51 protein-coding genes (2 of these 51 only partly in view) are annotated in these 56,037 nt (G+C 71.5%); 25 read left to right on the forward strand and 26 right to left on the reverse strand.

Annotation, left to right across the window (positions count from 1 at the left end):
- The 3 genes in view from IE318_RS28065 to IE318_RS28075 are tightly spaced (at most 32 nt apart) and all read right to left on the reverse strand, a layout consistent with a single transcriptional unit that may run on beyond the window.
- Positions 1 to 473, reverse strand: the 5' portion of a protein-coding gene (locus tag IE318_RS28065) for a cob(I)yrinic acid a,c-diamide adenosyltransferase (RefSeq protein WP_030170182.1). Its footprint begins 100 nt before the window's first position; 473 of the gene's 573 nt are visible here — the first part of the coding sequence; the start codon lies at positions 471 to 473; its stop codon lies off the left edge, out of view.
- A gap of 13 nt (positions 474 to 486) precedes the next feature.
- The gene (locus tag IE318_RS28070; protein ID WP_030170179.1) at positions 487 to 1,236 is read right to left on the reverse strand and encodes an ABC transporter permease; all 750 of its coding nucleotides are present in this window, start codon (positions 1,234 to 1,236) and stop codon (positions 487 to 489) included.
- Positions 1,237 to 1,268: 32 nt separating this feature from the next.
- Positions 1,269 to 2,054: an ABC transporter ATP-binding protein gene (locus tag IE318_RS28075; protein WP_189904773.1), complete on the reverse strand. Its 786-nt coding sequence runs from the start codon at positions 2,052 to 2,054 to the stop codon at positions 1,269 to 1,271.
- A 90-nt stretch (positions 2,055 to 2,144) separates the two neighbouring features.
- Between IE318_RS28075 and IE318_RS28080 the strand changes: the two genes are divergently transcribed.
- The 4 genes from IE318_RS28080 to IE318_RS28095 all read left to right on the forward strand — a co-directional run bounded on the left by IE318_RS28080 (position 2,145) and on the right by IE318_RS28095 (position 7,262).
- Positions 2,145 to 2,786, forward strand: coding sequence for a TetR/AcrR family transcriptional regulator (locus IE318_RS28080; protein ID WP_030170174.1), 642 nt, complete (start codon positions 2,145 to 2,147; stop codon positions 2,784 to 2,786).
- Positions 2,787 to 2,948: 162 nt separating this feature from the next.
- Positions 2,949 to 3,797 carry a 3-hydroxyacyl-CoA dehydrogenase family protein gene (locus IE318_RS28085; protein ID WP_189904775.1) on the forward strand — a complete coding sequence of 283 codons (849 nt, stop codon included), beginning with the start codon at positions 2,949 to 2,951 and terminating at the stop codon, positions 3,795 to 3,797.
- A 169-nt stretch (positions 3,798 to 3,966) separates the two neighbouring features.
- Positions 3,967 to 4,290 (forward strand): STAS domain-containing protein, encoded by a 324-nt coding sequence (locus tag IE318_RS28090; RefSeq protein ID WP_030170168.1) that lies wholly within the window; start codon positions 3,967 to 3,969, stop codon positions 4,288 to 4,290.
- A 353-nt stretch (positions 4,291 to 4,643) separates the two neighbouring features.
- Positions 4,644 to 7,262, forward strand: a complete 2,619-nt coding sequence (locus IE318_RS28095) for an ATP-binding protein (protein ID WP_189904777.1) — start codon at positions 4,644 to 4,646, stop codon at positions 7,260 to 7,262.
- A gap of 69 nt (positions 7,263 to 7,331) precedes the next feature.
- Here IE318_RS28095 and nucS read toward each other — a convergent pair whose 3' ends face one another.
- A complete protein-coding gene (gene nucS / locus IE318_RS28100; RefSeq protein ID WP_030170162.1) occupies positions 7,332 to 8,003 on the reverse strand; it encodes an endonuclease NucS in 672 nt (223 codons plus the stop codon).
- Positions 8,004 to 8,304: 301 nt separating this feature from the next.
- Here nucS and IE318_RS28105 point away from each other — a divergent pair, with 301 nt between their 5' ends.
- On the forward strand, positions 8,305 to 8,697 hold the full coding sequence (locus IE318_RS28105) for an SCO5389 family protein (protein ID WP_030170159.1): 393 nt from the start codon (positions 8,305 to 8,307) through the stop codon (positions 8,695 to 8,697).
- Between the two features lie 84 nt (positions 8,698 to 8,781).
- Here the strand turns inward: IE318_RS28105 and IE318_RS28110 are convergent, their stop codons facing one another.
- Complete coding sequence (locus tag IE318_RS28110; protein WP_189904779.1) at positions 8,782 to 9,810, reverse strand: LLM class flavin-dependent oxidoreductase; 1,029 nt, start codon at positions 9,808 to 9,810, stop codon at positions 8,782 to 8,784.
- A 244-nt stretch (positions 9,811 to 10,054) separates the two neighbouring features.
- On the opposite strand from IE318_RS28110, the gene IE318_RS28115 reads away from it, so the two are divergent.
- Positions 10,055 to 10,387 (forward strand): Rv1322 family protein, encoded by a 333-nt coding sequence (locus IE318_RS28115; RefSeq protein ID WP_189904781.1) that lies wholly within the window; start codon positions 10,055 to 10,057, stop codon positions 10,385 to 10,387.
- A 3-nt stretch (positions 10,388 to 10,390) separates the two neighbouring features.
- Here the strand turns inward: IE318_RS28115 and IE318_RS28120 are convergent, their stop codons facing one another.
- The 7 genes from IE318_RS28120 to mce form a co-directional block, all read right to left on the reverse strand.
- A complete protein-coding gene (locus IE318_RS28120) occupies positions 10,391 to 11,266 on the reverse strand; it encodes an ABC transporter permease subunit (RefSeq protein WP_189904783.1) in 876 nt (291 codons plus the stop codon).
- Positions 11,263 to 12,528, reverse strand: a complete 1,266-nt coding sequence (locus tag IE318_RS28125; protein ID WP_189904785.1) for an ABC transporter ATP-binding protein — start codon at positions 12,526 to 12,528, stop codon at positions 11,263 to 11,265. The genes IE318_RS28120 and IE318_RS28125 overlap by 4 nt, the downstream gene beginning before the upstream one ends.
- A 142-nt stretch (positions 12,529 to 12,670) precedes the next feature.
- On the reverse strand, positions 12,671 to 13,444 hold the full coding sequence (locus IE318_RS28130; protein WP_030170145.1) for an ABC transporter permease: 774 nt from the start codon (positions 13,442 to 13,444) through the stop codon (positions 12,671 to 12,673).
- 3 nt (positions 13,445 to 13,447) lie between these two features.
- A complete protein-coding gene (locus tag IE318_RS28135) occupies positions 13,448 to 14,443 on the reverse strand; it encodes an ATP-binding cassette domain-containing protein (RefSeq protein ID WP_189904793.1) in 996 nt (331 codons plus the stop codon).
- A gap of 86 nt (positions 14,444 to 14,529) precedes the next feature.
- The gene (locus IE318_RS28140) at positions 14,530 to 15,465 is read right to left on the reverse strand and encodes a coiled-coil domain-containing protein (protein WP_030170139.1); all 936 of its coding nucleotides are present in this window, start codon (positions 15,463 to 15,465) and stop codon (positions 14,530 to 14,532) included.
- A 248-nt stretch (positions 15,466 to 15,713) separates the two neighbouring features.
- Positions 15,714 to 19,628: a polarized growth protein Scy gene (gene scy / locus IE318_RS28145; protein ID WP_189904795.1), complete on the reverse strand. Its 3,915-nt coding sequence runs from the start codon at positions 19,626 to 19,628 to the stop codon at positions 15,714 to 15,716.
- A 255-nt stretch (positions 19,629 to 19,883) separates the two neighbouring features.
- Positions 19,884 to 20,324 carry a methylmalonyl-CoA epimerase gene (gene mce / locus IE318_RS28150; protein ID WP_030170131.1) on the reverse strand — a complete coding sequence of 147 codons (441 nt, stop codon included), beginning with the start codon at positions 20,322 to 20,324 and terminating at the stop codon, positions 19,884 to 19,886.
- 149 nt (positions 20,325 to 20,473) lie between these two features.
- On the opposite strand from mce, the gene IE318_RS28155 reads away from it, so the two are divergent.
- Together IE318_RS28155 and meaB are read left to right on the forward strand one after the other, a co-directional pair.
- A complete protein-coding gene (locus IE318_RS28155; RefSeq protein ID WP_189904797.1) occupies positions 20,474 to 21,682 on the forward strand; it encodes an acetyl-CoA C-acetyltransferase in 1,209 nt (402 codons plus the stop codon).
- Between the two features lie 103 nt (positions 21,683 to 21,785).
- On the forward strand, positions 21,786 to 22,742 hold the full coding sequence (meaB, locus tag IE318_RS28160; protein WP_030170126.1) for a methylmalonyl Co-A mutase-associated GTPase MeaB: 957 nt from the start codon (positions 21,786 to 21,788) through the stop codon (positions 22,740 to 22,742).
- Positions 22,743 to 22,857: 115 nt separating this feature from the next.
- On the opposite strand, the gene IE318_RS28165 is transcribed toward meaB, so the two are convergent.
- The 4 genes from IE318_RS28165 to IE318_RS28180 all read right to left on the reverse strand — a co-directional run bounded on the left by IE318_RS28165 (position 22,858) and on the right by IE318_RS28180 (position 25,508).
- The gene (locus tag IE318_RS28165) at positions 22,858 to 23,334 is read right to left on the reverse strand and encodes a MarR family winged helix-turn-helix transcriptional regulator (RefSeq protein ID WP_189904799.1); all 477 of its coding nucleotides are present in this window, start codon (positions 23,332 to 23,334) and stop codon (positions 22,858 to 22,860) included.
- Between the two features lie 95 nt (positions 23,335 to 23,429).
- Positions 23,430 to 24,185, reverse strand: a complete 756-nt coding sequence (locus IE318_RS28170; RefSeq protein ID WP_373311296.1) for an AIM24 family protein — start codon at positions 24,183 to 24,185, stop codon at positions 23,430 to 23,432.
- 38 nt (positions 24,186 to 24,223) lie between these two features.
- Positions 24,224 to 24,874 carry an AIM24 family protein gene (locus IE318_RS28175; protein ID WP_189904804.1) on the reverse strand — a complete coding sequence of 217 codons (651 nt, stop codon included), beginning with the start codon at positions 24,872 to 24,874 and terminating at the stop codon, positions 24,224 to 24,226.
- 1 nt (position 24,875) lies between these two features.
- Positions 24,876 to 25,508: an AIM24 family protein gene (locus IE318_RS28180; protein WP_189904857.1), complete on the reverse strand. Its 633-nt coding sequence runs from the start codon at positions 25,506 to 25,508 to the stop codon at positions 24,876 to 24,878.
- 131 nt (positions 25,509 to 25,639) lie between these two features.
- Here IE318_RS28180 and IE318_RS28185 point away from each other — a divergent pair, with 131 nt between their 5' ends.
- Complete coding sequence (locus IE318_RS28185) at positions 25,640 to 25,984, forward strand: DUF3817 domain-containing protein (RefSeq protein WP_189904806.1); 345 nt, start codon at positions 25,640 to 25,642, stop codon at positions 25,982 to 25,984.
- Complete coding sequence (locus IE318_RS28190; protein ID WP_189904808.1) at positions 25,981 to 26,283, forward strand: MTH1187 family thiamine-binding protein; 303 nt, start codon at positions 25,981 to 25,983, stop codon at positions 26,281 to 26,283. Before IE318_RS28185 ends, IE318_RS28190 begins: the two co-directional genes overlap by 4 nt.
- A gap of 146 nt (positions 26,284 to 26,429) precedes the next feature.
- Here IE318_RS28190 and IE318_RS28195 read toward each other — a convergent pair whose 3' ends face one another.
- On the reverse strand, positions 26,430 to 27,416 hold the full coding sequence (locus IE318_RS28195; RefSeq protein ID WP_189904810.1) for an ArsR/SmtB family transcription factor: 987 nt from the start codon (positions 27,414 to 27,416) through the stop codon (positions 26,430 to 26,432).
- Between the two features lie 82 nt (positions 27,417 to 27,498).
- Here IE318_RS28195 and IE318_RS28200 point away from each other — a divergent pair, with 82 nt between their 5' ends.
- From IE318_RS28200 to icmA, 4 genes are all read left to right on the forward strand, one after another.
- A complete protein-coding gene (locus IE318_RS28200) occupies positions 27,499 to 28,779 on the forward strand; it encodes an MFS transporter (RefSeq protein WP_189904812.1) in 1,281 nt (426 codons plus the stop codon).
- Positions 28,780 to 28,812: 33 nt separating this feature from the next.
- Positions 28,813 to 29,322, forward strand: a complete 510-nt coding sequence (locus IE318_RS28205) for a MarR family winged helix-turn-helix transcriptional regulator (RefSeq protein WP_030170104.1) — start codon at positions 28,813 to 28,815, stop codon at positions 29,320 to 29,322.
- Positions 29,323 to 29,400: 78 nt separating this feature from the next.
- Positions 29,401 to 29,739 (forward strand): DUF3817 domain-containing protein, encoded by a 339-nt coding sequence (locus IE318_RS28210; RefSeq protein WP_030170101.1) that lies wholly within the window; start codon positions 29,401 to 29,403, stop codon positions 29,737 to 29,739.
- A gap of 97 nt (positions 29,740 to 29,836) precedes the next feature.
- A complete protein-coding gene (gene icmA, locus IE318_RS28215; RefSeq protein ID WP_189904814.1) occupies positions 29,837 to 31,537 on the forward strand; it encodes a coenzyme B12-dependent isobutyryl-CoA mutase large subunit in 1,701 nt (566 codons plus the stop codon).
- A 62-nt stretch (positions 31,538 to 31,599) separates the two neighbouring features.
- Here icmA and IE318_RS28220 read toward each other — a convergent pair whose 3' ends face one another.
- Entirely contained in the window at positions 31,600 to 32,220 is a 621-nt protein-coding gene (locus IE318_RS28220) for a TetR/AcrR family transcriptional regulator (RefSeq protein ID WP_189904816.1), read from the reverse strand.
- A gap of 293 nt (positions 32,221 to 32,513) precedes the next feature.
- Between IE318_RS28220 and IE318_RS28225 the strand changes: the two genes are divergently transcribed.
- The 4 genes from IE318_RS28225 to IE318_RS28240 all read left to right on the forward strand — a co-directional run bounded on the left by IE318_RS28225 (position 32,514) and on the right by IE318_RS28240 (position 36,834).
- The gene (locus tag IE318_RS28225; RefSeq protein ID WP_189904818.1) at positions 32,514 to 33,488 is read left to right on the forward strand and encodes a tetratricopeptide repeat protein; all 975 of its coding nucleotides are present in this window, start codon (positions 32,514 to 32,516) and stop codon (positions 33,486 to 33,488) included.
- Positions 33,489 to 34,140: 652 nt separating this feature from the next.
- Entirely contained in the window at positions 34,141 to 34,773 is a 633-nt protein-coding gene (locus tag IE318_RS28230; protein ID WP_189904820.1) for a DUF6230 family protein, read from the forward strand.
- A 128-nt stretch (positions 34,774 to 34,901) separates the two neighbouring features.
- A complete protein-coding gene (locus IE318_RS28235) occupies positions 34,902 to 35,453 on the forward strand; it encodes a DUF6114 domain-containing protein (RefSeq protein ID WP_189904822.1) in 552 nt (183 codons plus the stop codon).
- A complete protein-coding gene (locus IE318_RS28240; RefSeq protein WP_189904824.1) occupies positions 35,443 to 36,834 on the forward strand; it encodes a hypothetical protein in 1,392 nt (463 codons plus the stop codon). Before IE318_RS28235 ends, IE318_RS28240 begins: the two co-directional genes overlap by 11 nt.
- 102 nt (positions 36,835 to 36,936) lie before the next feature.
- Here IE318_RS28240 and pyk read toward each other — a convergent pair whose 3' ends face one another.
- The 3 genes from pyk to pta form a co-directional block, all read right to left on the reverse strand.
- Positions 36,937 to 38,367, reverse strand: coding sequence for a pyruvate kinase (gene pyk, locus IE318_RS28245; protein ID WP_189904825.1), 1,431 nt, complete (start codon positions 38,365 to 38,367; stop codon positions 36,937 to 36,939).
- Positions 38,368 to 38,476: 109 nt separating this feature from the next.
- On the reverse strand, positions 38,477 to 39,694 hold the full coding sequence (locus tag IE318_RS28250; protein ID WP_189904827.1) for an acetate kinase: 1,218 nt from the start codon (positions 39,692 to 39,694) through the stop codon (positions 38,477 to 38,479).
- Positions 39,695 to 39,730: 36 nt separating this feature from the next.
- The gene (gene pta / locus IE318_RS28255) at positions 39,731 to 41,860 is read right to left on the reverse strand and encodes a phosphate acetyltransferase (protein WP_189904829.1); all 2,130 of its coding nucleotides are present in this window, start codon (positions 41,858 to 41,860) and stop codon (positions 39,731 to 39,733) included.
- Positions 41,861 to 42,108: 248 nt separating this feature from the next.
- Here pta and IE318_RS28260 point away from each other — a divergent pair, with 248 nt between their 5' ends.
- The gene (locus IE318_RS28260) at positions 42,109 to 43,134 is read left to right on the forward strand and encodes an ATP-dependent 6-phosphofructokinase (RefSeq protein WP_030170072.1); all 1,026 of its coding nucleotides are present in this window, start codon (positions 42,109 to 42,111) and stop codon (positions 43,132 to 43,134) included.
- On the opposite strand, the gene IE318_RS28265 is transcribed toward IE318_RS28260, so the two are convergent.
- From IE318_RS28265 to IE318_RS28275, 3 genes are all read right to left on the reverse strand, one after another.
- Positions 43,131 to 43,841, reverse strand: coding sequence for a helix-turn-helix domain-containing protein (locus IE318_RS28265; protein WP_030170068.1), 711 nt, complete (start codon positions 43,839 to 43,841; stop codon positions 43,131 to 43,133). The genes IE318_RS28260 and IE318_RS28265 overlap by 4 nt on opposite strands.
- A gap of 157 nt (positions 43,842 to 43,998) precedes the next feature.
- Positions 43,999 to 44,703 carry a response regulator gene (locus tag IE318_RS28270; RefSeq protein ID WP_189904831.1) on the reverse strand — a complete coding sequence of 235 codons (705 nt, stop codon included), beginning with the start codon at positions 44,701 to 44,703 and terminating at the stop codon, positions 43,999 to 44,001.
- A complete protein-coding gene (locus IE318_RS28275) occupies positions 44,700 to 46,460 on the reverse strand; it encodes a sensor histidine kinase (protein WP_189904833.1) in 1,761 nt (586 codons plus the stop codon). The genes IE318_RS28270 and IE318_RS28275 overlap by 4 nt, the downstream gene beginning before the upstream one ends.
- A 152-nt stretch (positions 46,461 to 46,612) precedes the next feature.
- Between IE318_RS28275 and IE318_RS28280 the strand changes: the two genes are divergently transcribed.
- Positions 46,613 to 48,022 (forward strand): cation:dicarboxylate symporter family transporter, encoded by a 1,410-nt coding sequence (locus tag IE318_RS28280; RefSeq protein WP_189904835.1) that lies wholly within the window; start codon positions 46,613 to 46,615, stop codon positions 48,020 to 48,022.
- A 172-nt stretch (positions 48,023 to 48,194) separates the two neighbouring features.
- Here the strand turns inward: IE318_RS28280 and IE318_RS28285 are convergent, their stop codons facing one another.
- Complete coding sequence (locus tag IE318_RS28285; protein WP_030170057.1) at positions 48,195 to 48,812, reverse strand: TetR/AcrR family transcriptional regulator; 618 nt, start codon at positions 48,810 to 48,812, stop codon at positions 48,195 to 48,197.
- Positions 48,813 to 48,928: 116 nt separating this feature from the next.
- On the opposite strand from IE318_RS28285, the gene IE318_RS28290 reads away from it, so the two are divergent.
- The 5 genes from IE318_RS28290 to IE318_RS28310 all read left to right on the forward strand — a co-directional run bounded on the left by IE318_RS28290 (position 48,929) and on the right by IE318_RS28310 (position 54,743).
- Complete coding sequence (locus tag IE318_RS28290; protein WP_189904837.1) at positions 48,929 to 50,608, forward strand: MFS transporter; 1,680 nt, start codon at positions 48,929 to 48,931, stop codon at positions 50,606 to 50,608.
- A 101-nt stretch (positions 50,609 to 50,709) separates the two neighbouring features.
- Positions 50,710 to 51,474, forward strand: a complete 765-nt coding sequence (locus IE318_RS28295; RefSeq protein ID WP_189904839.1) for a DUF2127 domain-containing protein — start codon at positions 50,710 to 50,712, stop codon at positions 51,472 to 51,474.
- A 59-nt stretch (positions 51,475 to 51,533) separates the two neighbouring features.
- Positions 51,534 to 51,980: a MerR family transcriptional regulator gene (locus IE318_RS28300; RefSeq protein WP_037870493.1), complete on the forward strand. Its 447-nt coding sequence runs from the start codon at positions 51,534 to 51,536 to the stop codon at positions 51,978 to 51,980.
- A complete protein-coding gene (locus tag IE318_RS28305) occupies positions 51,977 to 52,312 on the forward strand; it encodes a thioredoxin family protein (RefSeq protein ID WP_308438600.1) in 336 nt (111 codons plus the stop codon). Before IE318_RS28300 ends, IE318_RS28305 begins: the two co-directional genes overlap by 4 nt.
- Before the next feature lie 196 nt (positions 52,313 to 52,508).
- Positions 52,509 to 54,743, forward strand: a complete 2,235-nt coding sequence (locus IE318_RS28310) for a HelD family protein (RefSeq protein ID WP_189904861.1) — start codon at positions 52,509 to 52,511, stop codon at positions 54,741 to 54,743.
- 54 nt (positions 54,744 to 54,797) lie between these two features.
- Here the strand turns inward: IE318_RS28310 and glgB are convergent, their stop codons facing one another.
- A protein-coding gene (gene glgB, locus IE318_RS28315; protein WP_189904841.1) for a 1,4-alpha-glucan branching enzyme crosses the window boundary here: on the reverse strand, positions 54,798 to 56,037 show its 3' end. The gene runs 1,421 nt beyond the window's last position; the window shows 1,240 of its 2,661 coding nt (coding positions 1,422-2,661); its start codon lies beyond the right edge, outside the window; the stop codon is at positions 54,798 to 54,800.

Genomic DNA, 56,037 nt, shown 5'->3' on the forward strand with positions numbered 1-56,037 from the left:
GCGGTCAGCGGGTTCATCACCTCGCCGTGCACCTCCAGCGCCGCCCACGTCGAGCGCTCGGCCCGCCGTACGACCGTGCACGCCTGGTGCAGCAGCGCCGCGCCGGGCGTACCCCCGGGGAGGATGAAGGAGCGCAGCTTCTCCAGCTCGGCGTTGAACCGGTCGCAGTCCGCCTCGAGCCGGTCGACGTAGAACTGCTCGACCCTGAGCGGCGGGAACTCGGGGTTCTCCACCACCGGCGTGGCCAGGTCCGCCCCCACGTCGAACAGATCGTTCTGCACGCGGACCAGGACCTTCACGATCTCCTCGTCGAGCCCGCCCAGCGCGATCGCCGTGCCGATCACCGCGTTCGCCTCGTTGGCGTCGGCGTACGCGGCGATGCGCAGATCGGTCTTGGCGACCCGGCTCATGTCGCCGAGGGCGGTGGTGCCCTGGTCGCCGGTCCTGGTGTAGATGCGCGTCAGATTGACCATGTGACCAGCCTAGTTACGCGCCGGCCGTACGGAACACACGTGTGCCCACTGTCACGGACAGTGCCGCGAGCCCGACGGCCACCAGCACGCCGTACAGCATGTGTGCGCTCGTGTAGGAGCCGACGTAGGCGTCCCGCACCGCGTCCACCAGATAGCGGAACGGGGTGAGGTGGGAGAGCACGTCCAGCCAGGCCGGCCCGAGGGTCATCGGCAGCATCAGGCCCGACAGGAGCATGGACGGCATGGTCAGCGCGTTGATCACCGGCCCGAACTCCTGCGGGGTGCGCACGTTCATCGCCAGCGCGTACGACAGTGAGGCGAGCGAGATCGTCAGCAGTGCGACGAACGCGAAGCCGATGAGAACACCCGGCAGCGGGGCCCGTAGCCCCATGGCCACGGCCGCGAGCACCAGCAGCACCGCCTGGAAGACGAAGACCGTGGCGTCCCGGAGCACGCGACCCAGCAGCAGCGCGAGCCGGCTCACGGGGGTGACCCGCATGCGCTCCACCACGCCCTGGCCCTTCTCGACGATGACGGTGAAGCCGGCGAAGGACGCACCGAACAGGCCGAGTTGGAGCAGCAGTCCGGGGACGAGCACCTGCCACGAGCTGCCCTGCCGGCCCAGGGGCAGACGGGTGAGCAGCGGGCCGAAGAAGAGCAGGTACAGCAGCGGCATCAGTACCCCGAAGAGCAGCGCGAAGCGGGAGCGCAGGGACTGGCGCAGATAGCGGCCGTAGATGAGGGCCGTGTCGTGGAGAAGCATCCGGTTTCCAGGTTTCCAGTCGTCCTTGAGTCCTATACGGCCACGGGCGTGGCGTGGGCGGTGGCGGGGCCACGGCCGGTGATCGCGAGGAAGGTGTCCTGGAGCGAGGCGTCGATCGAGCCTCCGTACTCCAGCTTCAGCGCGCTCGGCGTGCCCTCCGCCGCCACCACGCCCCGGTCGACGACGACCAGCCGGTCGGAGAGCGCGTCGGCCTCGTCGAGGTAGTGGGTGGTGAGGAAGACGGTCGTGCCGTGCTCGTCGCGCAGCCGGCGGACGAGGTTCCACAGGTCGGCCCGGCTGCCGGGGTCCAGGCCCGTCGTCGGCTCGTCGAGGAACAGCACGCGCGGGCGGTGGGTGAGCGCCATCGCGACGTCCAGGCGGCGGCGCTGGCCGCCGGAGAGCGTGGCGGTCCTGCGGTCGAGCAGCTCCACCAGGTCCAGCTCCCGCGCCAACTCCTCGGCGCGATCGACTGCCTGCGACTTCGTCAGCCGGTACATCCGCCCCTGGGTGACCAGTTCCTCCCGCACGGTGATCTGCCCGTCGATCCCGCCGGACTGTGCGACGTACCCGCAGGCCCGCCGCACCCCGACCGGGTCCGTGGCCAGGTCGCGGCCCGCGACGGTGGCCGTGCCGCCGGTCGGGGCCAGCAGGGTGGTGAGCATCCGCAGGGTGGTCGTCTTGCCTGCGCCGTTGGGGCCGAGGAGGCCGAGGATCTCGCCCTCGCGGACGGTGAGGTCGATGCCGCGCACGGCCTGGACCGGGCCGCGCTTGGTCTGGAAGGTGCGGGCCAGTCCGGCCGCGGTGATGACTGCTGCCATGCGGCCAGAAAAACAGAGTCGCTGAAATTTTGCAACGTCACCAAATTTTGATTGACCCCAGCGAATCGCGTGCCGCCCTACGATGACGTCATGGCAGAGGGGCTCAGGGAGCGGAAGAAACGCGAGACCAGGCAGCGCATCTCGGACATCGCCACCGGGCTGTTCGTGGAGCGCGGTTTCGCGGCGGTGACGATGGCGGACGTGGCAGAGGCCGCCGACGTCTCCGTCAACACCGTCTACAACTACTTCCCGGCCAAGGAGGACCTCTTCTTCGACCGCTCCGCCGGCGTCGTCGACCGGCTGGCCCGCTGGGTGCGCGGCCGGGACGCGGGGGAGTCGGCCGCCCGGGCCGTACTGCGCGAACTGCGCGAGGAGGTCGAGGCCGTCTCGCCCCGGGTCGGCCTGATGGAGGGCTACGACCGCTTCATGCGCGTCATCCACGAGGCGCCGCCGCTGCGCTCCCGGCTGTGGAGCCTGCAGCAGGAGATCCACGACAACCTGGAGTCCGCCCTGCGCGAGGAGACGGGCGCGGCCGCGGCCGACCCGCTGCCCGGCCTGATGGCCGGGCAGATCTGCTGGATCCACCAGACGGTGTTCGTCGCCATCGGACGCCAGATGCTCGCGGGCCGCAAACCGGCCGAAGTGTCCCGAGAGGTACTGGTGCTCCTCGACGACATCGAGGACCTGTTGAGCGAAAAGGTGCTCAACTACGCCGTCCGAGGCGATCGGTGACCCCTGCCGGTGTGATGTCCGTCATCTGAGACGTGACGCGCATTACTTACTGGTCACACAGCCCCGAACGGGCGCTAGTGTCCGCCCCAGGAGCCATACGTAAACAGCGTGTAAGCGCTCGCGCGGCCGTCGTCCGCGCAGTCGTCCGAAGGGGAGTCGTAAGTGGCACGGAAGCTCGCCGTCATCGGGGCCGGCCTCATGGGATCCGGCATCGCCCAGGTCTCCGCTCAGGCGGGCTGGGAGGTCGTGATGCGTGACGTCACGGACGAGGCGCTCCGGCGTGGCACCGACGGCATCAAGGCCTCGTACGACAAGTTCGTCTCCAAGGGCAAGCTGGAGGCCGCCGACGCCGAGGCCGCCCTCGCCCGCATCACCACGACCACCGACCTGGACGCGGCGGCCGACGCCGACATCGTCGTCGAGGCGGTCTTCGAGAAGCTCGACGTCAAGCACGAGATCTTCCGCACGCTGGACAAGCTGGTCCGCGAGGACGCGGTGCTCGCCTCCAACACCTCCGCCATCCCGATCACCAAGATCGCGGCCGTGACGGAGCGCCCGGAGCGGGTCGTCGGCGTGCACTTCTTCTCGCCGGTGCCGATGATGCAGCTCGTCGAGCTCGTCCGCGGCTACAAGACCAGCGACGAAACCCTCGCCACGGCACGGGAGTTCGCCGAGTCCGTCGGCAAGACCTGCATCGTCGTCAACCGCGACGTGGCCGGCTTCGTCACCACCCGGCTCATCTCCGCCCTCGTCGTCGAGGCGGCCAAGCTGTACGAGTCGGGCGTGGCCACCGCCGAGGACATCGACCTCGCCTGCAAGCTGGGCTTCGGCCACGCCATGGGACCGCTCGCCACCGCGGACCTCACCGGCGTCGACATCCTGCTGCACGCCACCAGCAACATCTACACCGAGACCCAGGACGAGAAGTTCGCCCCGCCGGAGCTGATGCGCCGGATGGTGGACGCCGGTGACATCGGCCGCAAGAGCGGGCAGGGCTTCTACAAGCACTAGAACGAGCACCGACCCGGTCCGGGCCGTACAACGGCCGTCTGCCTCACCCGTGAGGGTGAATTCGGTATCGATTCGCCAACAACCAGCAACCGGACCGTCACAGAAGCAGTCAGACGTTGCACAGCCAACCGTCACACGGAGCACGCCACCGCATTCACGGGGAGCGCATATGTACATCAGGGGCGACCACGCCGAGGTGGTCGTCGGGGGCCGCCTCGACGTCCGCAGCGCGGCGGACGCCCGTACGGTCCTGCACTCGGCCGTGGACGACGGCGCGGGCGACCTGGTCCTCGACCTGTCGGAGCTCGACTCCTGGGACGCCACCGGACTCGGCGTGATCATGGGTGTCCACCGGCGCGCCGGCCGCTGCGGCCGGCGCCTGGTGCTGCGGGCCGTACCGCCGCAGATGCAGCGCCTGCTGGTGGCCACCCGGCTGCACCGCATCCTCGCCATCGAGGGCGGCATCGGCGTGGAGTCCCTGCCCCGCGTCTGACACCCGCCGCCGGCCCGGGGGGCCGCACGCCGGTGCGGCGGGAGACCCGCCGGGGCGCGGGGCGGCGCGTACCGGTGTGAACCGGGCGACGGCAGAGACCGGACGGACCGCATCGAACCGTACGTCGCACGCAATCCTCACGAGACTGTGACGTCCCGGTCGGCGTAGCACCCCGGGCTGTCGGAGATACTGTGCGAAGGTTTAGGGTTCGGTCGCCCGCTGCCTCGCAACCCTCGAGCGGGCCCGGACCAGAAGCGACAGCGTGGTGTGCGGCAAGGCCGGGGGTGGGCTGGGTCGCCGGACTCCGCCCAGCACACGAGACGCTTTTGGGGGGCTTGGAACCTATGGAACCCATGGACCCGAACAACCGGGATCCCGAGGGCATGGGCCATGACGGCGACGGCCACGCGCCGGGCCGGCGGCCCCCCAGGGACTCCCTCGCATCCGACTTCACACCGCACACGCCCGCACCGGCCCGCACGGTGCAGCTCGTCACGGGCGACTTCCTGCTCACCGTCAACCCCGTCGACGGCAGCGAGATAGAGGCGTGCCCGCCCGGAGAACGCCCGGACCGGGCGACCCGGTACACGGCGGCCGATCGCGCCGACGCCGACCGCGCGGCCAGGCCGCCCGTCCCGCCCGGACCCGCCCCGTCCGCGGAGCCGCTGCTGGAGCGCCAGGACGAACGCGAGCGGCTGGTACGGCTGCTCGCCCGCGGCCGCTCGGTGCGCCTGACCGGACCCGGCGGCTCCGGCCGCACCAGCCTCCTCGACCTGGTCGCCGAGGACTGCGAGGATCTCGCCCCCGACGGCGTCGTCCGCCTCACCGGCCACCGCCGCACGGTCACCGACCTGCTGCACGACCTCTTCCACGCCGTGCACGACGCGCCCCGGCACCGCCCGGGCCGGGACGAACTGCTCGAGTACGTCCGTGAGATCGGCGCGGTCGTCGTCCTGGACGACATCGAGTTCGGCGGCAGCGCCCTGGACGAACTCCTCGACGCCACCCCCGAGTGCGCCTTCCTGATCGCCGCCACCCCCGACGTGCCGGCGCCGTCCGCCGAGTCCGCCGTCGAGGAGGTCTTCCTCGGCGGCCTGGACCGGGCCGCCGGCGTCGAACTCATCGAGCGCGGCGTCGGCCGGGTGCTCACCGAGGACGAGGCCAACTGGGCCGGCGACCTCTGGTTCGAGTCGGAGGGCCTGCCCCTGCGCTTCGTCCAGGCCGGCGCCCTGCTGCGCCAGCGCGACCGGCTGCGGGCCGGCACCGACGCCGTCGAGGAGTTCGGCGTCTTCGCCGACGCCCCGCCCACGGACGCCCCGTTCGACGGGGGCGGCGACGACGTGCCCCTGCCCTCGCTCGGCGAGGCCGCCGCGCCCGCCCCGCTGCTCGCCTCCCGGCTCAGCGCCTCCGCCCGTGCCACCCTGCGCTTCGCCGTCGCACTCGGCGGCGAGGTGCCCCACCAGGCCCACCTGCCCGCGCTGGTCGGCGACACCCACGCCGACGCCGCGCTGGGCGAGCTGGCGAGCTGCGGCCTGGTCTCCCCGGCCGGCTCCCGCCACCGGCTCGCCGCCGGGGTCCTCACCCAGCTGGAGGCCGCCGGATACGGCGACGACGCCGAGGAACAGGCCCACACCGCCGCCCAGCACTACGCCTGGTGGGCCGGCCACCCCTCGGTCACGCCCGAGCGGGTCGCCGCCGAGGCGGACGCCCTGCTGGCCGCGCTGGCCGTGCTCGTCCCCGCCACCACGCCACCCGGTGAGGGCGAGGGCGAGGGGGAGGAGAGCATCGCCGTCCGGCTCGCCCGCACCGCCGCTCCCGCGTTTGCCGCGGGCCTCAACTGGGGCGCCTGGGAACGCGCGCTGCGCTTCGGCGCGGAGGCCTCCCGGCTCTCCGGCGAGGTCGCCGACCAGGCCTACTTCCACCACGAGCTGGGCATCGTCGCGCTCTGCGGCGGCCTGCTGGACCGGGCCCGCGCCGAACTGGAGGCGTCCATCGGGCTGCGCGGCGCCCTCGCCGACAAGCGCGGCACCGTCGCCGGCCGCCGCGCCCTCGCCCTGGTCGCCGACCGCTCCGGCACGACCCCGGGTCCGGCCGCCCTGCCGGGCTTCGGCGCGATGGCCGGGGAGGAGGTGCCCGACGCCCGCACCGAGGAGTCCGCCTCGCCGCCCGGTGGCGTCCCCGCCCCCTTCCCGGCGCTCCAGCGGCCCGGTGACGAGACCACCACACTGGTCACCTACCAGCCCTCGGCCGCGGGCTCGGCCTCCGCCTCGTACGCCTCCTCGCCGGACGCCCCGGCGAAGCACCGGGTCGGGCTCAAGGGCCTGGCCCGGCGCAACCTGGTGGCGGCGGGCGCGGGCGCGCTGCTCGTGGCCGTCCTCGGCACGGTGGTGACGCTCGGCGCCACCTCCCACAACGACGCCAACGACCCCTCCGACAAGGTCGGCGTCAACCCGTCCGCCAGCCAGGGCGCGGACGACGACAGCCTGGACGCCGACACCCCGCAGAACGGCGGCGGCGACACCGGCACCGGCCACGGGACCACCCCCGGCACCACCAGCAGCCCCACCAACCCGGGCCCCGACGGCACCTACGGCACGTCGGACGACCCGACGCCGCCGGCCGACGCCGCCGGGCCGTCGGACGACCCGAGCGGGACGAAGGGTCCAGGGGGCGGTACGTCGAGCAGGCCGCCGACCTCGCCGACTTCGACGCGGTCGACGCCCACGAAGCCGACCACGTCGCCGTCGAAGTCGCCCCCGTCGCCTTCGGCCTCCCCGTCGAAGTCGCCGACCCCGACGCCGACGCCGTCTCAGTCCGAGACCTCGACCACGAGCCCGCAGACCACCGACTCCGCCAGCGGCTCCGCCCCCACCCGCACCGCCACCTCCAGCGCCCCCGCCACCTCCAGCAGCTCGACGAGCGGCGACGCGGAGTCGGGCTCCCCGAGCAGCGGCTCCGGCTCGGTGATCTGAGGCACAACACGGAAGGGTCCGACCCGTGTCACGGGTCGGACCCTTCCGCCTCGAGCGCTGCCGCTGCTCTCAGAACAGCCGCAGCTTGTCGTCCTCGATGCCGCGCAGCGCGTCGTAGTCCAGCACCTGGCAGCCGATGCCGCGGTCGGTGGCCAGCACCCGGGCCTGCGGCTTGATCTCCTGCGCGGCGAAGACGCCGCGCACCGGGGCGAGGTGCGGGTCGCGGTTCAGCAGCTCCAGATAGCGGGTGAGCTGCTCCACGCCGTCGATCTCGCCGCGCCGCTTGATCTCCACCGCGACGGTCTGCCCCTCGCCGTCCCGGCACAGGATGTCCACCGGGCCGATGGCCGTCATGTACTCGCGCCGGATGAGCGTGTAGCCCTCGCCGAGCGTCTCGATGCGGTCGGCCAGGAGTTCCTGGAGGTGCGCCTCCACGCCGTCCTTGATCAGCCCCGGATCCACGCCGAGTTCGTGCGAGGAGTCGTGCAGGATCTCCTCCATCGTGATGATGAGCTTCTCGCCCGCCTTGTTGACGACGGTCCACACGCCCTCTTCGTCGCCGGTGCCCTCCTTCAGGGTGCACGGCGGCGACATCCAGTTCAGGGGCTTGTAGGCGCGGTCGTCCGCGTGGATCGAGACGCTGCCGTCCGCCTTGACCAGGATCAGGCGGGGCGCTGACGGGAGGTGGGCGGTGAGCCGGCCCGCGTAGTCGACGGAGCAGCGGGCAATGACGAGACGCATGGTCCGCAACGCTACTCGACGCACCGGGCCGCGCGCGATTCGGTCACCGGGACCCCCTTCCCGGCGGTCGACCGGCCCCTTGTGGGTCGCCCCATTTTTCCCTGGATCACCCGTGTTCACTTATGGCCGATTGTGTGCCCAACCCGCCCTGTCTGTACGTGCATTCGCCTGGTGGGGCCTCGTTTCGTTGCCTACCGTAGAGAACGGGAGGTCGCGATGTGTGTACGCACCGTGTTCGGTATCGCTCACTCCCTTATCTGTCCGGCAACCCCTGCTCACCGGGGGTGCGAGAGGAGAACCCATGTCGCTCGACGTCTCACCGGCCCTACTGGAACAGGCCGAGCGAGGCGAGGTCGACGAAGCTGAATTCGTCGACTGCGTCCGGACCTCCCTGCCCTACGCATGGGAGATGATCAGCTCCCTGGTGGCCCAGCTGAAGGTGGACGGCGGAGAGTTCGCCGACAACCAGACGCCGCCGCCGAGTGAGCAGCATCGCGGTCAGCTGCTGCGTGCGCTCGCTAGTGACGCCATACGAGGCGCGCTGCAGCGGCACTTCGGTGTCCGGCTGGCCTTCCAGAACTGCCACCGGGTGGCGGTCTTCCCGCTGGACGCCTCGGCCGACGAGAGGCTGGCGAAGTTCACGTCGGTGCGCGCCCAGCTGCTCAACCAGTCACCGGAGCTCAGGGACTGCTGAGGGGGCAGTTGTCTGCTTGCCGCTCCGCACGCGGGAGGTGCATCAAGTGCCGGGGCGGCAAGCCCTCCGGTGACGGCCGCCGGCTCAGCCGAGGTGGGGGAGTACCTCGGCGCCGAGCCGGCGTACGTTCTCCTCGGTCGCCGCGAGGTCGCCCGAGCCCTCGACGAGCAGGGCGAACCTGGAGATGCCGGTCCGCTCGGCGGTCGCCGCCAGCCGGTCGGCGCACAGGCGCGGGGTGCCCACGGGGTGCAGCCCGCAGAGCAGCTCCGTGTAGGCCAGCGGATCGCGCATCCGTCGGCTGCGGCCGTCCACCGTGACATGCGCGTCCAGCCCCTGTTTCAGCCAGCCCGGCATCGCTTTCAGCAGGGTCTCGGCCGCGTCCGTGCGCCGGTCCGCGATCTGGCAGACGCCTGCCGAGACATGCGCGGCGCCCCGGATCTCCTCCCCGGACCGTCCGGCCGCCCGTGCGCAGCGCCGCCACAGGGCGATCATCTCGGCCTTCTCCTCGTCCCCGACATGCATCCCGAGGAGCATGGGCAGCCCGCGCTCGGCGGCCAGCCGCACGCTCGCCGGGGAGGTGCACGCGACGACGACCTCGGGGCCCGGGACCTCGTGCAGCGCCTCCGAGGGGCGGGGCACGACGGGGACCTCCCGGAAGCTGAATCGTTCCCCCGAGGCCGACACCGACGCGTCGCGCAGCCAGCGGACCAGCAGATCGAGTGATTCCGGAAACCCCTCCTCGTACGCCTCGAGACCGGTCCCGAACACCTCCAGGTCGACCCACGGACCGCCGCGTCCCACGCCCAGCGAGAACCGGCCGCCGCTCGTCACGTGCAGCAGCGCGGCCTGCTCGCCGAGCGCCACCGGGTGGACCGTGGGGAGCACGCTGACCGCCGTCCCCACCCTCAGCCGGCGGGTACGGCCGAGCAGCAGCGCGGCCAGGGTGATGGCCGACGGGCACGTCCCGTACGGTACGAAGTGGTGCTCGGCCAGCCAGACCGCGTCCAGCCCCGCCTCCTCGGCGACCTCGGCCGTACGGACCGCGCGGTGCAGCGCCTCCCCCTGGCCCTGGCCCGGGAACTGGGCGGCCAACACGAAACTTCCTACGCGCATTGCTTTTCCTGCTTCCTCGGCTCCGACGCGGAGCTCCCCCACCGGGCATAACCGCACGACACGTGACGAGGACACGGCCTGGCGAAGGGATTTCCGGATTGTCTGTGGAATCGGACGTCCTCGAGGGCGAGTTGACAGGATTTGGTCGGCTATTCGGATCGTGGCGGATCCGGACGTATGCCCTTGTCGGCGCCGCGTACGCTGGAGGCGAACCCGTCCTTCAGCAGAACCGGTGAGGTGTCCCGTGTCCCCGCGTCGCAACCGCCCCAAGGGAGCCGGCTCGTCCGGCCGGAGCGCCGAGGACGACGCGGCGAGCCGTTACGGCGGCTGGCAGTCCACGGAGAACTGGCAGGGCGAGGAGTGGAGCGTGCGCCATGTCGCGGGCGCCAGCGCGGCGGGCAAGACCTACCGCTGCCCGGGCTGCGACCAGGTGATCGGCTCGGGCGTCCCGCACGTGGTGGCCTGGCCCGAGCACGCCGGGGTGGACGACCGCAGGCACTGGCACAAGGCCTGCTGGAACGCGAAGGACCGCCGCACCACGCGGGTGCGGCGGTCCCGTGACGCGCCGAGGTTCTGAACCCTAGACGTCCCGTTTCTGCAGCAGCGCCAAGGCGCCGGCGGCGGCGACCACCGTCGCGCCCAGGATGATCCACAGCGGATCCCAGCCCGAAGGGCCGGAGCGGCTCAGGGAGTTGGAGTAGAACACGCTCAACTGGTTCGGGATGGAGTACTCGAACAGGGCCTGGCGCACCTTCTCCAGCGACTGCGTGAACATGAACAGCGCGATGACCAGCGGGGCGAGGACCACACCGATCATGATGGTGATGCCGCCCGCCGAGTGCCGCAGCACCGAGCCGACGAGCAGCGACAGAAGGCCGAGCAGGGCCATGTAGAGGCTGACGCCGACCGTGCCCTTGAACCACTCCGCGCCGGTCGGCTGCCGGGCGCCACTGCCTTCCAGCAGGGCCATCTGGAGGAAGGCGACCACTGCCGTGGACACCAGGGTGATCGTGAAGGCGACCAGGAAGAACACCAGCGCCTTCGCCGCGAGCACCCGCCCCCGGCTGGGGCACGCCGTCATCGTCGTGCGGATCATGCCGGTGCCGTACTCGGAGGCCGTGGTCAGCACGCCGAGCGTGATGAGGCAGATGCTGCCGAGCAGCAGCCCGAAGAAGCCCAGCGACAGCGGGTTCTCGTCACCGGAGAGGTCCGACGAGGAGTTGGCGATCACCAGACCGGTCAGCAGCCCGATCCCGAGCACGAGCAGGACGAACACACCGAGCGTCCACATGGTGGAGCGCACCGACTTGATTTTCGTCCACTCCGAGGCGAGGGCGTGCCCGAGGTGCGTACGGACCACGGGGATCGGCGAGGTGTAACCGGGGTACGGGCTGCCGGCCGCCGCCTCCCAGGCGGGCGGCGCGGCCTGCGGCATCGGAGTCTGCGGCGTGCTCATCGGGCGTCCTCGGACTTGGTGGTGTCGACGGCGGGGGCGGGGGCGGCGGCCTCCGGCGCGGGGGAGGCGGGCGCGGCGGGCGGAGCCGCGGGCGCGGCGACGGGCTGGGCGTACGGGTTCGGCATGCCCGCACCCGGAGCGCCGTACGGCTGGGGGTGGGGGTGGGCGCCGTAGGGACCCTGGCCCGGCTGCGGCTGCGGCTGCTGCTGAGGCGGTGCGGCGAAGGGCTGACCGCCCTGCTGGGGCGGCGGCGGGGCGTACCAGCCGGGCTGGCCCTGGCCCGGGACCGGCACGGGCGGCTGGGCGCCGGGCGGCAGGGGCTGCATCAGTCCCGCCTTCTGGTCGATCGTCGAGCGGTAGTCGACGGCGCCCTGCGTCATCCGCATGTATGCCTCCTCCAGCGAGGCCTGGTGCGGCGACAGCTCCCACAGCCGTACGTCGGCCTCGTGCGCGAGGTCGCTGATGCGCGGCAGCGGCAGCCCCGTCACCCGCAGCGCGCCGTCCGGCTCGGGCAGCACATGCCCACCGGCCTCGGTCAGCGCCGAGGTCAGCTTCTCCCGCTGCTCCGGCTCGGTGTCCGGGGTGCGCACCCGGGCGAAGTCCGCGGAGTTCGCCGAGATGAAGGCCGTCACGCTCATGTCGGCGAGCAACTGCCCGCGACCGATGACGATCAGGTGGTCGGCGGTCAGCGCCATCTCGCTCATGAGGTGACTGGAGACGAACACGGTCCGTCCCTCGGCGGCCAGCGCCTTCATCAGGTTCCGCACCCAGAGGATGCCCTCGGGGTCGAGACCGTTCACCGGCTCGTCGAACAGCAGCACCTGCGGGTCACCCAGCAGCGCCGCCGCGATGCCGAGCCGCTGCCCCATGCCCAGCGAGAAGCCCTTGGAACGCTTCCTGGCCACGTCCTGCAGACCGACCACGCCCAGCACCTCGTCGACGCGGCGCGCCGGGATGCCCGACAGCTGGGCCAGGGACAGCAGGTGGCTGCGGGCGCTCCGGCCGCCGTGAACGGCCTTGGCGTCCAGCAGGGCGCCCACCTGGCGCGGTGCGTTGGGCAGCTTGCGGTACGGGTAGCCGCCGATCGTCACCGTGCCCGCGGTGGGGTTGTCCAGGCCGAGGATCATCCGCATGGTCGTCGACTTGCCCGACCCGTTGGGGCCCAGGAAGCCGGTGACGGCGCCGGGCCGTACCTGGAAGGAGAGGTTGTACACGGCGGTCTTGTCGCCATAGCGCTTGGTCAGGCCGACTGCCTCGATCATGCTCCGGTCCCATCGGAAGGTACCCGTCCCGGGATTTCAGGACAGCGGGGCACACGCCCCCGTAAGGGTTAGGAGGATATCCGGGCGCTGACGGTTCCGGCCAAAAGAAAGTAAAACCGAGTGGGGCACAGAGGAACGAATCTCAGGCGTCTCGCTGCCGCAGCAGCGCGTAGCCGCCCGCGAGCGCCGCGATCACCCACAGCACCATGATCCCCAGGCCGCCCCAGGGGCCGTACGGGGTGTCGTCGCCGACCCGGGGGACCACCTGCATGATCCGGCTGCCGGCCTGGTCGGGCAGGTACTGGCCGATCTTCTTGGTCGCTGACACGTTGGCGAGGACGTTGGAGATCAGGAAGAAGAACGGCATCAGGATGCCCAGCGACAGCATCGGCGAGCGCAGCATCGCGGCGACGCCCATCGAGAACATCGCGATGAGGGCCATGTAGAGCCCGCCGCCGAGGACCGCGCGCAGCACGCCGGGGGCGTCGAGCGAGGTCCGCAGCGGCGAGCCGAGCATCGCCTGCCCGAGGAAGAAGGCGGCGAAGCTGGTGACCAGGCCGACAGCCAGGGCCAGAGCGGTCGCGACGGCCACCTTGCTCGCCAGGAAGGCGCCGCGCCGGGGGACCGCGGCCAGCGAGGTGCGGATCATGCCGGTGCTGTACTCGTTGGACACCACCAGCACCCCGAACACGATCATCGCCAGCTGGCCGAGTGTCATGCCGGCGAAGCTGATGAGCGTCGGGTCGAAGGAGAGCCGCTCGCGCGGGGGCATGTTGCCGAACTCGTGCTTCGTCAGCGCCGAGATCAGCATCCCGAGCGCGACGGTGACGACCACCACCAGGGACAGGGTCCACACGGTGGACGCCACCGAACGGATCTTGGTCCACTCGGACCGGATGATCTGGGTCGCCGCCATGCCTCAGCCCTCCGCCGTCGTCGTGACCGCGTCGGCCGCTGCCTTCGCGGTTCCCGTGTCCCGGTCCGCGCCCCACGGCCGCTCGGGCGGCGGCTCCGTGCGCGCGTGGTACTCCACCGAGGAGGCCGTCAGCCGCATGAACGCCTCCTCCAGGGAGGACTGCCGGACGCTCAGTTCGTGCAGCACCACGTGGTGGCGTGCGGCCAGCTCACCGATCTGCTCGGCCTTGCCGCCGTCCACCTCCAACTGCCCGCCGCCGCTCTCCACGGCCGTGATCCCGGCGCCGTGCAGCGCGTCGAGCAGCCGTTCGCGGTCCGGGGTGCGGATCCGGACGTAGGAGCGGGAGTTGCGCTCGATGAAGTCGGCCATGGAGGTGTCCGCCAGCAGCCTGCCCTGGCCGATGACGACGAGATGGTCGGCGGTCAGCGCCATCTCGCTCATCAGATGGGAGGAGACGAAGACCGTACGGCCCTGGGCGGCCAGCGATTTCATCAGGCTCCGGATCCAGAGGATGCCCTCGGGGTCGAGGCCGTTGACCGGTTCGTCGAACATCAGGATCCGCGGATCGCCGAGCAGCGCGCCCGCGATGCCGAGCCGCTGGCTCATGCCGAGCGAGAAGCCCTTGGCCTTCTTCCGGGCCACGGCAGTCAGACCCACCGTCTCCAGCACCTCGTGCACCCGGCCGGCGGGGATGCCGTTGCTCTGGGCGAGGCACAGCAGATGGTGGTGGGCGCGGCGGCCGCCGTGCACCGCCTTGGCGTCCAGCAGGGCCCCGATGTACGTGAGCGGGTCCGCGAGCTCGTGGTAGTGCCGGCCGTCGATGCGCACGTCCCCGGCGGTGGGGTGGTCCAGGCCGAGGATCATCCGCATGGTGGTGGACTTCCCGGCGCCGTTGGGCCCGAGGAAGCCGGTGACGATGCCCGGTCGCACGGTGAAGGTGAGGTCGTCCACCGCCACTTTCTCGCCGTACCGCTTGGTCAGCCCCGACAGCTCGATCATGCGGCCACGCTAGATGCGCACAAAGCCCCCCGCCACCGGAAGGCGGCGGGGGGCTCCACGACGTTCTGCCCCGGCGGGGGCGTTCGTCAGCGGGTCTGCTGGGCCGGAACCCCGCGGGAGATCGGCTCGTCCTCGGCCGGCGCGCCCGTGGCGGCGACCGCGGCACCGGTGAGGGTGGCCAGCATCTCGCGGACGTTGGTCAGCTGGGCGTTGATGGAGTCGCGGCGGTTGGTCAGCGCGGCGAGCTCGCGCTCGGACTCCGAACGGATGCGGTCCGCCTTGGCGTTGGCGTCGGCCACGATGTCCTCGGCCTGGCGCTGGGCCGTCTCGACGGTCTGGCGGGCGCGGCGCTCGGCGTCGGTGCGCAGCTTCTCCGCCTCCAGGCGCAGCTGCTCGGCGCGGTGCTCGATCTCCGCGAGCCGCTTCTCGGCCTTGGCCTGACGGGACGCCAGGTCGCGCTCGGACTGCTCGCGGCGCTTGGCGAGGTTCGTCTCGAAGTCGGCGGCGGCCTGGGCGGCCTTGGCGCGGGTCTCCTCGAAGAGGGCGTCCGCCTCCTCCCGCTTGGACTGCGCGTCCTTCTGCGCCTCGGAACGCAGCTGGGCGGCGTCGCCCTTGGCCTTCTCGACGATCCGGACGCCCTCGTCCTCGGCCTTGGCCTTGCGCTCCGCGGCGAAGGACTCGGCGTCGTTGCGGACCTGCTGGGCCGCCGACTCGGCGAGTTCGCGGTGCTGCTCGGCGGCGCGCCGGGCCTCCTCACGCAGATCCTTGGCCTCTTCCTCGGCGAGGCGCAGGATCTTCTCGACCCGCGCGCCGAGACCCGCGTACGACGGCTCCGCGTCGGTGACCTGGGCCTGGGCGTTCTGCGTTTCGAGGTGGAGCTCCTCGATGCGCTTCTCCAGAGCGGTGATGCGGGCGAGAGCGCTGTCACGGTCGGAGACGAGCTTGGAGATACGTTCGTCCACCTGAGCGCGGTCGTACCCACGCCGCACAAGCTCGAAGCCGTAGGGGGAAGTGTCGCTCATGGGGTTCCTGTCGAATGAGACCGGTGAGGTGATAGGTCGAATCCTAGGGGCCGAAGCGGTGTGTCATCGAGCGGATACGTGTTTGATCTGGAGAATGACACCTCTTTTGAGTGGCTGACCGCCTGACGGCTTGCCAAGGACCGGGTCGAAGCCCCCCGGAGGGCACCCGGAAGCTCCCGGACGACCTCGGAGGAAGCCCTCCGAACCGCCTGGAATCGACCCCTCAGATTAGCCCCCCGGGCCCCTTGTCAGCCCTCCGACCCCTTGCCGCCCGACCGGGGTGCGCCCACCGTCGCGCCCGCCTTCACGCCGCTGTCCTTGCCGGACGAGGGGGCCTCGAAGGACTCCAGCGCCTCCAGGACGTCCTGGACCCGGGAGATCTCCGCGTTGATGTCCTCGCGCCGGCGCACCAGGATCTCCAGCTCGCGCTTGCCCTCCTCGACCGTGCGCCGCGCCTCGCGGACCGCCTCGGCCTTCAGCTCCTCGGCCTCCTTCACGAGCGTGGCCTTCTTCTGCTCGGCCTCCTTCAGCAGACCCTCGGCCTTCTTCACCGCGGCGATCCGCACCTTGCCCGCCTCGGAGTTGGCGTCCGAGACGATCTCCTTGGCCTTGGCCTGCGCCTTGGCCAGCTGCTCCTCGGCGGCCTTGATCAGCGCGTCGCAGCGGTCGCCCGTCGACTTCATCGTCTCGGCGGCCTCGCGCCGGGCCCGCTCGTGCAGCTCCTCGATCTCGGCGGTCAGGCGGTCGCGCAGCTCCTCGGCGCGCTCGCGGATCTGCGTGGCGTCCCGGCGGGCGCCGACGAGCAGCTCGTCCGCGTCCGTACGGGCCTTCTCCACCAGCGTGTTGCCCTGCACGGTCGCCTCGGACACGAGCCGCTCGGCCTCCTGGCGGGCCGCGCCCACCATCGTGTCGGCCTGGGACTCCGCGTCCGCCTTGGTCTTGACCGCGCTCGCCTGCGCCTCGGTGAGCAGCTTGTCGGCCTCGGCGGTGGTCTCCGTGATCAGCGTGTCGACCTGCTCGGCCGCCTCCGAACGCCGCTTGTTGGCATCCTGGCGGGCCTCGTCCAGGGTCCGCTCGGCCTCCTCGCGGGCGGCCGCCAGCATGCGCTCTGCCTCCGCCTCCGCGTCGGCCTTCAGCCGCTCGGACTCGGTGCGGATCCGCTCGGCACGGGACTGCGCGGAGCCCACGGTCTCCGCGGCCTCGGCGCGCAGCCGCTCCGCGTCCCCCGTGGCGTCCGAGATCAGCTTCTCCGCCCTGGCGACGGACTCCGCCCGCACCCGCTCGGCCTCCGCGGCCGTCTCCGCGCGCAGCCGGTCCGTCTCGTCGATCGTCTCCGTGCGCAGCCGGTCGGCCTCCGCGATGGTCTCCGTCTGCAGCCGCTCGGCCTCCGCGCGCGCCTCGGAGATCAGCGTGTCCGCCTGCGTCGCCGCGTCCGACCGGATGCGGTTGGCGTCCTCGCGGGCGTCCGCCCGGGTACGGGCCGCGGCCTGGTCGGCCTCGGCCAGCGCGTCCGAGGCCTCGGTGCGCACCCGCTGGGCGTGCTCGGCGACATCGGTGCGGATCCGCTCCGCCTCCGCGATCGCCTCCGACACCGTGCGCTCCGAGAGCGCCTTGGCGGCCTCGGTCTCCTCGTGCGCCTCGCGCCGCAGCCGGGACGCGTCCTCGCTCGCCCGCTCCCGCTCGGCGTAGGCGTCGGCGCGGACCCGGTCCGCCTCCTCCTCGGCCTCCCGCCTCGTACGGTCCGCCGCGTGCTCGGCGGCCGAGCGCAGCCCGACGATCTCCTCCTGCGCCTGCTCGTGCAGCCCCGCGACGGAGTCCCGCACCTGCTGCGCGTGCTGCTCGGCGGCGGTGACCATCTCGGTGGCGCGCCGGTCGGCCTCCTCCACCAGCCGGGTGGCCTCGGCCTGTGCCTCCTCCACGCGCTTGCGCGCCGACGCCAGCAGCTCCTCGCTCTGCTCGCGGGCCCGCTCGCGCTCCTGGTCGGCCTCCTGCCGCGCCGCGCCGAGGAGCTCCTCGGCCTCGCGGCGGCGCCGGGCGGCCTCCTCCTGGGCGGCGGCCAGCGTCTCGGACGCCTCCGAGCCCAGCCGCTCCGCGGCGGCCTGCGCCTCGGCACGGACCCGGTCGGCGGTGTCCTGGGCCTCCGCCTTGAGCCGCTCCGCCTCCGCCGCGGCCTCCGAACGCAGCCGTACGGCGATGGCCTCGCCCTCCGCGCGCGAGGCGGACGCGTCCGAGGCGGCCTCGTCACGCAGCCGCTCGGCCTCGGCCTCGGCCTGCTGCTGCAGGGCGCGGATCCGCTCGGCCGCCTCGGAGCGCAGCCGGTCGGCCTCCTCGCCGGCCTCGCGGCGGATCCGCGCGGCCTCCTCACGGGCGTCGGTCAGCGCCTGCTCGGCGGCGGTCAGGCGCTCCTCGGCCTCGGTGTGCAGCCGGGTCAGCTCCTCGGCGGCCTCCGACTGCCGGGTGGCCAGCGCCCGCTCGGTCGCCTCGCGCAGCTCGGCCGCGGCCCGCTCGGCGTCCGCCCGGACCGACTCCGCCTGCTCCTCCGCCTCCGCGCGGTGCCGCTCGGCCTCCTTGCGGGTGCGCTCCAGGGTCTCCTCGGCCTGCCGGCGCAGCGTGGTGGCGCGCTCGATGGCCTCGGTGCGCACCTTCTCGCTGTCCGCGGTCGCGGTCCCCCGCAGCTCGTCGGCGTCCGCCTTGGCCTTGGCCAGCAGCTCCTCGGCGGACTTCGCCGCCTCCTCGATCTGCGCCACGGCCTCGCGCCGGGCCTCGGCCCGGATCCGCTCGCCCTCGGCGACCGCCTCGGCGCGCAGCTGCTCGGCCTCGCCGCGCAGCCGGCGCGCCTCCTCCTGGAGCTCGACGGTCTTGGCGCGGTACTCCTTGGTGTCGTCCTTCGCCGCGCCCTTGAGCTGCTCGGCGATGTCGTGCGCCTCGGCGCGCAGCCGGTCCGCCTCGGCCTCGGCCTCGGTGCGGATCCGCTCGGCCTCCTCGGCGGCGGCCTTCGTGGTCTGCTTGGCCTCCTCGGCCGCCTTGTTCAGGACGTCCTCGGCGGTCTTGGCCGCCTTCGACAGCTGGGTGGCGCTCTCCTCGGCGGTGATCGTACGGGCCTTCTCCGCGGCCTCGGCGACGATCTTCTCCGCCTCGGCGCGGGCGTCCGCGACCAGCTGCTCGGCCTCGGACCTGGTCTGCTCGGCCTCCTTCGTGGCCTCCTCGACCAGCCGGGCGACCTGCTCCTTGGCCGTGCGGGTGCGCTGCTCGTTGGCGGACTCGGCGCTCGCCAGCGCCTTGGCCGCGGCCTCCTTGGCCTCGGTGACCGTCTTCTCGGCTTCGGACTGCGCCTTGCGCAGGGCCTCCTCGGCCTCCGCCATGCGCTGCTCGGCGGCGCGGCTCAGCTCGGTGGCCTGGCGGCGGGCGGCGTCGGACTCGCTCGCCGTGCTGCTGCGCAGCTGCTCGGCGTGGTCGGTGGCCTCCTGGGCCTGGGTGGAGGCGGCGTTGAGCAGGCGCTCGGCGTCGGTACGGGCGCGGCGCAGGATCTGCTCGGCCTCGGCGCGGGCCTCCTCGGCCGTGCTCTGCAGCCGCTGGCGGGCCTCGGCGGTCAGCCGCTCGGCCTCCGCGCGGGCGGCGGCCATCGCCTGCTCGGCCTCGGCGCGGGACTCGTCGAGGAGCCGGCGGGCCTGCTGCTCGGTGCGGGCGCGCAGCTGCTCCGCCCAGGCCACGTTCTCGTTGACGTGCGACTCGACGGTCTGCCGGCGCTCGGCCAGCTCCTGGTCGAGCTGCTGGCGGCGGGTCACCGCCTCCTGGTGCAGCTCGGCCTGCAGACGCGCCGCCTGCTCGGCGTGCTCCTGGAGGATGCGCTGGGTCTGCGCCCGGGCCTGGCTCAGCTCCCGCTCGGCGTCCGCGCGGAGCTGGTCGGCCTGCACCTGCGCGTTGCGCAGCAACTGCTCCGCCTGGTAGCCGATGTCGGCGCTGTCGTAGGCGGGCCGGGTCATGAGGGTGCGCCGCGCCTCGTGCAGCTTGGCGCGCAGCACCTCGACCTGGTAGCCGAGGTCCTCGGCGTGCTGGATCGCCTTTTCCCGCTCGGTCTTCAGCCGATCCATCTCGGCCTCGAACCGAGAGAGGTGGTCGACGTCAGCCGCCGGCTCTCGCTCCTGGCGTTCGTAGCCCCGCACTGCGCGGTCCCATCCGTCCCCTGGTCGCAAGCCTGTCCAAACGAGCTCCGTCCATCCGCCGAACGGGGCCCCCGGGGAATGGTGTCAGATCAACGGCGGAGCATGGGCTGCTGCCCCGTCGCTCGTCCCCCGAAACCCGGACCCCGGCGAGGTTCCGCCGCCCACGACGGCGCAACCCGGCCGCGACGGCAGAACCCGGCCGCCCCTGCTTCAGGGACGACCGCCCCCAACCCTACCGGCCCTTATGTACGAGGGTCAGTGCTCAGCCGACTCAACAGCCGCCGAAGTGACCAGTTCTGTCAGGACGCCGTGACAATCCTTGGGGTGCAGGAAGGTGATCCGTGACCCCATGGAGCCGCGTCGCGGCTCGTCGTACAGAACGCGTACGCCCTTCCCGCGGATCTCGGCGGCGTCGCCGTCCACATCCGCCGTACCGAAAGCGATGTGGTGGACGCCCTCGCCGTTCTTCGCGAGCCACTTCCCGACGGCGGAGTCCTCGCGGGTCGGCTCCAGGAGCTGCAGGTAGGAGGCACCGCCGTCGGAGGTCTCGTTGATCTTGAGCATGGCCTCGCGCACGCCCTGCTCCTCGTTGACCTCGGTGTGGAACACCTCGAAGCCGTAGGTGGTCCGGTAGAACTCGACGGTGGCGTCGAGGTCGTGGCAGGCGATCCCGATGTGGTCGATTCGCGTCAGCATGGATTCAGTGCAACGCCAACCCGGTGGTTACGCAACGTGCGCGCGATCACACCGACGGCCCGATGACGGGGTGGACCGCCCCTCAGTACATTCGAAGTAAACCCTCGTTCACTCCTCGGCTGTGCAGGCCGGTAAGGGGATCGCAGCTCATGTCTTCTGGAACTCCCGGTACGACCAGCTCGGTGATCGTCGCGGGCGCCCGTACGCCCATGGGCCGGCTGCTCGGCTCGCTGAAGTCCTTCTCCGGAGCCGACCTCGGCGGCTTCGCGATCAAGGCCGCCCTCGACCGCGCCGGGATCGGCGGCGACCAGGTGCAGTACGTGATCATGGGCCAGGTGCTCCAGGCCGGTGCGGGGCAGATCCCGGCACGTCAGGCCGCGGTCAAGGCGGGCATCCCGATGAGCGTCCCGGCGCTCACGATCAACAAGGTGTGCCTGTCCGGCCTGGACGCGATCGCGCTGGCCGACCAGCTGATCCGCGCGGGTGAATTCGACGTGATCGTGGCCGGCGGCCAGGAGTCCATGACCAACGCCCCCCACCTGCTGCCGAAGTCCCGCGAGGGCTTCAAGTACGGCGCGGTGCAGATGATCGACGCGATGGCCCACGACGGCCTGACCGACTCCTTCGAGAACATCGCCATGGGCGAGTCGACGGAGAAGCACAACACGCGCCTGGGCATCGGCCGCGCCGAGCAGGACGAGATCGCCGCCCTCTCCCACCAGCGCGCCGCCGCCGCCCAGAAGAACGGCATCTTCGAGGCGGAGATCACCCCGGTGGAGATCCCGCAGCGCAAGGGCGACCCGGTGCTGTTCAGCAAGGACGAGGGCATCCGCGGTGACACCACCGCCGAGTCCCTGGGCAAGCTGCGCCCGGCCTTCGCCAAGGACGGCACGATCACCGCCGGCTCCTCCTCGCAGATCTCCGACGGCGCGGCGGCCGTGGTCGTCATGAGCAAGGCCAAGGCCCTGGAGCTCGGCCTGGACTGGATCGCCGAGATCGGCGCCCACGGCAACGTGGCAGGTCCGGACAACTCCCTGCAGTCGCAGCCCTCCAGCGCCATCCTGCACGCCCTGAAGAAGGAGGGCCTGGAGGTCTCCGACCTGGATCTGATCGAGATCAACGAGGCGTTCGCCGCCGTGGCCGTGCAGTCAATGAAGGACCTCGGCGTGTCCACGGAAAAGGTGAACGTGAACGGCGGCGCCATCGCCCTGGGTCACCCGATCGGGATGTCCGGGGCCCGGCTCGTGCTGCACCTGGCGCTCGAGCTGAAGCGCCGCGGCGGCGGCGTCGGCGCGGCGGCGCTGTGCGGCGGCGGCGGCCAGGGCGACGCGCTGATCGTCCGGGTGCCGAAGGCGTAAGAGCCCTTCCCGAACCGACGAACGACCTCTGACGCAGGACATGTGAGCCGATGGCGGCTGAAGCGCCCCCTGAGGCGAAGGAAAGACGCAGAACGGAGCAGTGATGCAGGACGTCTCCTCGCTGGTGGCCCAGGCCAGGGAAGGGCGGCCGCGGGCCGTCGCCCGGCTGATCTCCCTGGTGGAGGGGGCGTCCCCGCAGCTCAGGGAGGTCATGGCGACGCTCGCCCCGCTGACCGGCAACGCCTACGTCGTCGGCCTCACCGGCTCCCCGGGCGTCGGCAAGTCGACGTCCACCTCGGCGCTGGTCACCGCGTACCGCAAGCAGGGCAAGCGGGTCGGCGTGCTGGCGGTCGACCCGTCGTCGCCGTTCTCCGGCGGCGCGCTGCTCGGCGACCGCGTCCGCATGTCGGAGCACGCCTCCGACCCGGGCGTCTACATCCGCTCGATGGCGACCCGGGGCCACCTGGGCGGCCTGGCCTGGGCCGCGCCGCAGGCGATCCGCGTCCTGGACGCGGCGGGCTGCGACGTGATCCTGGTCGAGACGGTCGGCGTCGGCCAGTCGGAGGTGGAGATCGCCTCCCAGGCGGACACCTCCGTCGTCCTCCTGGCCCCCGGCATGGGCGACGGCATCCAGGCGGCCAAGGCGGGCATCCTGGAGATCGGCGACGTCTACGTCGTCAACAAGGCCGACCGCGACGGCGCCGACGCCACGGCCCGCGAGCTGAACCACATGCTGGGCCTGGGCGAGTCCCGCGCCCCCGGCGACTGGCGCCCGCCCATCGTCAAGACGGTGGCCGCCCGCGCCGAGGGCGTCGACGAGGTCGTCGAGGCCCTGGAGAAGCACCGGGCGTGGATGGAGGAGCACGGCGTCCTGACCGAGCGCCGCCTGGCCCGCGCCGCGCACGAGGTGGAGACGATCGCGGTCACGGCCCTGCGTGAACGCATCGGCGATCTCCACGGAGACCGCCATCTGGGCGCCCTCGCCGAGCGCATCGTGGCCGGCGAACTGGACCCGTACCGCGCGGCGGACGAGCTGGTGGAGGGCCTGACGCAGGCCTGAGCACGGTCGGTGGCCCAGCGGCACGGAGAAGGCGGAGCCCGTCAGGGGCTCCGCCTTCTCCATGCCGTCAGGGGCCGTCCGCGGCCGTCAGGGCCTGCCGGGGCAGGGGACCCCCTCAGGGGCGCCCCCGCTGCCCCCGCAGATGCTCGGCGATGGGCTTGAGGGCCTTGTCCAGCTCCATCAGCGCCTCGGGCTCCAGCAGGTCGATGAAATGCCTCCGCACGGACGCCACGTGGTGCGGTGCGACCTTCCGCATGGTCTCCATGCCGTGCTCGGTGAGGACCGCGTACAGTCCCCGGCGGTCGGACTCGCAGTTCTCACGGCGCACCAGGTTCGCGTTCTCCATACGGGTGATCTGGTGCGAGAGGCGGCTCTTGGACTGGAGGGTGGCGGACGCGAGGTCGCTCATCCGCATCCGCACGTCCTCCGACTCGGAGAGATTCACCAGAATCTCGTAGTCGTTGATCGTCAGGCCGAACGGCTGCAGATCCTTCTCGAGCTGGTACGTCAACAGCCTGTTGACCTCCAGGTGGGTGCGCCAGGCGCACTGCTCCGCATCGGTCAGCCAGCGCGTGGGCGTCTCGGTCTCCATGAATGAAGTCTACCTAAAAAGTTGAAAGGCTAACTAGTGAGGGGTGGTGTGACGGCGCGCACGCGTTCGAGCCGTCACACTCCGCAGACTACCGCTCACAGCCCGAAGCGACGCTGGAGGTCTCCGAGCTGTCCGGGAAGGCGCGGTGCGCCGGCTTGCGGTCCGTGGCTTCCGGACACTCCCGCGCCACCGGGTACCCCGGGCTCGTGCGGAACCACTCCCGTGGCCTGCTCGGCCATGAGGGTCTCGGTCGACTGCAGCAGGACCGTGCCGGCTCCCACGAACTCGAACTGATGCTCCTCCCCGGAGGCCCCACCCAGGCCCGTCATCGCACGTAGACCGCCCATCACCCCGGTCATGTACCCATGGTCGTAGTGATGGCAGGGAGACGGGCAGTCGGCCCACCCGACGAGCGCCTGCGGGTCCACCCGGATCGGCGGCTCCATGAACACCACCGGCCCGTTGGACGCGGCCACGAACTTCCCGGTTCCGATCAGGGTCAGAAAGCCCGGCACGATCGACTGCTTGAGCGCGAGACTTGGCTGAAAAGCAAGCAGATTGCCCGAGCGAATGGTCAGATTGCCGTCGTCCAGGTCGTAGGAGTTGACATCGAAGGCCCGGTCGGCGAGCAGCATCTTGCCTGAGCCCTCCGCCACGACCCAGTCGCTCGCGTGCAGAGGCGAATGGAACGAAGTGCGCACCAGACGGTCCAGCCGCCCGTGCCCGACACCGTTGAACTCGATCGTCCCGTAGTAGGCGATCATCTTCCCCTTCTGCAGGAACCACTGGCTTCCCTTGAGCTCCACGCAGAAGGTGTAGCTGTTCACGTTGTCGTCGACCGGCAGACTCATCGGGTCGTGCACCACGGGCCCGGCCGTTCCGTAACCGCTCACAGCTTCTCCTCCGAGGCCTGCACGTACACCGCACCGTTGCCGCTCAGCTCCAGTTGGAAGGCCTCGCCGGAGCCGCGCCCCACCATGTCGCGCCAGCCCAGCGCCGTGGAGAGCTTGTTGCGCACGTCCCCGTGATGGGCGACGTAGGCCTGCGGGTCGACGTGGACCGGGCGCTGCGGGGTGATCGGCACCTCGAAGACACCGCCGTGTGCCATGACGGCGACCGCGCCGTGCCCCTTGAGGGTGGTGGTGAACAGCCCCTGGCCGGTGACCTGGCCCCGCACCATGCCCATGACGCCGCCCTGCGAGCCCATGAACATCGTGCCCTGCTGGAGCGTGCCCTCGAAGGCGAGCAGCCGGTCCGCCTCCACGTACAAGGTGTCGCCCGACAGGTTGATGACCTGCACATGGTGCCCGCCGTGCCCGAAGAACACCGTCCCGCTGCCCTCCACGGTCATCAGCGGCGTGGCCTCACCCGCCACCCGCCTCCCGATCATGGACATCAGCCCGCCCTGACCGCCCTGGATGTTGGGCGTGAACGACACCTCCCCCTTGTACGCCAGCATCGCCCCCCGCTGGCTGAACAGCCGCTGCCCCGGCACCACCGTGGCCTCGACCATCTTGGAGTTGATCTCCCGCAAGGTCATGTCACACGTCCCCCGCGATCGTGTTCCGCTCGCTCGGCTGCACATACACGAGCCCGTCCCCCTCGAACCGGATCTGGAAGGCCTCCCCGCCGCCCTCACCCAGGAGGGTGCGGAAGGTCACACCGGACTGGAAGGACTGCCGCACGTTCCCCTGGTGCGCCACATACGCCCCCGGATCGACGATCAGCGGATACTGCGGAGCGACCCGGAGCACCACCGCCGGCCCGTCCGAGAGGATCGCCGCCTGCCCGTGCCCCTCGACGGTGGTCGTGAACAGCCCGTTGCCCTGCGAGGCACCCCGCAGCCCGGTGAACGTCGTCCCCGTCCTGAGCCCCCCGTCGGTCGCCAGCAGATTGCTCGACTCGACGAACAGCTTCTCGCCCTGCAGCCGCACGAGATTGATCTCGGACGCCCGGTCGGCGAACCAGCAGGTCCCCTGCCCCCGCACCTCCATCACCGTCATCTGCTCGCCGGTGAGCCGCCGCGTCACCATGCCCCGCAGCCCCTCACCGCCGCCCGTCAGCTTCTTGAAGGCCATCTGCCCGTCGTACGCGACCATCGAGCCGTTCTTCGCCTTCACGGCGTCCCCGGTCATGTCGACGGCGAGCACCTTGCTGCCTTGAAGTCGGAACATCGCCACGGTGTGAAGGTAGCGGCGGAGACGGGTGCGGACACCCCCTCCCCTCCATCCCCGGACGATTTGCCACAATGGACGAAACTTTGTGCCCGCGTTCACAAACGCGTCTCTCCCACCGAAGGTGACCAGTGGACATCAAGACCGCCACCGCCCTCCGCCGCCTCCGCCTGGTATCCGCCCCCGAGGCGGTGTCCTTCATCCTGCTGCTGGTCTGCTCGGTCCTGAAGCGGACCACCGACTTCAACGCGGTACCGGTGATGGGCTCGATCCACGGCGTCCTGTTCATCCTCTACGTGATCTTCTGGGCCGACGCCTGGAACCGCACGAAGTGGCCGCTGAAGACCGCCGCTCTCTACTTCGTCCTCTCCGTCCTGCCGACCGGCGGCTTCTTCGCCGAGCGCAAGCTGAAGCGCGAGGCCGAGGACGCCGTGATCGCCTCCCGCGCCCGTCGCGAAGGGGTCGTGAACGCGTGATCGTCGCCTTCTCCGTGACCCCCCTCGGCGTCGGCGAGGACGTGGGGGAGTACGTGGCCGAGGCGGTCCGGGTGGTCCGCGAGTCCGGCCTGCCCAACCGCACCGACGCGATGTTCACCTCGATCGAAGGGGACTGGGACCAGGTCATGGACGTCGTCGGGCGCGCCGTGGCCGCGGTGGAGGCGCGCGCCCCACGCGTCTCCCTGGTCCTCAAGGCGGACATCCGCCCCGGCGTGACGGACGGCCTCACCTCCAAGGTGGAAACGGTGGAACGCCACTTGGCCTCCCGGAGCGAATAGCCGTACGAAACCCGCGCCCGCGCGACGGCGGAAGGGGCCGTGGGGGACGCACCACCACGCCCCCGGCCCACCACGCCCCCGCGGGCCCACCGCGCCGCGCCGCCCGAGCGGCTCAGTCGCCCGAGCAGCTCGGTCACTTGAGCGGCTCAGTCGCCGGAGGCCAGCGCCATCCCCAGCGGCGTCCGCTCGTACAGCACCTGATGCCCGTAGCGCCGCGACGTGAGCAGCCCCGCGTCCCGCAGCACCGCCAGGTGCGCGGACACCGACGACGGCGCCAGCCCCAGCCGATGCGCCAGACCGGTCGTCGTCGCAGGATCGGTCAGCGCGGTCAGCACGGCCGCCCGCCCCCGCCCCAGCAGCCGTACCAGCGCCCGCGCCGACGCGCTCTGCGCGTCCGGCTCCGCCCACAGCCCGGCCAGTCCCCGTGCCGGGTACACCAGCGTCGGCTGCCACGGCGGCTCGAAGCCGCTGATCACGTCCGGCCAGCAGAAGACGCTCGGCATCAGCACCAGCCCCTGCCCGCCCAGCTCACGCCCGTGCTCGCCGTGCCAGTCGACGGTCAGCGTCCGCCCGTCCCAGGACAGCCGCCGGTCCAGCTCCGGCAACAGCGCGCCCAGCCCCACCTCGGCCAGCCGCCGGGAGTGGAAGGCCACGTCGGCCTCGAGCAGCGCGCGCAACCGCGGCCACTCCGGCTCGACCAGCACATGCCACGCGGCCTCCATCAGGTCGGCCAACTCCTGGACCGCACGTTCCGGATCGGCCAGCAGCGCCCGCCCGCGCGCGGACTCCAGCGCACCGGCGGTGTCGGCGAGCGACAGCGCCAGATCCTCCCGGGCCGCCGCGGGGTCGGCCGCCCGTACCGCCGCGATCTCCTCCTCGAACGTGGCCGCCGGCCCGATCGGTGGCGGCCCCAGGAAGTCCGGGGTGTGCCCGCGCGACGGCATGAGCAGCCACAGCGGGGCCAGATCCAGCTCCCGCGCGGCCCGGCGGATCCGCCGCAGCCAGTGCGGGTGGTATCCGTGCCGATCGGGCCGCCCCAGCGTCCGTACCGCCTCCTGCGTCTCCCACAGCGGGGACACGGCGAACCGGCACCGCAGCAGGTCGGCGTCCCCGAAGTGCAGACGGAACGGCATGACGGCGACCCACCCCGGCGTGAAGATTCGGCGGACGCCGAAACTCTAGGCCGTCCACCACCCCCACCGCACCCTGCCCTGTATGCAACAGCGCCCCGCCGCCCCTCCCGGACCGACCGGCACCCGCACCGCCGCCCGCGACTCCGCTCCCGGCTACGCCCAGGCCCTCGCCGTCCCCGAGTTCCGTGCCGTCTTCGCCGCCCATGCCCTCTCCCTCCTCGGCGTGATCGTCAGCGAGATCTCCCTCTCGGTCCTCGTCTACGACCTCACCGGCTCCCCCCTGATGAGCGCCCTCACCTTCGCACTGGGATTCCTGCCGTACGTCGTGGGCGGCACGCTCCTCGCGGGGATCGCCGACCGCTTCCCCGCCCGCCGGGTCCTGGTGGTGTGCGATCTGGTGTGCGCGGCCTGCGTGGCTCTCATGACGGTGCCCGGCGCGCACATCGGCGTCGTGCTCGCCCTGCGGGGCGCCCTCGCCGTCGTCTCGCCCGTGTTCCAGGGAACGCGCATGGCCACCCTCACCGACATCCTCGGCGACGGCGACCTGTTCGTCCTCGGCCGCTCCCTGCTGCGGATCGTCTCGCAAAGCGCCCTGCTCGTCGGCTTCGGCCTCGGCGGCCTGCTGCTCAGCGCGGTCAGCCCCCGGCGCGCGCTGCTGATCACCGTCGGCACCTTCCTGGTCTCCGCCACCGTGCTCCGCTTCGGCACCCGGCCCCGTCCGGCGCGCGGCGGCGCACCGGGCGCCCTGGTGGGCGACTCGCTCCGGGGCTCCGGGCAGGTGCTCGCCGACCGCCGGGTCCGGCTGCTGCTCCTGCTGTTCTGGGTGCCGCCGATGTTCGCGGTGGTGCCCGAGGCGCTGGCGGCTCCGTACGCCGCCGCGCTCGGCACCGGTTCTACCGGCCTCGGCCTGCTGATGTGCGCGCTGCCGGTCGGCACCGTCGCGGGCGAGCTGTACGCCGGCTCACGGCTGCGGCCCGCCGCCCGGGAGCGGATCGCCCTTCCCCTGGTGTGCGTCACACTGCTGCCGTACCTCGGCTGCGCCTTCCACCCGGGCCTGGCCGTCTCACTGCTTCTGCTGCTGCTGTCCGGTGCGGGGTCCGCGTACACGCTGGGCCTGGACCAGTGGTTCGTCCGGGCCGTGCCCGAGGAACTGCGCGGGCGGGCGATGACCCTGCTCACGGCAGGTCTCATGACGATCCAGGGCGTGGGCATGGCCCTGGCGGGCGTCGCGGCGGAGTTCGCCGGGGTGACGGCGACGATCGCGGGGGCCGGAGTGCTGGGTACGGCGTCCTGCGCCCTGCTCGCCCGGGCCGCCCGACGCGGCGTCGGCCCCACGATGGACCGAAGAGCGAGACGGGGCTGACCGGGATATGACCGGCGGGTAGGGTCTGGTGACGTGCCGAAGTCCCTCAGTCTCCCGTTCGATCCCATCGCTCGCGCCGACGAACTCTGGAAGCAGCGCTGGGGCAATGTGCCGTCCATGGCCGCGATCACCTCGATCATGCGCGCGCACCAGATCCTGCTGGCCGAGGTCGACGCGGTGGTCAAGCCGTACGAACTGACGTTCGCGCGCTACGAGGCCCTGGTGCTGCTCACCTTCTCCAAGGCCGGCGAACTGCCGATGTCCAAGATCGGCGAGCGGCTCATGGTGCACCCCACGTCCGTGACGAACACCGTCGACCGCCTGGTCAGGTCGGGCCTGGTGGCCAAGCGCCCCAACCCCAACGACGGCCGCGGCACCCTCGCCGTCATCACCGACAAGGGCCGCGAGGTGGTCGAGTCGGCCACCCGCGACCTGATGGCGATGGACTTCGGCCTGGGCGCCTACGACGCCGAGGAGTGCGCGGAGATCTTCGCGATGCTCCGCCCGCTCCGCGTCGCCGCACACGACTTCGAAGAGGACTGACGGCGCCCCTCGACGCACGGAGCGCGTGCGGGCGACCCGGGGCAAGATCTCCCGGAACGGGCGGTTACGCTCGACTCCATGAAGAAGAGCGTGCTGACCCGCTACCGCGTCATGGCCTACGTCACCGGCGTGCTGCTGGTCCTGCTGACCCTCGGCGTGATCGCGAAGTACGGCCTCCAGATCGACGGCGCCGCCAAGTTCACCACCGCCATCGGCATCGCGCACGGCTGGCTGTACGTGATCTACCTGGTCTTCGCCTTCGACCTGGGCTCCAAGGCGAAGTGGCCAGTCACCAAGCAGCTGTGGGTGCTGCTGGCGGGGACCATCCCGACCGCCGCCTTCTTCGTGGAGCGCAAGGTCAGCCGCGAGCTCGAGGCCACGGTCGCGGACGCCGCGCCCGCGGTCGCCGAGGCGTGACCGAGGCCGCAGGCCGCGACCGCACCGCCGTACATCACACCTCCGTACGGCGGTCTGCCGTCGACATTTACTAGGACGTCCTAGTAAATTCGAAGGTATGGACGCTGACGCCATCGAAGAGGGCCGCCGACGCTGGCAGGCCCGGTACGACACCGCACGCAAGCGCGACGCAGACTTCACCACGCTCTCCGGCGACCCCGTGGAGCCGGTGTACGGACCCCGGCCCGGGGACAGCTACGAGGGCTTCGAGCGGATCGGCTGGCCCGGTGAGTACCCCTTCACCCGCGGCCTGTACCCGACCGGCTACCGAGGGCGGACGTGGACCATCCGGCAGTTCGCCGGATTCGGCAACGCCGAGCAGACCAACGAGCGCTACAAGATGATCCTCCGCAACGGCGGAGGCGGGCTCTCGGTCGCCTTCGACATGCCCACGCTCATGGGCCGCGACTCCGACGACCCGCGCTCGCTGGGCGAGGTCGGCCACTGCGGAGTGGCGATCGACTCGGCGGCCGACATGGAGGTCCTGTTCAAGGACATCCCGCTCGGCGACGTCACCACCTCGATGACGATCAGCGGGCCGGCCGTCCCCGTCTTCTGCATGTACCTGGTCGCCGCCGAGCGGCAGGGCGTGGACGCCTCCGTCCTCAACGGCACGCTCCAGACGGACATCTTCAAGGAGTACATCGCCCAGAAGGAGTGGCTCTTCCAGCCCGAGCCCCATCTGCGCCTCATCGGCGACCTGATGGAGTACACCAGCGCGCACATCCCCGCGTACAAGCCGCTGTCCGTCTCCGGCTACCACATCCGCGAGGCCGGGGCGACGGCCGCGCAGGAGCTGGCGTACACGCTGGCCGACGGGTTCGGCTACGTCGAGCTGGGGCTCAGCCGCGGCCTGGACGTGGACGTGTTCGCCCCCGGCCTGTCCTTCTTCTTCGACGCGCACGTCGACTTCTTCGAGGAGATCGCCAAGTTCCGCGCGGCGCGGCGGATCTGGGCCCGGTGGATGCGGGACGTGTACGGCGCGAGGAGCGAGAAGGCGCAGTGGCTGCGCTTCCACACGCAGACCGCCGGTGTCTCGCTGACCGCGCAGCAGCCGTACAACAACGTCGTGCGTACGGCCGTGGAGGCGCTCGCGGCGGTGCTCGGCGGGACCAACTCGCTGCACACCAACGCCCTCGACGAGACCCTCGCGCTGCCGAGCGAGCAGGCTGCCGAGATCGCGCTGCGCACGCAGCAGGTGCTGATGGAGGAGACGGGCGTCGCCAACGTGGCCGACCCGCTGGGCGGTTCGTGGTACGTCGAGCAGCTGACGGACCGGATCGAGGCGGACGCCGAGAAGATCTTCGAGCAGATAAAGGAGCGCGGGCTGCGCGCCCACCCCGACGGGCAGCACCCGATCGGGCCGATCACCTCCGGCATTCTGCGGGGCATCGAGGACGGCTGGTTCACCGGCGAGATCGCCGAGTCGGCGTTCCGGTACCAGCAGGCGCTGGAGAAGGGCGACAAGAGGGTCGTCGGCGTCAACGTGCACACCGGCTCCGTCACCGGGGACCTGGAGATCCTGCGGGTGAGCCACGAGGTGGAGCGTGAGCAGGTCCGCATCCTGGGCGAGCGCAAGGGGACGCGGGACGAGGGCGCGGTGCGCTCGGCTCTGGGCGCCATGCTGGCGGCCGCGCGGTCCGGGGCGAACATGATCGAGCCGATGCTTCAGGCTGTGCGGGCCGAGGCGACGCTGGGCGAGATCTGCGGGGTGCTGCGGGACGAGTGGGGGGTGTACACGGAGCCCGCCGGGTTCTGAGGCGCGGAGGCGGGTGCGGGCGTCGGAGGGTTTCGCCCCCGCCGCCCCTGCCCTTCCCGTCCCTAGGGGGTACTTGACGACAGCCCGGTCAGAAGTACCCGCGTGAAGCTCCGCACCCACTCCTCGTCCGCCGGTTCCGCGCTGAACAGGGTGCGGTGGACGACCGCGCCCGCCACCACGTCGAAGATGAGGTCGGCGGTGCGGGAGGCCTCTTCGGGGTGCTCCTCGAGGGGGAGTTCGCCGCGGGCCTGGGCGCGGGCGCGGCCCTCGAGAACCAGCCGTTTCTGGCGCTCCACGATCGAGGCGCGGATACGTTCCCGCAGTGCTTCGTCGCGGGTCGACTCGGCGACGACGGCCATCAGGCCGCTCTTGGCCTCCGGGCGGGCCAGGATCGCCGCGAACTGCAGGACCACGCCCTCGATGTCGGCCGCGAGGCTGCCGCGGTCGGGCAGCCGGAGTTCGTCGAAGAGCTCGGCCACCGCGTCCACGACCAGTTCGTTCTTGCCCGCCCAGCGGCGGTACAGCGTGGTCTTCGCAACCCCGGCCCGCGTGGCGACGTCTCCCAGGGTGAGTTTGGACCAGCCGAGCTCCACCAGGGCCGCGCGGGTGGCGGCCAGGATCGCCGCGTCCGCGGCGGCGCTGCGCGGGCGGCCGGCACGGGTGGGCGAGGTGCGGCTCTGCATCCCATGACCATAACCGGACCGAAATCCGCCGTTCGTGAGCGGTCGTGAGGGAGATCACCGGGGCGCGGTTTCGCGAAGGCACCCCGTGCCATTACGCTACGGGTCGTAGCGTAAGCGTGGGCAGGCAGCCCACGTCCGAGCGACGACCACATCGCAGCACCACCGCACAGCAGTACAAAGCGGCATCACGCACCATCAAGCACACCGGCGCCCGGTGGGGACCAGGCGCCCGGAACGAACCGGCTTTCCCAGCCGTTTTCACTCAGGCACGTGGATCGGGGGAGGATAGACGCATGCAGCCACGGAACATGTCCATGAGCGGAGTCGTCGACCTCGCCGCGGTGAAGGCGGCCCAGGAGGCCAAGGCGAAGGCGGAGCAGGCGCGCGCCCAAGCCGCCCGGGAGGGCGGGGCAGGGGCCGTCGCCCCCGCCGATCTCGTCATCGACGTCGACGAGGCCACCTTCGAACGAGACGTCCTGCAGCGCTCCGCCGAGGTCCCGGTCGTCATCGACTTCTGGGCCGAGTGGTGCCAGCCCTGCAAGCAGCTGAGCCCGGTCCTGGAGCGGCTGGCCGTCGAGTACGACGGGCGCTTCCTCCTCGCCAAGATCGACGTGGACGCCAACCAGCTGCTCATGCAGCAGTTCGGGATCCAGGGAATCCCGGCGGTCTTCGCGGTGGTGGCCGGCCAGGCCCTGCCCCTGTTCCAGGGGGCCGCGGGCGAGGCCCAGATCCGGCAGACGCTGGACCAGTTGGTACAGGTCGCCGAGCAGCGCTTCGGCCTGACCGGCCTGACGGTCGACCCGAACGCCCAGCCGGGCGGCGCCGAGGAGGCCCCCCAGCCCAAGGAGGGTCCGTACGACTCGCTCCTGAACGCCGCCGCGCAGGCCCTGGACGCCGGTGACCTGGGCGGCGCCGTCCAGGCGTACAAGAACGTACTGGCGGACGACCCGGCCCACCCCGAGGCCAAACTGGGCCTCGCGCAGGCCGAGTTGCTCCAGCGAGTGCAGGGCATGGACCCGCAGAAGGTCCGTCAGGAGGCGGCCGAGAAGCCGGCCGACGTGGCCGCGCAGATCGCCGCCGCCGACCTGGACCTGGTGGGCGGCCATGTGGAGGACGCCTTCGGCCGGCTGATCGAGACCGTGCAGCGCACCGCCGGTGAGGACCGGGACGCGGCGCGGCTGAGGCTGCTGGAGCTGTTCGAGGTGGTCGGAGCCGAGGACCCCCGAGTGGCTGGGGCGCGCCGGGCGCTCGCGCGGGCGCTGTTCTGAGCCGTTCGGGAGCCCGTCGGCTGACCAGTCGCTAAACGCCAGGGCATGTGTTGCCCGAGTGAAAGATCTGCCGACGAACTGTCACAGCGGCCGCGCTTTACCAAAACTTGGTAATCGCGGCCGCTGTTACTGCGAGTAAGTCGAGGGCGTTGTTCTGCCCGTTTCCATCCAGTCATCAACAGTTTTGTCCCGGCCCTGGTTACCACCGAGTGTTGCTGTTCGGGACCGCTGTGTCGTCACGCGGTTATCCGGCCGTTACTAGCCAGTAACGAACCCCCTTGTGCGGGCGGCGAGAATGCACCACGATCGGCGACGCTCGGTCCATTCCCGTACCCCGGCAGCCGGCCGGGTCGCGGGATGTCTGGGTCCCCACCGAGCAGAGCCGGCGGCAGTGGCGCCGGCTCTTGGGCAGGGGGGTCTTCGTCCTTTCCGGCGAAGCCTGTCCAGAAAGGTTGTGCGTGATGCGTGTCAGGCGCGACCAGTGGTTGTCGCTCGGGGGTGATCGCCGGTGAGTTCGGGCGCGGTTCGCGCCTGACGAGCGCGGGCGCTCTCCTTCCCGAGGACGTAGCACTTCTCCCATCCCTGCCCGGCTCCAGCCGCCGACCCGGGGGCGAGCCGAGGCCAGGAGATGTACGTCCGAGAAGGAGGAAATATGGAGTCCCAGGTGCGTGGCGGGACCAGATGGAAGCGGTTCGCCGTCGTCATGGTGCCCAGCGTGGCCGCCACGGCGGCGATAGGCGTGGCCCTGGCGCAGGGTGCTCTCGCCGCGTCGTTCAGCGTCTCCGGCCAGTCGTTCAAGGTGTCGGCCGACAAGCTGGTCGGCACCGGGTTCGAGCAGTACGGCGCGATCGACCAGGGCTACACCCTGGACGGGCAGAAGACGGCACACCCGGTCGCGGTCTCGGCCTTCAAGAAGGCCTCGATCAACAACATGTGCCAGTCCGTCGTCACGCCGGACATCCCGCTGCTGGGCTCGGTGAGCCTGGTCCTGAAGGCGGGCGCCGACAAGCCGGTCGAGGCCGACAACCTCTACATCGACGTCGCCGACCTCAACGCCGACGCCACCTTCAACAACATCGACATCGGTGTGGCCGCCAAGGACGCCAACAAGGGTCCGGGCATGAAGGGCAACGGCGAGATGTCGAACCCGTACGGGTTCGCCCAGCAGGCCGACTCGGCCACGCTGACCGGCGTGAAGCAGACGGCGTGGGCGACCACCGCCGGAACCTTCAAGCTCAGTGGCCTGAAGATGTCGCTGAAGACGGGTACGCACGAGTGCTACTAGGCACTCGGTGACGGGCGGGGGAGCCGATGGCGCCCCCGCCCGTTCCACCTTCACCCGCTCCTTCACACACCCCCCACAGGCAGTACCACCCCTCACCACAGCAACGCCGCACCAGGGAGCTGTTTTCCATGAGCGCCGAAACTCCTGCCGTATCCGGCCAGTTCACCCGCCGGAGGCTGCAGTTCCGCGCCTGGCGGGGCACGCGACCGTTCTGGGCCGGTCTGTTCGTCCTGATCGCCGGCTTTCCGATCATGTACTTCCCGTACGCCCATCTCCAGCTCGGTCATCTGACCCTGGCGATGGCCACCACCGCGGGTGCCGGTTCCCTGATCATCGGCGTGCTGCTGGTCGTCCTGGGCATCAGCCTCTGGTTCCAGAAGCACATCCGGGTCTTCGCCGGTGTCGCGGCGATCCTGCTGGCGCTGGTGTCCCTCCCCGTGTCGAACTTCGGCGGCTTCGTCGTCGGCTTCCTGCTCGCGCTGATCGGCGGCGCGATGGCCGTGGCATGGGCACCGGGCCGCGCGCCCGCGCCGGAGGGTGCCGAGGAGAGCGGTCCGGCACGGGGCGGCGCCACCGAGGCCGCGCCCGGCCCGGCGGTGGACGGGATGAGCAACGAGTCGAACGACCTGTCAGGAACGAGCCCGGCCAACGGGGCGAACGGGAGGCACAGTGCCGGCTGACGAGGTGACCCACGGGACTGAGGTGGACGAGTCCCGTGTGAGAACCGGGCCGCGCCATGCGGCACCCAAGAAGCCGCTGTTCACCAGGTTCCACATGCCCGCAGGCAAGGCGATAGCCACGGTGGCGATGCCGACGGCCGTCCTCATGGGGATGGGCTTCACGTCCTCGCTCGCCCTGGCCGACAACAACAGCTCCACGTCCTCGCCGTCCAACACCCTGACGGCCGACGAGTACAAGGACTGCGTCGCGGCGCTGGACGGCGCCAAGGACACGTCCTCGGCCTCGCCCACGCCGTCGCCCTCCACGAGCGCCGGTGACTCCACCGAGGACGGCAAGACCGGCGACGGCAAGACCGGCGACGGCACGACGCAGCCGACCCCGTCGCCGTCCTCCTCCGCCGACGGCACGACGGACAAGTCGCCTTCGGACACGTCCTCTTCGTCGGATTCAGGTTCCGACGACAAGGCCGCGCCCGAGACGTCCACCTCCGGTTCGGGCTCCGCGGGCGGCGACACGGCCACGCCGTCGCCGTCGGCGACCTCGGGCAGCGGCGGCGGCCTGCTGGGCGCGATCGGCGACACGCTCGGGAACGTGCTGACCGGCGGGACGTCGGGCTCCGGTACGACCTCGGACGCCACGGCCACCCCGTCCGCCTCCGCCACGCCCTCGGCGAGCGCGACCAAGGACGCCTCCGGCTCGAGCGTCACCGACACGGTGAAGGACACCGTCAAGGACACCACCGGAAAGGTCACCGGCACCGTCGAGGACACCGTGAAGGGCGCCACCGACACGGCGTCCAAGGCGGCCGGGGACGTCACCGGGACGGTCAAGGACACCGTGAAGGACACCGTCGGCGCGGCCACCGCCTCGTCGAGCCCATCCGCGGGTTCCACCACCGACCCCGAGAACTGCCCGGCGGCCACCGACGCCCAGGGCGGCGTCGACAACACGGTGCCCCTGGCGGACGACCCCTGGTACCTGAACGCCAGCTCCCTGCTGCTCAAGGGCGCCGACTATCAGGGCGTCGTCGAGGTCAAGACCGCCAACGGCACGGTGAAGAAGGTTCTGAAGTACGTCATATCCGACGGCACGGACATCGGTGACCTGCACCAGACGGTGAACGACAAGCAGTCCGGCAAGACCTACCACGTGCAGGCGGCCAAGGGCTCGACGTCCACGATCCGCGGTGGCGACACGGTGATGTACACCGAGTCCATCTCCGGCAACCTGCTCGGTCTGATCCCGGTCACCTTCAGCCCGGACAGCCCGCCCCCGCTGAACATCCCCCTGATCTACTTCACCAACGTGAAGGTGGTCCAGGCGGCCCAGTTCGGCGGCAACCTGCACGTGCCCGGCATGCATGTGTACACGACCGACTGACGGTCACCAAAGCCCCTACGGGAGCCGCAACAGCTGAGGGCGCCCCCCGCCGCGAGGCGGGGGGCGCCCTCAGCGCCGTACGGAACCGAATCGTCCGCGCGGTCAGTCGCGCTCGCCGCCGCCCAGGTGGTGGACGCGGACCATGTTCGTGGTGCCCGGGACGCCGGGCGGGGAGCCGGCGGTGATGACCACGATGTCGCCCTCGTTGAACCGCTTGAGCTTGACCAGCTCCTGGTCGACCAGGTCGACCATCGCGTCGGTGCTGTTGACGAACGGCACGACGTGCGGCTCCACGCCCCAGCTGAGCGCCAGCTGGTTGCGGGTGGACTCGTCGGTGGTGAACGCCAGGATCGGCTGGGACGCACGGTAGCGGGACAGCCGGCGGGCGGTGTCGCCGGACTGGGTGAAGGCCACCAGGCCCTTGCCGCCGAGGAAGTCGGCGATCTCGGCGGCGGCACGGGCCACCGAACCGCCCTGGGTGCGCGGCTTCTTGCCCGGGACCAGCGGCTGCAGGCCCTTGGACAGCAGCTCCTCCTCGGCCGCCTGGACGATCTTCGACATCGTCTTGACGGTCTCGATCGGGTACGCGCCCACGCTCGACTCGGCCGAGAGCATCACCGCGTCGGCGCCGTCCAGGATCGCGTTGGCCACGTCGGAGGCCTCGGCGCGGGTCGGGCGGGAGTTGGTGATCATCGACTCCATCATCTGGGTCGCCACGATCACCGGCTTGGCGTTGCGCCGGCACAGCTCGATCAGGCGCTTCTGCACCATCGGGACCTTCTCGAGCGGGTACTCGACCGCCAGGTCACCGCGGGCCACCATCACGCCGTCGAACGCCATCACGACGTCCTGCATGTTCTCCACCGCCTGCGGCTTCTCCACCTTGGCGATGACCGGAACGCGACGGCCCTCCTCGTCCATGACCCGGTGGACGTCGGCGACGTCCTTGGCGTCCCGGACGAAGGACAGGGCGACCATGTCGCAGCCCATGCGCAGTGCGAAGCGCAGGTCCTCGACGTCCTTCTCGGACAGCGCGGGCACGTTCACGGCCGCGCCGGGCAGGTTGATGCCCTTGTGGTCGGAGACCACGCCGCCCTCGATGACGATCGTCCGCACCCGCGGGCCCTCGACGTCCAGGACCTTCAGCTCGACGTTGCCGTCGTTGATCAGGACCTGGTCGCCGCGCGAGACGTCGCCCGGCAGCCCCTTGTACGTCGTACCGCAGATCTGCTTGTCGCCCGGGACGTCCTCGGTGGTGATGGTGAACTCGTCACCTCGCTCCAGCTCCACCGGGCCCTCGGCGAAGGTCTCCAGACGGATCTTCGGGCCCTGCAGGTCGGCGAGGACGGCGATGGCCCGGCCGGTCTCCTTGGAGGCGGCGCGGACGCGGTCGTAGCGGCCCTGGTGCTCGGCGTGCGAGCCGTGGCTGAAGTTGAAGCGGGCCACGTTCATGCCGGCTTCGATCAGCGCGACGAGCTGCTCGTGGGAGTCGACCGCGGGGCCGAGAGTACAGACGATTTTCGAACGGCGCATGGGGCGATCCTATCGGTTTGTTTCGCTGCGGAATATTCCGTCTGGCGGAAAATACAAATGGGCGGGTCCGCGCTCAGGCGAGTGCCGGTCGAACGAGTGCCGAATGAATTCAGTTGTCTCGGTTGTCCTTTCCGACCAGTGCGTAGGTCTGGCTGGCGATCTCCATTTCCTCGTCCGTGGGAACCACGGCCACGGCCACCCGCGCGCCGTCGGGCGAGATCAGCCGCGCCTCGTCGCCGCGCACGGCGTTCCGCTCGCCGTCCACCGCGAGGCCCAGCCCCTCCAGGCCCGCGACGGCGGCGGCGCGCACGAAGTCCGCGTTCTCGCCCACCCCGGCGGTGAACGCGACCGCGTCCACGCTGCCGAGTACCGCGTAATACGCGCCGATGTACTTCTTCAGCCGATGGATGTAGATGTCGAAGGCGAGCCGCGCCTGCTCGTCGCCCTCGTCCATCCGGCGCCGTATCTCCCGCATGTCGTTGTCGCCGCACAGACCGAACAGACCGCTCCTCTTGTTGAGAAGAGTGTCGATCTCGTCCATGGACATTCCGCCAACCCGCTGCAAATGGAAGATGACGGCCGGATCCAGATCACCGGAACGCGTACCCATCACCAGCCCCTCCAGCGGGGTGAGCCCCATGGAGGTGTCCACGCACCTGCCGCCCCGCACCGCCGAGGCGGACGCCCCGTTGCCCAGGTGCAGCACGATCACGTTGACGTCCTCGGGAGCCTTGCCCAGCAGCTCGGCGGTCCTGCGGGAGACGTAGGCGTGCGAGGTGCCGTGGAAGCCGTAGCGGCGCACCCGGTACCGGTCCGCGAGCTTTGTCTCGATGGCGTAGCGGGCCGCGGGCTCCGGCATGGTGGTGTGGAAGGCCGTGTCGAAGACGGCGACCTGGGGCAGGTCGGGACGCAGCGCCATGGCGGTGCGGATGCCGGTGAGGTTGGCCGGGTTGTGCAGCGGGGCGACCGGGATCAGGCGCTCGATCTCGGTGAGTACGGCGTCGTCGACGACGGTCGGCTCGGTGAAGAACATGCCGCCGTGCACCACGCGGTGCCCGATCGCGGCCAGTTCGGACGAGTCCAGGCCCAGCCCGTCCTTGGCCAGCTCCTCGGCGACGGCCTTCAGGGCGGCGTCGTGGTCGGCGATGGGGCCGTTCTGCTCGCGGGTCTCCCCGGAGGCGACGCAGGTGTGCTTGAGCCGGGAGGTCTGCTCGCCGATGCGCTCGACCAGTCCGACGGCGAGGCGGCTCGCGTCGCGCATGTCGAGCAGCTGGTACTTCACCGAGGAGGAGCCGGAGTTGAGGACGAGGACGCGGGTCGCGTTCACGGTGTTCGAAAGCTCTCTGTGTGGGCGTCGTGGACGTCAGTGGGCGGGCTCGGCGGTGGCCGTCGTGGGCGCCGCGGGGCTCTGGGCCTGGGCCTGGATCGCGGTGATCGCGACGGTGTTGACGATGTCCTGCACCAGCGCGCCGCGGGACAGGTCGTTCACCGGCTTGCGCAGGCCCTGGAGCACCGGCCCGACCGCGATGGCGCCCGCCGAGCGCTGCACGGCCTTGTAGGTGTTGTTGCCGGTGTTCAGGTCCGGGAAGATCAGCACGGTGGCCTGCCCGGCGACCTCCGAGTCCGGCAGCTTGGTGGCGGCCACCGACGGCTCCACGGCCGCGTCGTACTGGATCGGACCCTCGATCATCAGGTCCGGGCGGCGCAGCCGCACCAGCTCGGTGGCCTCGCGCACCTTGTCCACGTCGGCGCCCGAGCCGGACGTACCGGTGGAGTACGACAGCATGGCGATCCGCGGCTCGACACCGAACCGGGCGGCGGTGGTCGCCGACTGGACGGCGATGTCGGCCAGCTGCTCGGCGTCCGGGTCCGGGTTGACCGCGCAGTCGCCGTAGACGAGCACCTTGTCGGCCAGGCACATGAAGAACACCGACGACACGATCGAGGCTCCCCCGGAGGAGGGACCCCCAGCCGTGGTCTTGATGATCTCGAAGGCCGGCCGGATGGTGGCGGCCGTGGAGTGCACCGACCCCGACACCATGCCGTCGGCCAGACCCTCCTGGACCATCAGCGTGCCGAAGTAGTTCACGTCGGAGACGACGTCGTACGCCAGCTCGACCGTGACGCCCTTGTGGGCGCGCAGCTGGGCGTACTTCTCGGCGAAGGCGTCCCGCAGCTCGGAGACGGCGGGGTCGATCAGCTGCGAGTCGCCGAGGTCGATGCCGAGGTCCGCGGCCTTCTTGCGGATGGTGTCCTCCGGACCGAGCAGCGTCAGGTCGCACACCCCGCGGCGCAGCAGCACCTCCGCCGCGTGCAGCACGCGCTCCTCGGTGCCCTCCGGCAGCACCACCCGCCGCTTGTCGGAGCGGGCCTGTTCGAGCAGCTTGTGCTCGAACATCATCGGGGTGACCCGGTCGCTGCTGGGCGCGGAGACCCGCTTGTTGAGGTCGGAGGTGTCGACGTAGCGCTCGAACAGGCCGAGCGCGGTCTCGGCCTTGCGCGGGGTGGCCGCGGTCAGCTTGCCCTCCAGGGAGAACAGCCGCTCGGCCGTCGGGAAGCTGTTGCCGGTGACCGAGACGACCGGGGTGCCCGGGGCGAGCCGGGCGGCCAGGGTGAGGATCTCCTCGCCCGGCTCCTCGTTCAGGGTGAGCAGGACGCCGGCGATCGGCGGGGTGCCGGCGCTGTGCGCGGCGAGCGAGCCGACGACCAGGTCGGCGCGGTCGCCGGGGGTGACGACCAGGCAGCCGGGGGTCAGGGCCTTGAGGAGGTTGGGCAGCATGGCGCCGCCGAAGACGAAGTCGAGCGCGTCCCGGGACAGCCCCGCGTCGTCGCCCAGCAGCACCTTGCCGTCCAGGACCTGGGTGATCTGCGCGACGGTCGGCGCGGACAGGGCGGGCTCGTCGGGCACCACCCAGCAGGGCACGGGTAGCCGGCCGGCCAGCCGCCCGGCTATCTCGTCGCGGTCCTCGCGGGCCACCCGGTTGGTGACCATGGCCAGCACGTCGCAGCCGAGGCCGTCGTAGGCGCGGTAGGCGTTGCGGGTCTCGGCGAGCACGGACTCCGCGGTCTGCCGGCGCCCGCCCACGACCGGGAGTACGGAGGCGCCGAACTCGTTGGCGAGCCGGGCGTTCAGCGACAGCTCGTCCGGCAGCTGGGTGTCGGCGAAGTCGGTGCCCAGCACCAGCACCACGTCGTAGTCCCGGGCCACCCGGTGGAAGCGGTCGACGAGCACGGACACCAGCTCGTCGGTGCCCTGCTCGGCCTGGAGCGCGGACGCCTCCTGGTAGTCCAGGCCGTAGACGGTCGCGGGGTCCTGGGCCAGCCGGTAGCGGGAACGCAGCAGTTCGAAGAGGCGGTCCGGACCGTCGTGGACGAGCGGGCGGAAGACGCCCACCCGGTCGACCTGCCGGGTCAGCAGCTCCATGACTCCCAGCTCGACGACCTGGCGGCCGTCACCGCGGTCGATGCCGGTCACGTACACGCTGCGGGTCACGCGGGCTCTCCGTTTCATCAGGTACGTCGTGGTGGTCGTTCATCGGGTACGTCGAGATGGTCGGCTTCATCGAGAGTGTGCCGATGTGTCGCCCAAGTGGGCAAAAAAACGCCCGCCGGGGGGAGCGGAACCCTCTTGACAATACCCCCGCCGATAGATAAGGCGCCCGTCAAGACCGAGCAGCCTCCCGTTCGTGAAACAATCGGACAGGATCACCGGTGTCAACAGCGAGCAGGAGACACAGCACGATGCGTATCGGAGTTCTCACGGCAGGCGGCGACTGTCCGGGACTGAACGCGGTGATCCGGTCGGTCGTGCACCGAGCGGTCACGATGTACGGCGACGAGGTCATCGGTTTCGAGGACGGCTACGCGGGTCTGCTCGACGGCCGCTACCGCGAGCTCGACCTCAACGCGGTCGGCGGCATCCTCGCCCGCGGCGGGACCATCCTCGGCTCCTCCCGACTGGAGCGCGACCGGCTCCGCGAGGCCTGCGAGAACGCCTCCGACATGATCCACCGGTTCGGCATCGACGCGCTCATCCCGATCGGCGGCGAGGGCACGCTGACCGCGGCCCGCATGCTCTCCGACGCCGGCCTCCCGGTCGTCGGCGTTCCCAAGACCATCGACAACGACATCTCCTCCACCGACCGCACCTTCGGCTTCGACACCGCCGTCGGCGTCGCGACGGAGGCGATGGACCGGCTGAAGACCACGGCCGAGTCCCACCAGCGCGTGATGGTCGTCGAGGTCATGGGCCGGCACGCGGGCTGGATCGCCCTGGAGTCCGGCATGGCCGCCGGCGCCCACGGCATCTGCCTGCCCGAGCGCCCCTTCGACCCCGCCGATCTGGTCAAGATGGTCGAGGAGCGCTTCGCCCGCGGCAAGAAGTTCGCCGTGATCTGCGTCGCCGAGGGCGCCCACCCCGTCGAGGGCAGCATGGACTACGGCAAGGGCGAGATCGACAAGTTCGGCCACGAGCGCTTCCAGGGCATCGGCACGGCGCTGGCCTACGAGCTGGAGAAGCGGCTCGGCAAGGAGGCCAAGCCGGTCATCCTCGGCCACGTCCAGCGCGGCGGCGTGCCCACCGCCTACGACCGTGTCCTCGCCACCCGCTTCGGCTGGCACGCGGTGGAGGCCGCGCACCGCGGCGAGTTCGGCCACATGACCGCGCTGCGCGGCACCGACGTCGTGATGGTGCCGCTGGCGCAGGCCGTGACCGAGCTGAAGACGGTCCCCAAGGACCGGATGGACGAGGCGGAGTCGGTCTTCTAGCCGTACGGGCCGGCCTTGGCCCAGAACCGCTCCACGATCCGCTCCAGGAAGTCGCGCCCGGCGTCGCCCGCCTGGTCGGCGGCGCCGTTCCCGCCCCAGCTGAGCGAGGCGACCATCTGCCCCTGGTAGTCCTGGTGCAGCTCCTGGAGCACCTTCTCCAGCACGTGCCGCTCCAGGGGCACCACCTTGCCCACCGGACGGACGTAGGCCTGCCAGCGGGTGTCGACGGCGCTGCGCAGCAGCTCGGCGAGTCTGCCCTCGCGTCCGGTGACGGCGACGAAGTCGGGCAGGGACAGCTCGAGCACTCCCGCGAGCGCGGCGGACTGCCGCTCGGTGCCGCTGAAGTCGTCGCGGTCCTCCATCCGCAGATAGCGCGACAGCTCGAGCCCGACCGCGCGGGCCACGTCCTCCGGCGGCAGCCCGCGCGCGATGCGGTGCTCGCGCAGGGTGCGCGGCCTGCCGATCAGCTCGCCCGGCGCGCACCACAGCACACCGGCGAGCGCGGTCAGCTCCGGGCCGGACGGTGAGGCGATCCCGCGTTCCCAGGCGGTGACGAGGTCGGGGGTGACGTAGGGCAGCCCGTAGGAGACCCGCATCCCGTGGGCGACATGTTCGGGCCCCATCCCGAGCGCGGCACGAAGCCGCCGCGCGGCCGGGGCGTTGAACGGCGGAGCGGCGGACGAACTGGGCTGATCGGGTCGGCGCACGCCCACAAGCTAGGGTCCCGCGACCCCCATGACCACGGTCCGTTCCCACAGGATCACAGCTTGTACGAAGCTACGGTTCCGTAGGTTCCGCGCCACCGTCCGCGTCGCGGCAGTCGCGGCAGGCAGTCGCAGCAGTCGCGGCACCGGACGCGCTCGGCTACCGGCTCGCCGCACCCCCCGGCACCCACCGGTACACCAGCTCCGGCCTGCCCACCTGCCCGTACAGCGGGCGCCGCGCGGCCCGCCCCGTGTCCACCAGGTGCTCCAGATAGCGGCGGGCCGTGATCCGGGAGATGCCCACCTCCTCGGCGACCCCGGCCGCCGTGAGTCCCTCCTCCGCCGTGCGCAGCGCGCCGGTCACACGCTCCAGCGTCGGAGCGCTCAGCCCCTTGGGCAGGGCGGCGGGGCCCGGGGCGCGCAGCACCGCGAGCGCACGGTCCACCTCGTCCTGGCCGCTGGCCTCGCCGACCGCCGCGTGGAACTCGGCGTAGCGGACCAGACGGTCCCGCAGGGTCGCGAAGGTGAACGGCTTCAGGACGTACTGGACCACGCCCAGCGAGACCCCCTCGCGCACCATCGCCAGGTCCCGGGCCGAGGTCACCGCGATCACGTCCGCGTGATGGCCGGCGGCCCGCAGGGAGCGGGCCAGCTGGAGCCCGTGCACGTCCGGCAGGTGCAGATCGAGCAGCAGCAGGTCCACCGGGGTCCGCTCCAGCACCCGCCGGGCCTCCGCACCCGTGTGCGCCTTGCCGACCGCGACGAACCCGGGCACCCGCCCCACGTACATCACATGCGCGTCCGCCGCGACCGGATCGTCCTCGACCACCAGCACACGGATCGGCGCACCGTCGCTGTCCGTCATCCGCGTCCCCCGTCCCCGCCTCGGTGCCCGGCCCCGACCTCGGACCCCGCCCCGACCTCGGTTCCGGACCCGGACGCGCCCCGGGCCCCCGCCCCGGCGGCCCCGATCCCGCCGGCCGCCCGTTCCTCCGGGCTGTCTCCCAAGGGCAGTCGGGCCTCGAACACCGCGCCGCCGCTCTCGGCCTCCGTCACCGTCAGTGTTCCTCCGTGGCGGTGGACCGCCTGCCGTACCAGGGCGAGTCCCAGACCGCGGCCGCCGGACCCCGTCGGCTTGGTGGAGAAGCCGCGCTGGAAGACCAGGTCGGCGTGCGCGGGGTCCACCCCGGGGCCGGTGTCCGCGACCCGCAGGACCAGCTCGGCGTTCTCGGCGCACGCCGTCACCGTCACGGTCACGCGCGGCCGTACGCCGCTCTGGACCCCCTGGGTGGCGTCCACCGCGTTGTCGATGAGGTTGCCGAGGATCGTCACCAGGTCCCGGGACGGCAGGCTCTCGGGGAGCAGGCCGTCGTCCAGGCCGCTGTCCTCGGACACCACCAGCTCCACGCCCCGCTCGTTGGCCTGCGCGGTCTTGCCGAGCAGCAGCGCGGCCAGCACCGGCTCGCTCACGGCCGCCACCACCTGGTCGGTCAGCGCCTGCGCCAGCTCCAGCTCCGCCGTGGCGAACCCGACCGCCTCCTCGGCGCGGCCCAGCTCGATCAGCGACACCACCGTGTGCAGCCGGTTCGCCGCCTCGTGCGCCTGGGAGCGCAGCGCCTGCGTGAAACCGCGCTCGGAGTCCAGTTCGCCCATCAGCGACTGCAGCTCGGTGACATCGCGCAGGGTCACCACCGTGCCCCGGCGCTCACCGCCCGACACCGGCGAGGTGTTCACCACCAGCACGCGCGAGTCGGTCAGATGCACCTCGTCCACCCGCGGCTCCGAGGCCAGCAGCGCGCCCGTCAGCGGGGCCGGCAGGCCGAGGTCCGCCACCGACCTGCCCACCACGTCCGCCTCACCGGCCTCGCCGCCCACTCCGAGCAGCTCCCGCCCGCCGTCGTTGATCAGCGCCACCCGGTACTGCGCGTCCAGCATCAGCAGTCCCTCACGCACCGCGTGCAGCGCGGCCTGATGGTAGTCGTGCATCCGGCTGAGCTCCTCGGCGTTCATCCCGTGGGTGTGCCGGCGCAGCCGCGCGTTGATGACGTACGTGGCGAGCGCGCCGAGCGCGAGGATGCCGGCCGCGACCCCGAACAGGGCGGTGACCTGCTCCTGGATCCGCTGGCTGATCGCCTCGACCTTGATGCCGGCGCTGACCAGGCCGATGACGTGCCCGCCGTCCTCGACGGGCGTGACCGCCCGGACGGACGGGCCGAGGGTGCCGGTGTAGGTCTCGGTGAAGGTCCCGCCGTGCTGGGCGGGCGCGATCGTGCCGATGAAGGGCTTGCCGATTTGCTTCGGGTCCACGTGGGTCCAACGGATGCCCTGCGGGCTCATGATCGTGACGAAGTCGACGCCGGTGTCCTGCTGCACCTTCAGCGAGTACGGCTGGAGTTCCGCGGTCGGGTTCGGGGTGCGGATCGCGGACCGTACCGAGGGGGAGTCGGCGATCGAACGGGCCACCGCCGTCGCCTGCCGGCGGGCCGCGCTCTCGGCCTGGCCGCGGTCGCTGACGAAGGTGAACAGCGCATATCCGGCCACGACGAGCGCCAGCAGCACGGCCTGCATGGCGAAGAGCTGGCCCGCCAGGCTGCGAGGTCTCGAAGGGACGGGTATGCGCATGCCGTCAGTCTGCCTCTCCGTTCTGGCGTGAACTAAATGAACGGAAGGGTGACCGCCCTCACATGACAGGAGATAGTCGCCGCATCCCCGAAAACCCCCGGACGTGAGCCGCACGCCGGTGATGCCGACGACGTCGTCAAGGAGGGCCGCTCGTGAGCAGCGCAGCCGATACGGCACCTGCCGCACCCGCCGCAGGACCCGGTCCCGCAGCAAAGCGGGACCGCACCCACTATCTCTACATAGCCGTGATCGCCGCGGTGGTCCTCGGCGTGATCGTCGGGTTCGCCGCACCGGACTTCGCCAAGGAGCTCAAGCCGCTCGGCACGGGCTTCGTGAACCTGATCAAGATGATGATCTCCCCGATCATCTTCTGCACGATCGTGCTCGGCGTCGGTTCGGTGCGCAAGGCCGCCAAGGTCGGCAAGGTGGGCGGGCTCGCCCTCGGCTACTTCATCGCCATGTCGTTCGTGGCGCTGGCCATCGGCCTGGTCGTCGGCAACATCGTGCACCCGGGCAGCGGCATGCACCTCACCGAGGCCGTGAAGGGCGTGGGCCACGCACAGGCGGATGCCGCGAAGGAGGGCCCGGTCGACTTCGTGCTCGGGATCATCCCGACCACGCTGGTGTCGTCCTTCACCGAGGGCCAGGTGCTCCAGACGCTGCTGGTCGCGCTCCTCGTCGGTTTCGCGCTGCAGGCCATGGGCCGCAAGGGCGAGCCGATCCTGCGCGGGGTGGAGCACATCCAGCGGCTGGTCTTCCGCGTGCTCGCCATGATCATGTGGGCCGCCCCGGTCGGCGCCTTCGGCGCCATGGCCGCCGTCGTCGGCGAGACGGGCGTCGACGCCCTGAAGGCACTCGCCACGATCATGCTGGGCTTCTACGTCACCTGTCTGCTCTTCGTGCTCGTGGTGCTCGGCGCGATGACCCGCCTGGTCGCCGGCGTCAACATCTTCCAGCTGCTGAAGTACCTGGGCCGCGAGTTCCTGCTGATCCTGTCCACCTCGTCGTCGGAGTCGGCGCTGCCCCGGCTGATCGCCAAGATGGAGCACCTGGGCGTGAGCCGCCCGGTCGTCGGCATCACCGTGCCGACCGGCTACTCCTTCAACCTCGACGGCACCATGATCTACCTGACCATGGCGTCCCTCTTCATCGCCGACGCCATGGACCAGCCGCTCTCCATCGGCCAGCAGATCACCCTGCTGCTGTTCATGATGATCGCCTCCAAGGGCGCCGCCGGTGTCACCGGCGCCGGCCTGGCGACCCTGGCCGGTGCCCTGCAGTCCCACAAGCCCGCCCTGGTCGACGGCGTCGGCCTGATCGTCGGCATCGACCGGTTCATGAGCGAGGCCCGTGCCCTGACCAACTTCGCGGGCAACGCCGTCGCCACCCTGCTGATCGGCACCTGGACCGGCGAGGTCGACAAGGACCGGGTGCGGCGGGTGCTCGCCGGCGACCTGCCCTTCGACGAGCGGACCCTGCTGGACGACTCCGCGGGCGACGACGCCCGGACGGACGTGCCGGAGCAGCGCGAGGGCGGCGAGAAGGAGCTGGCCAAGGCCTGACACCGATACGCCCTGCCGATCCTCTGCTTCGGATGCCCGGCTCCGCCTGAACCCGGGCCGGGCATCCGTCGACAACGAAATACCGCCGAGCGGCCGCGCCCCCTCCCCGGGGGCCGGCCGCTCGGCTCTTTTCGTGCCCCGGCGAACCAGCCCGCGCGTGCCGGTCAGCCGGTCAGTCGCCGATCTTCTCCACCAGCGCGCCCGCGAGCGCGGCCGGCACCCCCGCCGACGTCAGTACCGTGACCGCCGCCGAACGCCCCGCCTCCCGCGCCGCCAGCAGGCCGTCGTTCACGGCCTCCATCAGGGCGAACAGGATCTGCTCGTGGACGTAGGCGAGGGCCGGCGCGGGCAGCGGGGAGCTGAAGGCGCCCCGGTCCAGGCCGCGCCGGAGCAGGTCCGCGCAGCTCTCCCGGACCGGGGTCAGCCGCTCGCGGATGCCCTGCGTGGTGACCGTGCGCTGGGCGAGCGCCACCAGCAGGCGGTAGCGGTCGGCGATGTGCCAGATCGCCAGCACCGAGCGGGCCAGCGCCTCCGCCGGTTCCTCCACGCCTTCGCGGCCCGCCGCGTGCGCCTCGGCGAGCGCCTGCACCGCGTCGTCGACGAGCGTGCTGATCAGCGCCTCGCGGCTGGGGAAGTGGCCGTACACCGTGCGCCGTACGACACCCGCGGCGCGCGCGATCTGGTCCATGGACGCGTCGGGGTCGCGCAGCAGCTCGGCGAGAGCGACGTCGAGGATGCGGCGCCGGTTCGCGTCGGCGCGGCTGGTGTTACCCGTGGTCATGGCTGACATTGTGCCCTCCTCCCGACTTGCATAGCGCTGTGCAAGAGGCGTACATTGCACATCGTTGTGCAACTGCACACCACTGTGCAAGTCTCGTCGCGCATCCGAGGAAGGCGACCCCTGCCATGCGACTCGTCATCAACGAACCGGTCGAACGGACGAACCGGCCCTACGCCCGGCGCTGGTGGGCGCTCCTCGTGCTCTGCCTCAGCCTGCTGATCATCGTGATGGCCAACACCGCCCTCACCGTCGCCGCGCCCGACATGACCCGGGACCTGGGCCTGTCCGGCGCGGACCTCCAGTGGGTGATCGACGGCTACACCGTCCCGTACGCGGCGCTGATGCTGCTGCTCGGCGCGATAGGCGACAAATACAGCCGGCGCGGAGCGCTCGTCCTCGGCCTGGTCGTGTTCGGCGGCGGCGCCGTCTTCGGCTCCCTCGCCGACAGTGCCGCCACCGTCATCGCGGCCCGCGCGGTCATGGGCGTCGGCGCCGCACTGATCATGCCCGCCACGCTCTCCCTGCTCGCCGCGACCTTCCCGCGCGCCGAACGCGCCAAGGCGATCACCCTGTGGACCGCCACCGCCGGCCTCGCGATCGCGGCCGGCCCGGTCGTCGCGGGCGCCCTGCTCAAGAACCACGGCTGGGCGTCGACCTTCCTGATCAACGTGCCGATCGCCGCCGTGGCCCTGGTGGCCGCCTTCGCGCTCGTCCCGCCCTCCCGGGCCGGCCACCACGAACGGATCGACTACGTCGGCGGCCTGCTGTCGGTGCTCTGGACCGGCTCGCTCGTCTACATGATCATTGAGGGCCCGCACTTCGGCTGGAACGCCAAGGCGGTCACGGCCGCGGCGGTGGCGGGCGCGGGCCTGCTGGCCTTCGTCCTGTGGGAACTGCGCCACCCGCGCCCCATCCTCGACGTACGCCGCTTCACCGCCCGCCGCTTCGCGGGCTCCAACCTCGCCGTCGCCCTGTTCTTCCTGGCCGTCTTCGGCGCCTTCTACTACCTCACCCAGCACCTGCAGTTCGTCCTCGGCTACGACGCCCTGGCCACCGGCCTGCGCATGCTGCCGCTGGCGGGCGCGGTCTTCGCCGGCTCGGCCCTGACCGGCTACCTCACCCCGCGCGTCGGCATGCGGTGGACGGTCACCGCCGGCATGGCCGGCGGCACCGCCGCGCTGGCGCTGCTGACCCAGGTGGACGGCTCCTCCTCGTACGGCGACTTCGTGGCGCCCCTGGTGATCCTGGGCCTGGCGATCGGCCTCGCCCTCTCGCCCTGCACCGACGCCATCATGGGCGCCTTCCCGGAATCCGAGCTGGGCGTCGGCGGCGCCGTCAACGACACCTCGCTCGAGCTGGGCGGCTCCCTCGGCATCGCGATCCTCGGTTCGCTGCTGTCGACGTCGTACTCCCACCACCTCTCCGACGCCACCGCCGGCACCGGGCTCCCGGCGAGCGCCCTGTCCACCGCCCAGGACTCGGTCGGCGCCGGATACGCCGTGGCCCAGGGCATCGGCGACAAGGCCCGGCACCTCGCCGCCCAGGCCGCCCAGGCCACCGACCCCCAGCAGGCCGCCCAGCTGAAGGCCCAGGCCGGGCAGCTCGCCCAGGGTGCCGGGCGGATGCGGGACGCGGTCGGCTCGTCCTTCGCCGACGCGGTCGCCCACACCAGCCTGGTCGGCGCGGTGATCCTCGGCCTCGGCACGCTGGCCGTCGCCCTGCTGCTGCCGCGCGGCACCGCCCGCGCGGCCCAGCCGGCGGAGGAAGTGAAGGAGCTGGTGGAAAGCGGTGCCAGTGTGAACTGAAAGCCCCCTGGCCGACGTCTCTCACCGTGATGCACTACCGTGCCGTGCCGGATCGACCGGCGCGGCACGGCCGCGCGAGCACGTAGATGGAGGCACGGGGGATGGCGATCGACTGGAACCGGCGGACCTGCGCCCGCAAGGGCCATGTGACCTACGCGCCCGACGACCCCCGGCTGCGCATCCGGCTGCACGCCGACACCGCGCTCGGTGAGGTCTGGCGCTGTCTGCGCTGCGGCGACTTCGTGCTCGGGGAGCCGCACGGCTCCGGCCCGGCCGCGAACGCCCCGCTGGTGCCGCGCGGCAAGGTGCTGCGGGATCTGTTCATCCTGCGCTTCCTCGCGATCGAGCGGGCCGTGCGTGGAGTGTTCATCGTGCTGGTCGCGGTAGCAGTGTGGAAATTCAGCAACAGTCAGGACGCCGTACGCCGACTGTTCAACGAGTACCTGGACGTCTTCCGGCCCGTCTTCCGGCACTTCCACTACGACCTCGACCACTCGCCTGTCGTCGGCACCATCCAGAAGACCTTCGGCTACAAGCACTCCACCCTGCTCGTGGTGGCCGGGCTTTTGCTGGCCTACTCGCTGATCGAACTGATCGAGGCGGTCGGCCTGTGGTACGCCAAGCGCTGGGCGGAGTACCTGACGGTGGTCGCCACCGCCGCGTTCCTCCCGCTGGAGATCTACGAACTCACCGAGCACATCAGCGCGGTCAAGATCGCCACCCTCGCCCTCAACATCCTCGCCGTCCTCTACATCGCGGTCGCCAAGCGCCTCTTCGGCCTGCGCGGCGGCCGCCGGGCCTTCGACGAGGAGCGCCGCAGCGCCTCCCTGCTGGAGGTGGAGGAGTCGGCGGGCGTGCTGGTCTGAGCGGTCCACGATCGCTCGCGCTTCCCTTGACGTCGGCGTCAAGCCGTACCGTCGAGGGCATGCGAATCGGTGAGCTTGCCGGGCGGGCCGGGACCACGGCGCGGGCGGTGCGGTACTACGAGTCGCGGGGGCTGCTGCCCGCGCGGCGGGATGCCCATGGGCACCGCACCTACGACGAGCGGGACCTGAAGCTGCTGCGGGAGATCAGGACGCTCCAGGACTTCGGGTTCGAGCTGGAGGAGACGCGGCCCTTCGTGGAGTGCCTGCGGGCAGGGCATCCGGAGGGGGACTCGTGTCCGGCCTCGCTCGCGGTGTACCGGCGCAAGCTGGACGAGCTGGATGCGTTGATCGGCGAGTTGCGGGCGGTGCGGGCGCGGGTCGCCGGGCAGCTGTCGCGGGCCGAGCAGGCGCGGACCGAGCTGGCCGCCGAGGCGCTGGTTCCGGGTGGCCCGGAGCCGAGGTGCGAGCTGGTGCCCGAGCAGGCGCCGGGAGGGCAGGAGCGATGATCAAGCAGGTGGCCGGGGTGGCCGAGGTGACCGACGCGGACTTCGAGGCGGAGGTGCTCGGGGCGGACCTGCCGGTGCTGGTGCAGTTCACGGCCGAGTGGTGCGGGCCGTGCCGGCAGCTGGCGCCCGTGCTGGGGCAGATCGCGTTCGAGGAGGGCGACCGGCTGAAGATCGTCCAGCTGGACGTGGACCGGAATCCCGGGACCACGCTCGCCTACGGCGTGCTGGGCACCCCGACGCTCATGGTGTTCCAGGGCGGGGAGCCGGTGAGGTCGATGGTGGGGGCGCGGTCCAGGCGGCGGCTGATGGAGGAGCTGGCCGACGTGCTCTGAGCCGTTCGGCGACAGCGGACCGGCCGCGGGCCCGGAGGGACGAGAAATCCCCCGAGTGCAATTGCGCTCGGGGGATTTCTCTGCGTATATTCGGTGATTCATGACTTCCGAGAAATCGGGTCACCGAGAAGCATTGTGCGCACAGTATATCCGGGCGGGAGCGGAATTGTCAAACACCGAATTTCACGACGGTGAATTGCGGCAGGAGCAGGAATTCATCGACGGGCTGTACGTGCGCGTGGACGCCCTGCGCGGCGACACCGAGGCCTCCGTCACGGACGCGCTCGCACAGGGCGACAAGCCCATGCAGGCCAGGCTGGAGCGGGACATCCTCGTCGCCGAGCGCTCGGGGCTGCTCGCCGCGCTGAACGCCGTGGACGGCTCGCTCTGCTTCGGCCGGATCGACCTCACCGACGGAGTCAGCCACCACATCGGCCGTATCGGGCTGCGCGCCGACGACGCCGAGCGCACGCCGATCCTGATCGACTGGCGGGCCGACGTCGCCCGGCCCTTCTACCTGGCCACCGGCCACACCCCGATGGGCCTGCGCCGCCGCCGGCACATCTCGACCGAGGGCCGCCGGGTCACCTCGCTGCACGACGAGATCCTCGATCTCGGCGACGCCACCCGCACCGGGCACGAGGACCCGACCGGCGACGCGGTGCTGCTGGCCGCGCTCGACTCCGCGCGCACCGGCCGGATGGGCGACATCGTGCGGACCATCCAGGCCGACCAGGACCGCATCATCCGCGCGCCGCACCGTGGTGTGCTCGTGGTGGAGGGCGGCCCGGGCACCGGAAAGACCGCGGTCGCGCTGCACCGGGCCGCCTATCTGCTCTACGAGCACCGCGAGCTGCTCGCCCGGCGTGCCGTGCTGATCGTCGGCCCCAACCCCGCCTTCCTCGGCTACATCGGCGAGGTGCTGCCCTCCCTGGGCGAGACCGGCGTCCTGCTGGCGACCGTGGGCGAACTGTTCCCCGGCGTGCGGGCCAAGGCCACCGACACGCCCGAGGCCGCCGCCGTCAAGGGCCGCGCCGACATGGCCGACGTGCTCGCCGCCGTCGTACGGGACCGGCAGGCGCTGCCCGATCCGGTGATCGCCATCGAGCACGAGCGCGAGGTGCTCATGCTCGACGACGGCCTGGTGGGCGTGGCCCGTGAACGCACCCGCGCCGCGAAGCTGCCGCACAACGTGGCGCGCGAGCACTTCGAGGGGCACATCCTCAACACGCTGACCGAGCTGTACGCGGAGCGGGTCGGCACCGACCCCTACGACGGCTCCAGCCTTCTCGACGCCTCCGACATCACCCAGATCCGCGACGAACTCGCCGAGAACCCCGAGGTGTGGGCGGCCATCGACCAGCTGTGGCCGCGGCTGAACCCGCAGCGGCTGGTCGCCGACTTCCTCGCCGACCCGGACGGGTACGTGTCCGAGGAGGACGCGGACGCCGTCCGCCGGCCGGTGACCCGGGCCTGGACCGTGGCGGACGTCCCCCTGCTCGACGAGGCCGCCGAGCTACTGGGCGAGGACGACCGGGTGGCCCGGGCCCGCGCCGAGCGGGAGCGCGAGACGCAGGTGGCGTACGCGCAGGGCGTCCTCGACGTGTCGTACGCCTCGCGGACCTACGAGTTCGAGGACAAGGAGGACGGTGACCCGGACGCTTCCGAGGTGCTGTCCGCGCACGACATCATCGACGCCGAGCGGTTCGCCGAGCGGCAGGAGGAGGCCGACCACCGCAGCGCCGCCGAGCGTGCGGCCGCCGACCGCACCTGGGCGTTCGGGCACATCATCGTCGACGAGGCGCAGGAGCTGTCGCCGATGGCGTGGCGGCTGCTGATGCGGCGCTGCCCCACCCGCTCGATGACCCTGGTCGGCGACCCGGCGCAGACCGCGGAGGCGGCCGGCGTCGGCTCCTGGGAGGGCATCCTCCAGCCGTACGTCGAGGACCGCTGGGAGCACACCCGCCTCGGCGTCAACTACCGCACCCCGGCCGAGATCATGGACGTGGCGGCGGCCGTGGTCCGCGCGGAGAACCCCGGCTTCCGGCCGCCGAGCTCGGTGCGCTCCACGGGCGTGAGGCCCTGGGCGCGCGCCACGGACGACCTGCCCGGCGCGGTGGAGAAGGCCGTCGCCGAACTCACCCCGGACGAGGGCCGGCTCGCCGTGATCGCACCGCGGGAGCTGCACCGCGCCCTGGCCGCCCGGCTGGACGGGGTCACGGCCGGCGCCGAGCCCGACCTGACGCACACGGTCGTCCTCCTCGACCCGCGCCAGGCCAAGGGCCTGGAGTTCGACTCGGTCCTGGTGGTCGAGCCGGGCCGTTACGGCACGAGCGATCTCTATGTGGCCCTGACGCGGGCCACGCAGCGGCTGGGCGTGGTGCACACCGGGGCGCTGCCCCCCGCCCTGGCCGCCGCGTTCACCGAGTAGCGGTGGCCGTCCTGGCTCCGGTCGCTCCGGGGACTCCGGGAGCCCCCGGGACGCTCATGCCGGGCGCAGCCACACCGTCGCCAGGGGCGGCAGGGTCAGCCGGATGCTCGCCGGCCGGCCGTGCCACCCCTGGGGTTCCGGCTTGATCGGATCGGGGTGGACGACGTCGCCGCCGCCGTAGCGGGCCGCGTCCGTGTTGACCAGTTCCAGCCAGGCGGGAACGTCGTCGGGGACCCCGAGGCGGTAGTCGTGGCGGACGGCCGGGGAGAAGTTGGACACCGCCAGCAGCGGGGCGCCCTCGGCGTCGTGGCGCAGGAACGCGAACACGTTGTCGTCGGCCGCGTCCCCGACGATCCACTGGAAGCCGTCGGGGTGGACGTCCCGCGCCCACAGGGCGGGCGTCGCCCCGTAGGCGGCGTTCAGGTCGCGGACCAGGTCCAGGACGCCCCGGTGGTCGGCCGCCGCGCCGTACGACGGGTCCAGCAGCCACCAGTCGGGGCCGCGCTCCTCGGACCACTCGCTGCCCTGGGCGAACTCCTGGCCCATGAACAGCAGCTGCTTGCCCGGGTGGGCCCACATGAAGCCGAGGTAGGCGCGCAGGTTGGCGCGCTGCTGCCACCAGTCGCCGGGCATCTTCGACACCAGTGAACCCTTGCCGTGCACCACCTCGTCGTGGGAGATCGGCAGCACGTAGTTCTCGCTGTAGGCGTACACCATCGAGAAGGTCATCTCGTCGTGGTGGTACTTGCGGTGGATCGGCTCGTGACTCATGTACTGCAGCGAGTCGTGCATCCAGCCCATGTTCCACTTCAGCCCGAAACCCAGGCCGCCGAAGCCGCTCGGGCCCCGGTGGTGGGTGGCCCGGGTGACGCCGTCCCAGGCCGTCGACTCCTCGGCCACGGTCACCACGCCCGGCACCCTGCGGTACACGGTCGCGTTCATCTCCTGCAAAAACGCCACCGCGTCCAGGTTCTCCCGGCCGCCGTACTGGTTCGGCGTCCACTGGCCCGGCTCACGCGAGTAGTCCAGGTAGAGCATGGAGGCCACCGCGTCCACGCGCAGCCCGTCGATGTGGAACTCCTCGCACCAGTACAGGGCGTTCGCGACGAGGAAGTTGCGCACCTCGCGCCGGCCGAAGTCGAACTCGAGGGTGCCCCAGTCGGGGTGCGCGGCCCGCAGCGGATCGGAGTGCTCGTACAGCGGGCGCCCGTCGAACTCGGCCAGCGCCCACTCGTCGCGCGGGAAGTGCGCCGGCACCCAGTCCATCAGCACCCCGATGCCCGCCTGGTGCAGG

The organism is Streptomyces spiralis (assembly GCF_014654675.1).
Lineage (GTDB): Bacteria > Actinomycetota > Actinomycetes > Streptomycetales > Streptomycetaceae > Streptomyces > Streptomyces spiralis.

What these genes read in the sequence shown, in the direction of transcription:
- IE318_RS28170 (WP_373311296.1), bottom strand. Translation starts at nt 24,185, where the DNA reads ATGAGTCTGCCGGTCGACGACAACGTGAACAGCTACACCTTCTGCGTG.
- IE318_RS28095 (WP_189904777.1), top strand. Translation starts at nt 4,644, where the DNA reads ATGGACCCGAACAACCGGGATCCCGAGGGCATGGGCCATGACGGCGAC.
- IE318_RS28200 (WP_189904812.1), top strand. Translation starts at nt 27,499, where the DNA reads ATGCAACAGCGCCCCGCCGCCCCTCCCGGACCGACCGGCACCCGCACC.
- IE318_RS28210 (WP_030170101.1), top strand. Translation starts at nt 29,401, where the DNA reads ATGAAGAAGAGCGTGCTGACCCGCTACCGCGTCATGGCCTACGTCACC.
- meaB (WP_030170126.1), top strand. Translation starts at nt 21,786, where the DNA reads ATGCAGGACGTCTCCTCGCTGGTGGCCCAGGCCAGGGAAGGGCGGCCG.
- IE318_RS28140 (WP_030170139.1), bottom strand. Translation starts at nt 15,465, where the DNA reads ATGAGCGACACTTCCCCCTACGGCTTCGAGCTTGTGCGGCGTGGGTAC.
- IE318_RS28070 (WP_030170179.1), bottom strand. Translation starts at nt 1,236, where the DNA reads ATGCTTCTCCACGACACGGCCCTCATCTACGGCCGCTATCTGCGCCAG.
- icmA (WP_189904814.1), top strand. Translation starts at nt 29,837, where the DNA reads ATGGACGCTGACGCCATCGAAGAGGGCCGCCGACGCTGGCAGGCCCGG.
- IE318_RS28110 (WP_189904779.1), bottom strand. Translation starts at nt 9,810, where the DNA reads ATGCGCGTAGGAAGTTTCGTGTTGGCCGCCCAGTTCCCGGGCCAGGGC.
- IE318_RS28295 (WP_189904839.1), top strand. Translation starts at nt 50,710, where the DNA reads ATGGCGATCGACTGGAACCGGCGGACCTGCGCCCGCAAGGGCCATGTG.
- IE318_RS28275 (WP_189904833.1), bottom strand. Translation starts at nt 46,460, where the DNA reads ATGCGCATACCCGTCCCTTCGAGACCTCGCAGCCTGGCGGGCCAGCTC.
- IE318_RS28285 (WP_030170057.1), bottom strand. Translation starts at nt 48,812, where the DNA reads ATGTCAGCCATGACCACGGGTAACACCAGCCGCGCCGACGCGAACCGG.
- IE318_RS28090 (WP_030170168.1), top strand. Translation starts at nt 3,967, where the DNA reads ATGTACATCAGGGGCGACCACGCCGAGGTGGTCGTCGGGGGCCGCCTC.
- IE318_RS28270 (WP_189904831.1), bottom strand. Translation starts at nt 44,703, where the DNA reads ATGACGGACAGCGACGGTGCGCCGATCCGTGTGCTGGTGGTCGAGGAC.
- IE318_RS28125 (WP_189904785.1), bottom strand. Translation starts at nt 12,528, where the DNA reads ATGATCGAGGCAGTCGGCCTGACCAAGCGCTATGGCGACAAGACCGCC.
- nucS (WP_030170162.1), bottom strand. Translation starts at nt 8,003, where the DNA reads ATGCGTCTCGTCATTGCCCGCTGCTCCGTCGACTACGCGGGCCGGCTC.
- pyk (WP_189904825.1), bottom strand. Translation starts at nt 38,367, where the DNA reads ATGCGCCGTTCGAAAATCGTCTGTACTCTCGGCCCCGCGGTCGACTCC.
- IE318_RS28195 (WP_189904810.1), bottom strand. Translation starts at nt 27,416, where the DNA reads ATGCCGTTCCGTCTGCACTTCGGGGACGCCGACCTGCTGCGGTGCCGG.
- IE318_RS28235 (WP_189904822.1), top strand. Translation starts at nt 34,902, where the DNA reads ATGAGCGCCGAAACTCCTGCCGTATCCGGCCAGTTCACCCGCCGGAGG.
- IE318_RS28180 (WP_189904857.1), bottom strand. Translation starts at nt 25,508, where the DNA reads ATGTTCCGACTTCAAGGCAGCAAGGTGCTCGCCGTCGACATGACCGGG.
- IE318_RS28290 (WP_189904837.1), top strand. Translation starts at nt 48,929, where the DNA reads ATGCGACTCGTCATCAACGAACCGGTCGAACGGACGAACCGGCCCTAC.
- IE318_RS28260 (WP_030170072.1), top strand. Translation starts at nt 42,109, where the DNA reads ATGCGTATCGGAGTTCTCACGGCAGGCGGCGACTGTCCGGGACTGAAC.
- IE318_RS28220 (WP_189904816.1), bottom strand. Translation starts at nt 32,220, where the DNA reads ATGCAGAGCCGCACCTCGCCCACCCGTGCCGGCCGCCCGCGCAGCGCC.
- IE318_RS28175 (WP_189904804.1), bottom strand. Translation starts at nt 24,874, where the DNA reads ATGACCTTGCGGGAGATCAACTCCAAGATGGTCGAGGCCACGGTGGTG.
- IE318_RS28135 (WP_189904793.1), bottom strand. Translation starts at nt 14,443, where the DNA reads ATGATCGAGCTGTCGGGGCTGACCAAGCGGTACGGCGAGAAAGTGGCG.
- IE318_RS28130 (WP_030170145.1), bottom strand. Translation starts at nt 13,444, where the DNA reads ATGGCGGCGACCCAGATCATCCGGTCCGAGTGGACCAAGATCCGTTCG.
- IE318_RS28300 (WP_037870493.1), top strand. Translation starts at nt 51,534, where the DNA reads ATGCGAATCGGTGAGCTTGCCGGGCGGGCCGGGACCACGGCGCGGGCG.
- IE318_RS28230 (WP_189904820.1), top strand. Translation starts at nt 34,141, where the DNA reads ATGGAGTCCCAGGTGCGTGGCGGGACCAGATGGAAGCGGTTCGCCGTC.
- IE318_RS28075 (WP_189904773.1), bottom strand. Translation starts at nt 2,054, where the DNA reads ATGGCAGCAGTCATCACCGCGGCCGGACTGGCCCGCACCTTCCAGACC.
- IE318_RS28120 (WP_189904783.1), bottom strand. Translation starts at nt 11,266, where the DNA reads ATGAGCACGCCGCAGACTCCGATGCCGCAGGCCGCGCCGCCCGCCTGG.
- IE318_RS28225 (WP_189904818.1), top strand. Translation starts at nt 32,514, where the DNA reads ATGCAGCCACGGAACATGTCCATGAGCGGAGTCGTCGACCTCGCCGCG.
- IE318_RS28305 (WP_308438600.1), top strand. Translation starts at nt 51,977, where the DNA reads ATGATCAAGCAGGTGGCCGGGGTGGCCGAGGTGACCGACGCGGACTTC.
- IE318_RS28105 (WP_030170159.1), top strand. Translation starts at nt 8,305, where the DNA reads ATGTCGCTCGACGTCTCACCGGCCCTACTGGAACAGGCCGAGCGAGGC.
- IE318_RS28080 (WP_030170174.1), top strand. Translation starts at nt 2,145, where the DNA reads ATGGCAGAGGGGCTCAGGGAGCGGAAGAAACGCGAGACCAGGCAGCGC.
- IE318_RS28155 (WP_189904797.1), top strand. Translation starts at nt 20,474, where the DNA reads ATGTCTTCTGGAACTCCCGGTACGACCAGCTCGGTGATCGTCGCGGGC.
- IE318_RS28165 (WP_189904799.1), bottom strand. Translation starts at nt 23,334, where the DNA reads ATGGAGACCGAGACGCCCACGCGCTGGCTGACCGATGCGGAGCAGTGC.
- mce (WP_030170131.1), bottom strand. Translation starts at nt 20,324, where the DNA reads ATGCTGACGCGAATCGACCACATCGGGATCGCCTGCCACGACCTCGAC.